The sequence below is a fragment of the Arthrobacter sp. NPDC080073 genome, from assembly GCF_040686575.1.
In the GTDB taxonomy this organism is placed as follows: Bacteria; Actinomycetota; Actinomycetes; order Actinomycetales; family Micrococcaceae; genus Arthrobacter.
Genome location: NZ_JBFBKR010000021.1, coordinates 1 through 57671 on the forward strand (window position 1 = coordinate 1; position 57671 = coordinate 57671).

General features: G+C 64.9%; 52 protein-coding genes. 40 read left to right on the forward strand and 12 right to left on the reverse strand.

Annotated features, from left to right (window positions below; genetic code table 11):
* Window positions 1-1128 (reverse strand): DUF222 domain-containing protein (locus tag AB0O52_RS19130; RefSeq protein ID WP_364540922.1); only part of this gene is annotated, 1128 nt, incomplete at its 3' end.
* Between the two features lie 742 nt (window positions 1129-1870).
* Here AB0O52_RS19130 and pdxS point away from each other — a divergent pair.
* Complete coding sequence (pdxS, locus tag AB0O52_RS19135; protein ID WP_306959754.1) at window positions 1871-2797, forward strand: pyridoxal 5'-phosphate synthase lyase subunit PdxS; 927 nt, start codon at window positions 1871-1873, stop codon at window positions 2795-2797.
* A 201-nt stretch (window positions 2798-2998) separates the two neighbouring features.
* Here pdxS and AB0O52_RS19140 read toward each other — a convergent pair whose 3' ends face one another.
* The 4 genes from AB0O52_RS19140 to AB0O52_RS19155 form a co-directional block, all read right to left on the reverse strand.
* Window positions 2999-3178: a hypothetical protein gene (locus AB0O52_RS19140; RefSeq protein ID WP_364540925.1), complete on the reverse strand. Its 180-nt coding sequence runs from the start codon at window positions 3176-3178 to the stop codon at window positions 2999-3001.
* A gap of 152 nt (window positions 3179-3330) precedes the next feature.
* The gene (locus AB0O52_RS19145) at window positions 3331-5343 is read right to left on the reverse strand and encodes a M3 family metallopeptidase (protein WP_364540928.1); all 2013 of its coding nucleotides are present in this window, start codon (window positions 5341-5343) and stop codon (window positions 3331-3333) included.
* An 81-nt stretch (window positions 5344-5424) separates the two neighbouring features.
* Window positions 5425-6177 (reverse strand): glutamine amidotransferase, encoded by a 753-nt coding sequence (locus AB0O52_RS19150; RefSeq protein ID WP_364540930.1) that lies wholly within the window; start codon window positions 6175-6177, stop codon window positions 5425-5427.
* On the reverse strand, window positions 6174-7469 hold the full coding sequence (locus AB0O52_RS19155; RefSeq protein ID WP_364540932.1) for a MurT ligase domain-containing protein: 1296 nt from the start codon (window positions 7467-7469) through the stop codon (window positions 6174-6176). The genes AB0O52_RS19150 and AB0O52_RS19155 overlap by 4 nt, the downstream gene beginning before the upstream one ends.
* Window positions 7470-7569: 100 nt before the next feature.
* On the opposite strand from AB0O52_RS19155, the gene pdxT reads away from it, so the two are divergent.
* From pdxT to AB0O52_RS19200, 9 genes are all read left to right on the forward strand, one after another.
* Window positions 7570-8271 carry a pyridoxal 5'-phosphate synthase glutaminase subunit PdxT gene (gene pdxT / locus AB0O52_RS19160; protein WP_364540935.1) on the forward strand — a complete coding sequence of 234 codons (702 nt, stop codon included), beginning with the start codon at window positions 7570-7572 and terminating at the stop codon, window positions 8269-8271.
* Window positions 8272-8274: 3 nt separating this feature from the next.
* Window positions 8275-9030, forward strand: coding sequence for a YebC/PmpR family DNA-binding transcriptional regulator (locus AB0O52_RS19165; protein ID WP_364540938.1), 756 nt, complete (start codon window positions 8275-8277; stop codon window positions 9028-9030).
* Window positions 9031-9075: 45 nt separating this feature from the next.
* Window positions 9076-9654: a crossover junction endodeoxyribonuclease RuvC gene (ruvC, locus tag AB0O52_RS19170; protein WP_364540941.1), complete on the forward strand. Its 579-nt coding sequence runs from the start codon at window positions 9076-9078 to the stop codon at window positions 9652-9654.
* A gap of 104 nt (window positions 9655-9758) precedes the next feature.
* Entirely contained in the window at window positions 9759-10403 is a 645-nt protein-coding gene (gene ruvA / locus AB0O52_RS19175; protein WP_364540944.1) for a Holliday junction branch migration protein RuvA, read from the forward strand.
* The gene (ruvB, locus tag AB0O52_RS19180) at window positions 10396-11472 is read left to right on the forward strand and encodes a Holliday junction branch migration DNA helicase RuvB (protein ID WP_364540947.1); all 1077 of its coding nucleotides are present in this window, start codon (window positions 10396-10398) and stop codon (window positions 11470-11472) included. The genes ruvA and ruvB overlap by 8 nt, the downstream gene beginning before the upstream one ends.
* A gap of 190 nt (window positions 11473-11662) precedes the next feature.
* Window positions 11663-12046: a preprotein translocase subunit YajC gene (yajC, locus tag AB0O52_RS19185; protein ID WP_364540950.1), complete on the forward strand. Its 384-nt coding sequence runs from the start codon at window positions 11663-11665 to the stop codon at window positions 12044-12046.
* A gap of 109 nt (window positions 12047-12155) precedes the next feature.
* Window positions 12156-13910 (forward strand): protein translocase subunit SecD, encoded by a 1755-nt coding sequence (gene secD / locus AB0O52_RS19190; RefSeq protein WP_364540953.1) that lies wholly within the window; start codon window positions 12156-12158, stop codon window positions 13908-13910.
* Window positions 13910-14923: a protein translocase subunit SecF gene (gene secF / locus AB0O52_RS19195; protein WP_364540956.1), complete on the forward strand. Its 1014-nt coding sequence runs from the start codon at window positions 13910-13912 to the stop codon at window positions 14921-14923. The genes secD and secF overlap by 1 nt, the downstream gene beginning before the upstream one ends.
* Before the next feature lie 148 nt (window positions 14924-15071).
* Window positions 15072-17465 carry a bifunctional (p)ppGpp synthetase/guanosine-3',5'-bis(diphosphate) 3'-pyrophosphohydrolase gene (locus tag AB0O52_RS19200; protein ID WP_364540959.1) on the forward strand — a complete coding sequence of 798 codons (2394 nt, stop codon included), beginning with the start codon at window positions 15072-15074 and terminating at the stop codon, window positions 17463-17465.
* An 11-nt stretch (window positions 17466-17476) separates the two neighbouring features.
* Here the strand turns inward: AB0O52_RS19200 and AB0O52_RS19205 are convergent, their stop codons facing one another.
* From AB0O52_RS19205 to AB0O52_RS19215, 3 genes are all read right to left on the reverse strand, one after another.
* The gene (locus AB0O52_RS19205; protein ID WP_364540962.1) at window positions 17477-18118 is read right to left on the reverse strand and encodes a hypothetical protein; all 642 of its coding nucleotides are present in this window, start codon (window positions 18116-18118) and stop codon (window positions 17477-17479) included.
* Window positions 18119-18224: 106 nt separating this feature from the next.
* Complete coding sequence (locus tag AB0O52_RS19210) at window positions 18225-19826, reverse strand: DUF349 domain-containing protein (protein ID WP_364540965.1); 1602 nt, start codon at window positions 19824-19826, stop codon at window positions 18225-18227.
* A 65-nt stretch (window positions 19827-19891) separates the two neighbouring features.
* Window positions 19892-20710, reverse strand: a complete 819-nt coding sequence (locus AB0O52_RS19215) for a peptidylprolyl isomerase (protein ID WP_364540968.1) — start codon at window positions 20708-20710, stop codon at window positions 19892-19894.
* A gap of 210 nt (window positions 20711-20920) precedes the next feature.
* On the opposite strand from AB0O52_RS19215, the gene hisS reads away from it, so the two are divergent.
* The 3 genes from hisS (at window position 20921) to AB0O52_RS19230 (ending at window position 25038) form a co-directional block, all read left to right on the forward strand.
* Window positions 20921-22279: a histidine--tRNA ligase gene (hisS, locus tag AB0O52_RS19220; protein WP_364540971.1), complete on the forward strand. Its 1359-nt coding sequence runs from the start codon at window positions 20921-20923 to the stop codon at window positions 22277-22279.
* Between the two features lie 105 nt (window positions 22280-22384).
* A complete protein-coding gene (aspS, locus tag AB0O52_RS19225) occupies window positions 22385-24169 on the forward strand; it encodes an aspartate--tRNA ligase (protein ID WP_364540973.1) in 1785 nt (594 codons plus the stop codon).
* A gap of 98 nt (window positions 24170-24267) precedes the next feature.
* Complete coding sequence (locus AB0O52_RS19230; protein WP_364540976.1) at window positions 24268-25038, forward strand: GNAT family N-acetyltransferase; 771 nt, start codon at window positions 24268-24270, stop codon at window positions 25036-25038.
* A 57-nt stretch (window positions 25039-25095) separates the two neighbouring features.
* On the opposite strand, the gene AB0O52_RS19235 is transcribed toward AB0O52_RS19230, so the two are convergent.
* Window positions 25096-25782, reverse strand: coding sequence for an acVLRF1 family peptidyl-tRNA hydrolase (locus tag AB0O52_RS19235; RefSeq protein WP_364540979.1), 687 nt, complete (start codon window positions 25780-25782; stop codon window positions 25096-25098).
* A 41-nt stretch (window positions 25783-25823) separates the two neighbouring features.
* On the opposite strand from AB0O52_RS19235, the gene AB0O52_RS19240 reads away from it, so the two are divergent.
* The 27 genes from AB0O52_RS19240 (at window position 25824) to AB0O52_RS19370 (ending at window position 54715) form a co-directional block, all read left to right on the forward strand.
* Window positions 25824-27296, forward strand: a complete 1473-nt coding sequence (locus AB0O52_RS19240; RefSeq protein ID WP_364540982.1) for a replication-associated recombination protein A — start codon at window positions 25824-25826, stop codon at window positions 27294-27296.
* A 170-nt stretch (window positions 27297-27466) separates the two neighbouring features.
* On the forward strand, window positions 27467-28087 hold the full coding sequence (rpsD, locus tag AB0O52_RS19245) for a 30S ribosomal protein S4 (protein ID WP_028267147.1): 621 nt from the start codon (window positions 27467-27469) through the stop codon (window positions 28085-28087).
* A 148-nt stretch (window positions 28088-28235) separates the two neighbouring features.
* A complete protein-coding gene (locus AB0O52_RS19250; protein WP_284982255.1) occupies window positions 28236-28610 on the forward strand; it encodes a DUF948 domain-containing protein in 375 nt (124 codons plus the stop codon).
* A 57-nt stretch (window positions 28611-28667) separates the two neighbouring features.
* Window positions 28668-28880 carry a hypothetical protein gene (locus AB0O52_RS19255; protein ID WP_364541068.1) on the forward strand — a complete coding sequence of 71 codons (213 nt, stop codon included), beginning with the start codon at window positions 28668-28670 and terminating at the stop codon, window positions 28878-28880.
* 143 nt (window positions 28881-29023) lie between these two features.
* Window positions 29024-31702 carry an alanine--tRNA ligase gene (alaS, locus tag AB0O52_RS19260; protein ID WP_364540986.1) on the forward strand — a complete coding sequence of 893 codons (2679 nt, stop codon included), beginning with the start codon at window positions 29024-29026 and terminating at the stop codon, window positions 31700-31702.
* Window positions 31703-31704: 2 nt separating this feature from the next.
* Window positions 31705-32295 carry a Holliday junction resolvase RuvX gene (gene ruvX, locus AB0O52_RS19265; RefSeq protein ID WP_364540988.1) on the forward strand — a complete coding sequence of 197 codons (591 nt, stop codon included), beginning with the start codon at window positions 31705-31707 and terminating at the stop codon, window positions 32293-32295.
* Window positions 32292-33908, forward strand: coding sequence for an endolytic transglycosylase MltG (gene mltG / locus AB0O52_RS19270; protein ID WP_364540991.1), 1617 nt, complete (start codon window positions 32292-32294; stop codon window positions 33906-33908). The genes ruvX and mltG overlap by 4 nt, the downstream gene beginning before the upstream one ends.
* Entirely contained in the window at window positions 33905-34789 is an 885-nt protein-coding gene (locus AB0O52_RS19275) for a shikimate dehydrogenase (RefSeq protein WP_364540994.1), read from the forward strand. The genes mltG and AB0O52_RS19275 overlap by 4 nt, the downstream gene beginning before the upstream one ends.
* A gap of 29 nt (window positions 34790-34818) precedes the next feature.
* Window positions 34819-36018 (forward strand): chorismate synthase, encoded by a 1200-nt coding sequence (gene aroC / locus AB0O52_RS19280; RefSeq protein WP_364540996.1) that lies wholly within the window; start codon window positions 34819-34821, stop codon window positions 36016-36018.
* Window positions 36018-36584 carry a shikimate kinase gene (locus AB0O52_RS19285; RefSeq protein WP_364540999.1) on the forward strand — a complete coding sequence of 189 codons (567 nt, stop codon included), beginning with the start codon at window positions 36018-36020 and terminating at the stop codon, window positions 36582-36584. The genes aroC and AB0O52_RS19285 overlap by 1 nt, the downstream gene beginning before the upstream one ends.
* Window positions 36581-37672 (forward strand): 3-dehydroquinate synthase, encoded by a 1092-nt coding sequence (aroB, locus tag AB0O52_RS19290; RefSeq protein ID WP_234754230.1) that lies wholly within the window; start codon window positions 36581-36583, stop codon window positions 37670-37672. The genes AB0O52_RS19285 and aroB overlap by 4 nt, the downstream gene beginning before the upstream one ends.
* Window positions 37669-38190: a tetratricopeptide repeat protein gene (locus AB0O52_RS19295; protein WP_284755680.1), complete on the forward strand. Its 522-nt coding sequence runs from the start codon at window positions 37669-37671 to the stop codon at window positions 38188-38190. Before aroB ends, AB0O52_RS19295 begins: the two co-directional genes overlap by 4 nt.
* Before the next feature lie 168 nt (window positions 38191-38358).
* On the forward strand, window positions 38359-38922 hold the full coding sequence (efp, locus tag AB0O52_RS19300) for an elongation factor P (RefSeq protein ID WP_028267136.1): 564 nt from the start codon (window positions 38359-38361) through the stop codon (window positions 38920-38922).
* Window positions 38922-39332: a transcription antitermination factor NusB gene (gene nusB, locus AB0O52_RS19305; RefSeq protein WP_364541003.1), complete on the forward strand. Its 411-nt coding sequence runs from the start codon at window positions 38922-38924 to the stop codon at window positions 39330-39332. The genes efp and nusB overlap by 1 nt, the downstream gene beginning before the upstream one ends.
* Window positions 39333-39530: 198 nt before the next feature.
* Window positions 39531-40112 carry a bifunctional pyr operon transcriptional regulator/uracil phosphoribosyltransferase PyrR gene (gene pyrR, locus AB0O52_RS19310; protein ID WP_284982265.1) on the forward strand — a complete coding sequence of 194 codons (582 nt, stop codon included), beginning with the start codon at window positions 39531-39533 and terminating at the stop codon, window positions 40110-40112.
* Window positions 40109-41137, forward strand: coding sequence for an aspartate carbamoyltransferase catalytic subunit (locus AB0O52_RS19315; protein ID WP_364541006.1), 1029 nt, complete (start codon window positions 40109-40111; stop codon window positions 41135-41137). Before pyrR ends, AB0O52_RS19315 begins: the two co-directional genes overlap by 4 nt.
* A complete protein-coding gene (locus tag AB0O52_RS19320) occupies window positions 41137-42495 on the forward strand; it encodes a dihydroorotase (RefSeq protein ID WP_364541009.1) in 1359 nt (452 codons plus the stop codon). Before AB0O52_RS19315 ends, AB0O52_RS19320 begins: the two co-directional genes overlap by 1 nt.
* Window positions 42495-43016, forward strand: a complete 522-nt coding sequence (locus tag AB0O52_RS19325; RefSeq protein WP_364541012.1) for a hypothetical protein — start codon at window positions 42495-42497, stop codon at window positions 43014-43016. The genes AB0O52_RS19320 and AB0O52_RS19325 overlap by 1 nt, the downstream gene beginning before the upstream one ends.
* Window positions 42997-44286, forward strand: a complete 1290-nt coding sequence (gene carA, locus AB0O52_RS19330) for a glutamine-hydrolyzing carbamoyl-phosphate synthase small subunit (RefSeq protein ID WP_364541015.1) — start codon at window positions 42997-42999, stop codon at window positions 44284-44286. The genes AB0O52_RS19325 and carA overlap by 20 nt, the downstream gene beginning before the upstream one ends.
* Window positions 44286-47606: a carbamoyl-phosphate synthase large subunit gene (carB, locus tag AB0O52_RS19335; RefSeq protein WP_364541018.1), complete on the forward strand. Its 3321-nt coding sequence runs from the start codon at window positions 44286-44288 to the stop codon at window positions 47604-47606. Before carA ends, carB begins: the two co-directional genes overlap by 1 nt.
* Entirely contained in the window at window positions 47599-48525 is a 927-nt protein-coding gene (gene pyrF / locus AB0O52_RS19340; protein WP_364541020.1) for an orotidine-5'-phosphate decarboxylase, read from the forward strand. Before carB ends, pyrF begins: the two co-directional genes overlap by 8 nt.
* Window positions 48526-48634: 109 nt before the next feature.
* Window positions 48635-48961 carry an integration host factor, actinobacterial type gene (gene mihF, locus AB0O52_RS19345; protein WP_364541022.1) on the forward strand — a complete coding sequence of 109 codons (327 nt, stop codon included), beginning with the start codon at window positions 48635-48637 and terminating at the stop codon, window positions 48959-48961.
* A 64-nt stretch (window positions 48962-49025) separates the two neighbouring features.
* On the forward strand, window positions 49026-49598 hold the full coding sequence (gene gmk, locus AB0O52_RS19350; protein WP_364541025.1) for a guanylate kinase: 573 nt from the start codon (window positions 49026-49028) through the stop codon (window positions 49596-49598).
* A 39-nt stretch (window positions 49599-49637) separates the two neighbouring features.
* On the forward strand, window positions 49638-49898 hold the full coding sequence (rpoZ, locus tag AB0O52_RS19355; RefSeq protein ID WP_028267125.1) for a DNA-directed RNA polymerase subunit omega: 261 nt from the start codon (window positions 49638-49640) through the stop codon (window positions 49896-49898).
* A 27-nt stretch (window positions 49899-49925) separates the two neighbouring features.
* On the forward strand, window positions 49926-51173 hold the full coding sequence (gene coaBC / locus AB0O52_RS19360) for a bifunctional phosphopantothenoylcysteine decarboxylase/phosphopantothenate--cysteine ligase CoaBC (protein ID WP_364541028.1): 1248 nt from the start codon (window positions 49926-49928) through the stop codon (window positions 51171-51173).
* 92 nt (window positions 51174-51265) lie between these two features.
* Window positions 51266-52495 carry a methionine adenosyltransferase gene (gene metK, locus AB0O52_RS19365; protein WP_284982275.1) on the forward strand — a complete coding sequence of 410 codons (1230 nt, stop codon included), beginning with the start codon at window positions 51266-51268 and terminating at the stop codon, window positions 52493-52495.
* Between the two features lie 123 nt (window positions 52496-52618).
* On the forward strand, window positions 52619-54715 hold the full coding sequence (locus AB0O52_RS19370) for a primosomal protein N' (RefSeq protein WP_364541071.1): 2097 nt from the start codon (window positions 52619-52621) through the stop codon (window positions 54713-54715).
* Here AB0O52_RS19370 and AB0O52_RS19375 read toward each other — a convergent pair.
* From AB0O52_RS19375 to AB0O52_RS19385, 3 genes are read right to left on the reverse strand one after another with little or no spacing between them, the layout of a single operon-like run.
* On the reverse strand, window positions 54712-55797 hold the full coding sequence (locus AB0O52_RS19375) for a glycosyltransferase family 1 protein (RefSeq protein WP_364541031.1): 1086 nt from the start codon (window positions 55795-55797) through the stop codon (window positions 54712-54714). The genes AB0O52_RS19370 and AB0O52_RS19375 overlap by 4 nt on opposite strands.
* Complete coding sequence (locus AB0O52_RS19380; protein WP_364541034.1) at window positions 55794-56741, reverse strand: alpha/beta hydrolase; 948 nt, start codon at window positions 56739-56741, stop codon at window positions 55794-55796. The genes AB0O52_RS19375 and AB0O52_RS19380 overlap by 4 nt, the downstream gene beginning before the upstream one ends.
* Window positions 56742-56751: 10 nt before the next feature.
* Window positions 56752-57633: an aldo/keto reductase gene (locus AB0O52_RS19385; protein WP_364541037.1), complete on the reverse strand. Its 882-nt coding sequence runs from the start codon at window positions 57631-57633 to the stop codon at window positions 56752-56754.
* Between the last annotated feature and the right edge of the window lie 38 nt (window positions 57634-57671).

Sequence of the window (57671 nt, forward strand, 5' to 3'; positions counted from 1 at the left end):
CGGCCGATGTCCAGGACGCGGCCCTCGCTGCCGAGCAGGACGGGGATGATGTCCGCGTCGCAGGCGATCTTGCGGATGACCGAGGGGTGGATCGGTCCCTGGAACGTGGACGCGCCGCTGCTGAGGCGGGGGGCCGGCGGGCGTTCCGCGTTCGGGGCGCCCGCGTTCGAGGCGCCCGAGGAGGTCTTGGTAGTCGATGGTCACCATCACCTGGGGCCGGAGGCCGCCGTTCGCGGGCAGTCCGCCGGTGGCCAGGGCCACGGCGCAGGCGCCGGTGAGTCCGTCCAGGAGTTTCTGGGCCCGGGAGCGGCGGTCCAACGGCGGGTGGCCGGTCCCGGCGCCGGCGGCGGTGCCATCGGTGCCGGTGCCGGCGGTGTCGGTGTCGGGCTGCAGGCGCGGGTTGGCGGCGGTGTTCATGGCGGTGGCGAGGGTTTCGAATTGTTCGGCGGTGGCGAAGATTTCCAGGTGGTGCAGGCCGCGGCAGGGTTTGCGGATGAACGCTCCCTGGCGGTGGCGCAGTTCCTCCTCGCCGGGTTCGGTTCCGTCCTGGTCGATGGCATCGACCCAGCGCCTGGCCATCCGGGAGACGAAATCGGGGTCGCTTTGGGCCGCGGTGCTGGTCAGGGACTGTTCCATCTGCCGGGCGGTTTCCGCGTCCGCGAGGTGCCGTACCTGGTCCAGGGCCGTGCTGATCACGGTGGCCGAGCGGGACGGCACGGCTGCCGAGGACAGGGCCGCGGCGAGCACCTCGTGCCGGGCGGGGACGTCCTGCCCGGCGATCCCGGTCTGCGGGAGCGCGACGGCGGCCAGTGCGAGCCGGCGCCTGGCTTCGCCGATGCCGATCCGCAGCCTGGCGCGCAGGAATTCGGCCGCGTTCCGGTACCCGTCATCGACCGCGTCGGCCGCCTCCGCAACGCAGGCTGCTGCCGGGAGGCTGGCGGAGCCTTCCGGGCCGGACGCGGCTGCAGCGTCGGCTTCAGTTCCCGCCTCCGCCGCGGGTGTGGTATCGGCTTCCGCGGCCGTGGGCTCCGTCCAGCCGGTCCGCCACCCCGGCACCGGGGATGACTGCCGTGCCGCCTGGGCTTCGCTCCGGGTACGCTCCACGGCCCCGGCCGCGACGAGCTGCAAAAACTCGACGGTGCGGGAGATCTCCTCGACCGTGCCGGCGAATCGGCGGCATCACGGAAACCGAACACGCGGGCCTCGGAGACGGCCGCAGTGCGCAGCGCATCCATCGCCGCCAGGGCCTGGTCAAGGGCTGTTGCCGGCGGCAGCGCGGCCCGCGGCGGCACGGCGGCCGGGCTTTGCTGCCCGGCATGCCAGGCAGGAACGGGCATCAGGCGGCGGGACAAACGTCCCAACGCCGCAATCCCGACCTCGGACGGGACTGCCCGACGTGCCGCGAGTTGACCGATGCCTTCCATGAATAAACCCTGTCACGGGGGTCTGACATTTAAGGCCCCCCGCGCTGCCGATCGACGCCGTGAAAAGCGAAACAAGGAAAACACGTCTCAAAAATCAGGTGTTGAGGTCCCAATGAACCCGGATCGCCTCGGCGATGGGGCCGCTGACGCACTCACAATTGCCGAAGACAGATTCCCCCGCCTTCACTCCGGCGACGAATGTGATGCCGGTAATTGGTACCTGAAGTATCACGACACGCCGGGCCCGTATCAGGCGGTCTGCGGCGTCCACCGGTGTCAGTGGAACTGCGTGGCCGAAGCTGGTAATCAAGTACGACGGGCACAGCGCAGGGGACTAGTATTGAAGGTACTTGGTCAATGTGACCTGGAAATCCGGTGTGCGCTGTGTGTGGCCCCTGTCCGCCTGCGCCCCGGCCAAGGTCTTCTATCTACCCATAGGGGTTTTTGTGTCTACACCTGATGTAAGCAACGAAGCCGGTTCGTCCGCAGCCAGCGTTACGGGCAGCAGCCGCGTCAAGCGCGGCATGGCCGAGATGCTCAAGGGCGGCGTCATCATGGACGTCGTCAACGTCGAGCAGGCCCGCATCGCCGAAGATGCCGGTGCCGTGGCCGTCATGGCGCTCGAGCGGGTTCCCGCCGACATCCGCGCCCAGGGCGGCGTGTCCCGCATGTCGGACCCGGACATGATCGACCAGATCATCGCCGCCGTGTCCATCCCCGTCATGGCCAAGGCCCGCATCGGCCACTTCGTCGAGGCGCAGGTCCTGCAGTCCTTGGGCGTGGACTACATCGACGAGTCCGAGGTCCTGACCCCGGCCGACTACACCCACCACATCGACAAGTGGAACTTCACGGTTCCGTTCGTCTGCGGTGCCACCAACCTCGGCGAGGCGCTGCGTCGCATCAACGAGGGCGCAGCGATGATCCGTTCCAAGGGCGAGGCCGGCACCGGCGACGTTTCCAACGCGACCACCCACATGCGCCAGATCCGTGCCGAGATCCTGCGGCTCTCCACCCTGCCCGAGGACGAACTGTACGTCGCGGCCAAGGAACTGCAGGCCCCGTACGAGCTCGTCAAGGAAATCGCCGCGACCGGCAAGCTCCCCGTGGTGCTGTTCACCGCCGGCGGCATCGCCACCCCGGCCGACGCCGCCATGATGATGCAGCTCGGTGCGGACGGCGTGTTCGTCGGTTCGGGCATCTTCAAGTCCGGCAACCCGGCCCAGCGTGCCGCCGCCGTCGTGAAGGCCACCACCTTCTTCGATGACCCCGACGTCATCGCCAAGGTCTCCCGCGGCCTGGGCGAAGCCATGGTGGGCATCAACGTCGAGGAAATCCCCGAACCCCACCGCCTCGCCGAGCGCGGCTGGTAAGTCTCGCCGTAGGGGAGAGCGCCGGACGGCGCTGATCCTCGGCGTGCTTGATTGGCGCGCCTGATGCCGCGCTGGACGGCGCTGATCCTCGGCGTGCTTGATTGGCGCGCCTGATGCCGCGCTGGACGGCGCTGATCCTCGGCGTGCTATTCCCCGCGATCCGCTGCCGCGGCTTTGCCGCGACTCGGGGCGGGGGCCCTTTTACGCACGCTGCCGGATCACACCGTCCATCGCCTCGCGCTGCCGGATCACACCGTCCATCGCCTCGCGCTGCCGGATCACACCGTCCATCGCCTCGCGCTGCCGGATCACACCGTCCATCGCCGCACGCTGCCGGATCACACCGTCCATCGCCGCACGCTGCCGGATCACACCGTCCATCGCCGCACGCTGCCGCTAAGCACGACGCCGGCCGGTCACCTTCCACGGTGACCGGCCGGCGTCGTGCATTAACCCAAGTAACTCGCAATTGATGTCGTTATGAGGCTCCATAACGACACCTACTGCCAGTCAGTTAGGTAGGGCGAGCGCTGCTACTCGAGTCCTCGGCGTTTGAGGAGCGGATCCAGGGAGGCATCGCGTCCCCTGAGTGCGCGAAAGGATTCCAACGGATCGCGGCTGTTGCCGCGGGAGAGCAGTTCCGAGCGGAATCGTTCGCCGTTGCCGCGCAGAAGCCCGCCGTTTTCCGTGAACCAGTCCACCGTTTCCGCGTCCAGCACTTCACTCCAGATGTACGAGTAATACCCGGCTGCGTAGAAGTCCCCGGCGAAGATGTGCTGGAAGTACCCCGAGCGATACCGGGGCGGTATGAGGGAATGCGCCACGCCGGCCGCAGCCAATGCCTTGGCTTCGAAGTCCTGGGCATCCTGGGGAACGCCGTCTGCCTCCAGCACGTGCCAGGCCAGGTCCAAAAGGGCGGCGCCGAGGTACTCCGTAGTCGCGAAACCTTCGCCCCAGAGCTTGGACCCGTTGAGGCGTTCAACGATGTCGTGGGGGAGCGGTTCGCCGGTGGCGTGGTGCCGTGCGTAGTTGCCGATTATCCCGGGCCACATGATCCACATCTCGTTGACCTGTGACGGATACTCCACGAAGTCCCGGGGGACCGAAGTTCCGGAAAACCGGGGATACGTGACGTTGGAGAAGAGCCCGTGCAAGGCATGGCCAAACTCGTGGAATGCGGTCCGGACCTCGTCCAGGGTGAGAAGGGTCGGTTCTCCGGCTGGCGGCTTGGAGATGTTCAGGTTGTTGATCACTACTGGCTTGGTACCCAGCAGTGCTGATTGTTCGACGAGCGAGTTCATCCAGGCGCCGCCGCGCTTGGAGTCACGCGCGTAGTAGTCGCCCAGGAATAGGCCCAGCTCGGAGCCGTCCTCGTTTCGTACTTCCCAGACGCGGACGTCGGGGTGGTACCCCTTGAGGTCTTGCCGCTCGTGGAAAGTAATGCCAAAAAGGCTCGTGGCTGCGAAGAACACGCCGTCCACCAGCACCCGGTCCAATTCGAAATAGGGCCGTAGCAGCTGCTCGTCCACCTCGTACCGTTCCCGCCGGACTTTCGAGGAGTAGTACGCCCAGTCCCACGCTTCCAGCGGGTGCCCTGCGCTCTGCGCCAAGGCAGCCGCTTCGGCGTCCGCGTTGCGGATGGCAGCGGGAGCGAGCCGGTTGAGCATCGCCTGCACGGCCGCGAAATCGGGTGCGGTCTGGCGGTCGATGACCAGTTCGGCATAGTTGCCGAACCCGAGAAGGGCCGCCTTCTCGGCCCTCAAACGCGCCATCGCCTTCGCCAGTTCGAGCACGTCCAGGCTGCCGCCGTCGCTGCCCCGCGCGATGGACGCCTCATAGAGGCGGCGCCGGAGCTCGCGGTTCTGCAAAGAAGCCAATGCGGGCTGGTTGCTCGGCTGGATGAGGGTCAGGAGGTATTTCCCCTCGTGTCCGGCAGTGCGTGCCGCCTCGGCGGCGCTGGCGATGTCGTCCGCTGGCAGGCCGGCAAGTTCCGTGGCGTCATCGACCAGGAGCGCAGCGGCCTTCATGGCTTCCTTGACGCGTTGCCCGTACTCAGTTCCCAGACGGGAAAGCTCTGCATTGAGGCTCTTGAGCCTTTCCTGGTCATCTTGATCAAGCTGGATCCCGGACTGCCGGAATTCGCGGAGATACTCCTGCACCAGCCGGAGGGATTCATCGTCAAGTCCTGACGTGTCTATGGCTGCGAATCGCTCGTACAGTCCGCGGTTGAGGTAGACCGCGTCCTGGTGGCTCGCGAAACGGGGAGACAGCTCGGTTTCGAGTTCGCGGATGGCCTCGGAGGCATCGGCGGAAACCAGTGTGAAGAAAGCTGCCGCCGCCCGCTCCAGCAGGCGGCCGGAGCGTTCCATCGCTACCGCCGTGTTTTCGAAGGATGCAGGCTCCGGATTGTCCACTATGGACTGGATCTCGGCCAGGTGCCCAGCGAGGCCGGCATCGACTGCTTCGGCGTAGTGGCTGTCCTGGATCGTTCCGAAGGGAGGCAATCCGAAGGGAAGGGTGCTCGGCTCCAAGAGAGGGTTCGTCATGAAGCAACCCTTTCATGCAGGGCGCCCGCCCACAACGCTTTTGCCGGTGTTAGCCGGTGTCAGCGCGGTGTTGGCGAGGTGTTAGCGCGGCCGCCGCGCCGCATGTTCGCGCGCGAGCCGGGCGAAGCCGTCGTCGGGCGTTCCGGGGACGAAAGTGCCGTATTTGCGTTCGACGGCGGTCCGGATCAGGAAATCGGCGATCGCAGGGTTCTTGGGAAGCAAGGAACCGTGCAGGTAGCTGGCGACCACATTCCGGTGCCGGGCGCCTTCATGGTTGTCTTTGCTGTTGTTCCCGGCACCCTTGGAGACGGTGCCGAGGGGCTCGACGCCGGGACCGAGGGAGGTCTGTCCGCTGTGGTTTTCGTAGCCCATGATTTCGCCGAACTCCGGTGAGGTGAGCGTGACGTTTCCGATGAGGCGTTCATCGGAGCCGACCGTCTCGACATCCAGGATGCCGATGCCGGGGATGATGGGGCCGGCCTTGGTCTTGAAGAACTTCCCGAAGAGCTGGTAGAGCCCGCAGATGACCAGCATGGGGGTTCCATCCTCGGCCATCTCGCGGAGTTGCCCGGCGCGTGCCTGGAGATCGTCCTGGATGACTAGCTGCCCGCTGTCCTGGCCACCGCCGCCCACAATGAGATCCACATCTTCGGGGAAGTCGTCGCCCACGTTGTACTCAAGGAGCTCAGGCGTGTAACCGTGCCAGCGCAAGCGCTGCCGCAGGACGAGCGCGTTGCCCCAGTCGCCGTAGATGTTCATGTCACGCGGATACAGCTGGAGGACCCGGATGGTGCCCTTGCTCGCGTGAACGGCGGCGTCTTCGGCCGGGGTCATGAGACCACCTCTACTGTGGTGATTTTGGAGAGTTCGCGCCGGATGGCCAGCATCGCGGTGTACGTGCAGAACACGCGTTTCGGCTTTCCCGCCGACCCGCGGATGAATTCAGCCAGCGCGGCGGGGATGTCCGTGTCCACTGAACCGAAGCGGACCTCGTCGTACTGGAGGCGCAGGGCCATGTCGTAGGCGCGGACGCCGCTGAGGACCTCGACGCCGTCCTCGCGCAAGGATTCGAAGTCAACGTCCCAGAGCCACGACATGTCGCGGCCGTCGGCATAGTTGTCGTTGATGGCGATCATGGACGCGTAGCCTTTCGCCGGGAACGACTTCAGGCCCAGACGGAAACCGCTCGGGTTCTTCACCAGCACCAACTCAAGGGGCTGGCCATCCACCGTCAGGCTCTCCCCGCGGCCAAATGCCGGAGCGACCTCGGAAAGCGCCTTGACCAGCTTGGCAGCGTCGCCGGGCCTTCCGCTTGCACCGGTGATGCTCCTGGCGAGCACTAATGCGGCGGCGGCATTGAAGATGTTGTAGACGCCGCGGAGTTTCATGTGCGTCGACACGCTGGTTCCGTCGAACTCGAAGTCGGCGTCGTCGGCACCGACCCGGCGGAGTACGACGTCGGCCGCCGGGGAGTCGGGAACGTCGCCGCGGGGTGTGGTTCCCTGAGCCGCGGACCGCATCTCGTCGTCGTTCGGGAAGGTGCTACGGAGCGATTCGTCCAATCCGAAGTACAGCACCTCGGCGCCGCTGACGGCTTCGGCAATACGGGCTACCCGGGGGTCTTCGCGGTTCAGGACCACGGTGCCGGTGGTGCGCTCGGCGATGCGCTGGAGAAGCATCGCGGTGGCGTCGATTTCGCCGAAGCGGTCCAGTTGGTCCCGCAGGACATTGAGGAGGAGGCAGTAGCGCGGCGGCACCTTGTTCACGAAATGCACGGCATGTGCTTCGTCGAGCTCCAATACCGCGACGTCGGCGTCCAACTTTCCGCGCCAGTCCACCTCACCCAGGAGGGCAGCTGCCACCCCACGGGTGAAGTTGCTGCCCGTCCGGTTGGTGAAGACCTTCAGGCCCTGGCTTTCCAGGAGCTCCACCACCATTTTCGTGGTGGTCGTCTTGCCATTGGTTCCGCTCACCACTGCCACGCCGTGGGGGAGCGAGGACAGAGTCCTCTGCATGAAGCCGGGGTCGATCTTCTCAACCACGAGGCCAGGCAACGCCGAACCCCCGCCGCGCAGCCGGGACACAGCACGGACCAGCTTGCCGAGTGGAACGGTGAACGAAAACATGCTCTGTAATATATCCCAGTTGGTGCATAAACCACGTGCCGTAGGCCTGCCTCGGGTTGGCGGGGAGATCCCGGCAGTGGCAGCGCATTATGATGGTCTAATGACCAATCCCCCTTCCGAGGCGTCATCAAGCGTGGGCTCGGGCCTGCGCATCGGCGTCCTCGCACTACAAGGCGATTTTCGTGAGCACATCCACGCCGTCGAAGCGGCCGGTGCCACCGGCGTCGGCATCCGGCGTCCGGCGGAACTCGACGACATAGACGGCCTCATCATCCCCGGCGGTGAGTCGACCACCATCGACAAGCTCGCGCGCATCATTGAACTCGCCGATCCCATCCGCAAGCAGATCGCGTCAGGCCTGCCGGTCTACGGATCCTGCGCTGGCATGATCCTGCTGGCGGACGACATCGCCGATCCCGCCACGGACCTTGCCGGAAATCCCCAGCAGACCTTCGGTGGATTGGACATCACGGTCCGTCGCAACGCCTTCGGCCGGCAGCGCGAGTCTTTCGAAACCGACCTTGACTTCAAAGGCCTCGAGTTCAGCGCCGGCGAGTCCGGCGTCGACCCCGTCCACGCCGTCTTCATCCGCGGACCGTGGGTGGAACGCGTTGGTCCCGGCGTCGAAATCCTTGCCCAGGTGGAACCGGGAAAAGCCACCCACACGGACACTTTGCACGGGTTGGCTAGAATTGTTGCAGTGCGCTCAGGTCGGTTGCTGGCCACCTCCTTCCACCCGGAAGTGACTGGGGAGAAGCGCGTGCATGAATTGTTTATTCGAATGATCAGAGGGGAAGTTTAAAGCATGTCAGGCCACTCCAAATGGGCGACGACCAAGCACAAGAAGGCCATCCTCGATAGCCGCCGGGCCAAGTCGTTCGCCAAACTGATCAAGAACATCGAAGTCGCGGCCCGCATGGGCGGACCGGACCTTGCCGGCAACCCCAGCCTGGAACTGGCTGTCACGAAAGCCAAGAAGACATCGGTCCCCGCTGACAACATCGACCGCGCCATCAAGCGCGGAGCCGGCCTGACCGGCGAAGTGGTCGACTACACGGAGATCATGTACGAAGCCCGGGGCCCGCAGGGTTCCGCCCTCCTGATCGAATGCCTCACGGACAACAAGAACCGCGCTGCGTCCGAGGTCCGGCTGGCTATCTCCCGCAACGGCGGCACCATTGCCGACCCGGGCTCCGTAAGCTACTTGTTCACCCGCAAGGGCGTCGTCAACCTTCCCAAGAACGGGCTCAGCGAAGACGACATCCTGATGGCCGTGCTCGACGCCGGCGCCGAGGAAGTCAAGGACAGCGGCGAGAACTGGGAAATCCACTCGGAGCCCACCGACCTCCCGGCCATCCGCGAAGCCCTCAAGGAAGCCGGCATCGAGTACGAGACGGACGAAGCCGAATTCGTCCCTTCAATGCAGGTGCCCCTGGACCTCGACGGCGCCAAGAAGTTCATGAAGCTCGTCGATGCCCTCGAGGATCTCGACGACGTCCAGAACGTGTACACCAACGCGGACATGAGCGAGGAAGTCCAGGCTGCGCTCGAAGCCGAGTAGCGCCCTCTTGCAACACAGCTTCATAACAACCAGGGAGGCCCGGACTTGACTCTTCGCGTATTGGGAGTCGATCCGGGCCTCACCCGTTGCGGCATCGGAGTGGTCGACGTCGAACGGAACCGCCGCGCCACGATGGTTGCGGTCTGCGTCGTGGGAACCTCCCCGGAACAATCATTGGACCAGCGTTTGCTGGTCATCGCCACGGCCATCGATGAATGGCTGGACCTGTACAAACCCGACGTTCTCGCGGTCGAACGGGTGTTCTCCCAGCTGAACGTCAGTACCGTCATGGGCGTCGCGCAGGCGTCCGGCGTGGTCATCGCGGCTGCTGCGCGGCGCGGCATCCCGGTGGCGCTCCACACGCCGTCGGAGGTCAAAGCTGCCGTCACGGGAAGCGGCACCTCCAACAAGGAAGCGGTGACAAAACTCATCACCAAGATCCTGCGTCTGGACGCCCCGCCGCGCCCGGCCGACGCCGCGGACGCTTTGGCCCTCGCAGTCACCCACGCGTGGCGGGCCGGCAGCGGTGCCGCCGTTGCTACTACCGGACCAGGGAGCAGTGCGTTGACTCCCGCCCAGCGAGCGTGGGCTGAAGCCGAAGCGAAAGCGCGCCGCGCCCGGTAATTGTCCCTGGCCCTTGCTAGGGTATTCGTAGATATGTTCGGATAGCCCCGCGCGTGTTGGATGCGATCGCAGCATGCACGGGGCAGTACTTCAGGAGCCGGGTCTTGATCAGTTTTCTCCGCGGAACCGTGGCGCACGTCAGTCTCTCCACGGCCGTCATCGATCTCAACGGTGCCGGAATGAGTGTCTACGCCACGCCCCAAACCCTCAGCCACCTGCATGTCGGCGAGGAAGCGAAGCTGTTCACCTCGTTGATCGTCAGGGAGGACTCCCTGACGCTTTTCGGTTTCTCGAACGACGACGAACGGGAAGTTTTCGATGTCCTGCTCAGCGTGAGCGGGGTGGGGCCGCGGCTGGCCCTCGCAGTCCTGGCCGTCCATGAGCCCGAAGCGATCCGGGTGGCCGCCCATTCCGGTGACGCCAAGTCCTTTACCAAGGTGCCCGGCATCGGGCCGAAGGTGGCCGGCAGGATCGTCCTGGAGCTTGCGGGCAAACTCGTTCCCCACGGCACCGCGCCGGGGGCTGCCCCGGCCGTGGCCGTCGAGTCGGTCTGGAAGCCGCAGGTGGTCGCCGCGATGACAAGCCTCGGATGGTCGGAGAAGGACGCCGCAGGCAGCATCGACAAGGCGATGGCCGATTCCCCGGAACTTGCCGATGCCGGCAACGTCGCACAGATCCTGCGTGCAACCCTTCGCTGGCTTGGGCAGGACGGAGCCCGTGCGGGAAACCGGGTAGGCAGCCGTGGCTGAGCAATCCCTCGTTACCGGGGGAGAGGAACCCGAAGAGCGCATCATCGAGGCCGCACTGCGCCCGAAGAACCTGCACGACTTCGTTGGCCAGCACCGTGTGCGCAAGCAACTCTCGCTCGTACTGGAGGCCTCCAGGATGCGCGGCCGCAGCGCGGACCACGTCCTGCTCTCGGGCCCCCCAGGGCTGGGCAAGACCACACTCTCCATGATCATCGCCGCCGAGATGAACGCTCCCTTGCGCATCAGCAGCGGGCCGGCCATCCAGCACGCCGGAGACCTCGCTGCGATCCTCTCCTCGCTCTCCGAGGGCGAAGTGCTCTTCCTCGACGAAATCCACCGGATGTCCCGGCCCGCAGAGGAAATGCTGTACATGGCCATGGAAGATTTCCGGGTGGACATCGTGGTGGGCAAGGGTGCCGGGGCAACTGCGATTCCGCTTGAGCTGCCGCCTTTCACCCTCGTGGGTGCCACCACGCGGGCTGGGCTGCTGCCTGGACCGCTGCGTGACCGCTTCGGTTTCACCGGGCATTTGGAGTTCTATTCCGTGGCCGAGCTTGAACTGGTTCTGCGTCGCTCGGCCGGACTGCTTGATTTGAAGGTCAACTCGGCCGGCTTCAGCGAGATCGCGGGCCGTTCCCGTGGAACTCCGCGTATTGCAAACCGGCTGCTGCGCCGTGTCCGGGACTGGGCTTTGGTCCACGGAATCGAGCAGATTGATGCCCGTGCCGCCTCCGCGGCGTTGGACATGTATGAGGTGGACCAACGTGGTTTGGACCGCCTGGACCGTGCCGTACTGGAGGCCTTGATCCTCAAGTTCAACGGTGGTCCCGTGGGGCTCTCCACCCTCGCGATCGCGGTCGGGGAGGAGCCGGAGACCGTCGAGACGGTGGCTGAGCCATATCTGGTGCGCGAGGGCCTTTTGGGGCGGACGCCGCGGGGCAGGATTGCCATGGCGTCCGCGTGGACCCACCTTGGTTACGCGGTGCCGGCAGGAGTGTTCGGGCAGGACCCGCTGGCGTTGTTCGAGGACAGCCAAAACGGGGCAGAAAGCATCGACACCGGCCGTTAGCACAATCCATTCAGCTTAACCCTCTAGACTGGTATGACACTCGGCACGTTCGAGTCCTTGGTTCTGTGCCCGCCCGTCGGAGCATTGTGCGGCCAGGTGGGCGAAAGCTCCACGGTCGCCGGATCCACCGGGCAGACATGGCCGTGAAACCAAAAACGTAAGTAAAGAACGGAACTTCCCTGTGGATCCAATGACAATCCTGCTGTTCGCCATGCTCGGCGTCTTCATCTTCATGATGTTCCGCCGCAACAAGAAGACGCAACAACAGCAGGCCAAGCTGCAGTCCCAGTTCGCCCCCGGCGTTGACGTCATGACCAGTTTCGGACTGTTCGGCCGAATCGTCTCGATGGACGACGCGGAGAACAAAGTTGTCCTTGAACTCTCTCCGGGCAACCTCGCCACGGTGCACCGCCAGGCCGTTACCAAGATTGTTGAGCCCGTCGAGGAGGCCCCGGTTGACGTCCCGGACGACGCGTCGTCGCTGACGGCCGCAGATGCCGATGCACCGGCATCCGTGGAGACCCCGGAGGAAACCCTCAAGCGCCTCAACGATGAAGGCAAGAAGGACAACTAGCCCGTACCCGCTCTACAAGCGGGAATAGTTCTACGGCAATGAATCGCCGCCGGCCTGCGCTTACCAGTGCACGTCGGCGGCTGTTCCGTCATCAACAGGAAGATCGAACATGGCACGAACCGGCCACAAAAATGCAGCCCGCAGGGTGCTGATCTGGCTTGTCGCAATATTCGCTGTACTGACAGCAGTCCTCGGTGGCGGCGTCATCACTGGTCACGCCAGCTGGGCCCCGAAGCTCGCGCTTGACCTTGAGGGCGGCACGCAAATGATTCTCGCGCCCAAGGTCGAAGGATCCACCGGCATCAACGAAGAACAGTTGAACCAGGCCGTCGCGATTATCCGCCAACGTGTTGACAGCTCCGGTGTCGCCGAAGCGGAAATCACCACGCAGTCCGGCCGCAACGTCGTGGTAAGCCTCCCCGGGACGCCAAGTTCGGAAACCCGTGCCCTGATCCAGGCATCTGCCGACATGAACTTCCGCCCGGTGATCACCACCGGAGACCCTGCGCCCGTTCCGGAAGCCTCGCGGACTCCGGATGCAAGCCTGCCCAAGCCCACGGCCGCGCCGACCAACGCCAGCGACAGCAACTGGGTGACAGCGGACGTCTACAAGGCCTTTGAAGCCCTGGACTGCGTCCATCCCTCCCAGGACAAGCAGCCGCGGTCAGATCCCGCCAAGCCGCTGGTGACCTGCGAGCCGGCAACGGCCAAAACTCCTGCAGTCAAGTACATCCTTGGCCCGGTCGAGGTGAAGGGCCAGGACATCGTGTCCTCCTCCTTCGATCCCGTCCAGGGCGCACAGGGCTCGGTCACCAATGCGTGGGGCGTGACGATCACGTTCGATGCCAACGCCACCAAGACCTTCAAGGACGTTACCCAGAGGCTCAACCAGTTCTACGTGGCATCGCAGGCGCAGGGCGGCAACGACCCCAAAGCCCAGTTCGCCATCGTCCTGGATGACCAGGTCATTTCCGCACCTCGTGCCCTCGCCGTCATCACCGATGGCAAGCCGCAGATCACCGGCAACTTCACGCAGGCGTCCGCGCAGGCTTTGTCGGACCAGCTTCGTTACGGCGCTTTGCCCATCAGCTTCGATATCCAGTCCGAAGAACAGATTTCCGCCACCCTTGGTGGGGAGCAGCTGCGTCTCGGCCTGCTGGCCGGTGTGATCGGGCTCCTGCTCGTGGTGGTCTATTCGCTCTTCCAGTACCGGGCCTTGGGCTTCGTCACGATCCTCTCCCTCGTGGTGGCCGGCGGACTCACCTACTTGGCCATCGCGATCCTTGGCTGGACTGAGAACTACCGGCTGTCCCTGGCCGGCGTGGCTGGCCTCATCGTGGCCATTGGCCAAACAGCCGACTCCTTCATCGTGTACTTCGAGCGCATCCGTGACGAACTTCGTGAGGGCAAGGGCCTCGTGTCCGCCGTCGCGAACGGGTGGAAGCGCGCCAAGCGCACGGTCCTTGCATCCAAGGCCGTCAACCTGCTCGCTGCCGTGGTGCTGTACTTCGTCGCTGTTGGCAACGTCCGCGGCTTCGCCTTCACCCTTGGCCTCACTGCACTGGCGGACCTCATGGTCGTGTTCATGTTCACGCACCCCACGCTGCAGATGCTGGCCCGGACCAAGTTCTTCGGGGAAGGGCACCGCTTCTCCGGCCTGGACCCCGAGCGCCTGGGCGCCGTGCCGCTGTACCGCGGTGCCGGCAGGCTCCGCACGCCGACCGAGAAGCCCGCCGTCGTGCGCGCCCGCAACACCGGTGCCGCCGCGGAAGCCGAGCGCCGCATGACCATCGCCGAGCGCCGGCTTGCCGAGAAGCAAGCCCAGCTGGCTGGTTCTTCCAACGGCACCAAGGAGGAGAAGTAATGACCACGAGCTTCGCAAAGTTCGGCAACGAGCTCTACACGGGCAAGCGCTCTTACAACTTCGTATCCAGCAAGAAGATCTGGTTCATCATTGCCGCAGTCGCGGTGGCGATCTCCATCCTCCTGCCGGTGGTCAAGGGCGGCTACAACCTCGGAATCGACTTCCGGGGCGGTTCCGAGTTCACGGTGTCCAACGTGAAGACCACCGAGTCGGCCCCGGGCGAAAAGGCAGTCCACGACGTCGTTCCCGGTGCAGTTCCGCGCGTCGCCAACGTCGCCGGCAGCACCATGCGAATCCAGACCGACAAACTCAGCGATGACCAGACCATCAAGATCAAAACGGATCTCGCGAAGGCCTACGGCGTCACCGAAAACCAAGTCACCTCGACCTTCATCGGCCCCACCTGGGGGCAGGATGTCACCAAGCAGGCACTGATCGGGCTCGCGGTTTTCGTGGGGCTGGCTGCTCTTTTGATGGCTTTGTACTTCCGCACCTGGAAGATGTCGGTATCCGCGCTTGCCGGCATGCTCGTCACGATGTTCTGCACGGCCGGTATCTACTCTCTGAGCGACTTCGAGGTGACACCCTCGGCCATCATCGGCTTCCTGACCGTTCTCAGCTATTCCCTGTACGACACCGTGGTGGTGTTCGACAAGATCCGTGAAAACACCTCGGACATCACCACTTCCAGCCGGCGCACTTTCGCCGAAGAGGTCAACCTCGCCGTCAACCAAACCCTGGTGCGTTCCATCAACACCATGATGGTGGCAGTATTGCCGGTCGCCGCGATTCTCTTCATTGGTGCCGGACTGTTGGGCGCCGGCACGCTCCGGGACCTCTCACTGGCATTGTTCGTCGGCATCCTGATCGGTACCGCGGCAACGATTTTCATCGCGGCTCCGCTTTACGCCTGGCTGCGCCAGAGCGAACCCGACTTGCAGAAGCAGGCCAAGAAGGTAGCTACCCGACGCGCGGCAGCGGCCAGCGCGAGCTCGGAAGCCGCCGCCGTTTAGCCTGGTTTCCCAGTGCAGGGCCGGTCACCGCTGAAGAGCGGTGGCCGGCCCTTTCCGTTCCTGGCTCCGTCATCTGGTTACCGGTTCTTGGACAGGTCTCCGGCGGGAATAGACTGGGAGAATTAAGTCAGTCGTGAGAGGTGCTTTTGTGGAGGAACGTACGACGTCGGCGCCGCCGGCGGGCGGAGAGGACGGCCTGAGCCGCGTGCCCGGCACCGCAACTGCAGCTACGGGAAGCACCGTGGATGGTGTGCCCGTGGACAGCCCGGGCGTGCGCCCGACGTTCCCCGGACGGCGCGAGCGCACACGCTCCAGGCTGGCGAAATTGACTGGACGGGGCACGAGCACCTATTCGCCCATCCTCGAACCGCTCCTGCGTACTGTCAGGGCAAACAACCCCAAGGAAGACCTCGAGCTCATCCAACGGGCCTTCTCCGTCGCCGAGCGCAGCCACCAGGGACAGAAGCGGAAGAGCGGCGATCCGTACATCACGCACCCCGTGGCTGTGGCCACGATCCTGGCTGAATTGGGGCTCACGGGCACAACCCTGGCTGCTGCGCTCCTGCATGACACTGTGGAGGACACTCCCTACACCCTCGCTGACCTGACGCGCGATTTCGGCCCGGAAGTCGCCATGCTCGTGGACGGTGTCACCAAGCTGGACAAGGTCCAGTTCGGTGAAGCGGCACAGTCCGAGACTGTCCGCAAGATGGTCGTCGCCATGGCCAAGGACATCCGTGTGCTGATGATCAAGCTCGCGGACCGGCTGCACAATGCCCGTACGTGGCGCTTTGTTTCCGCTGAATCATCCGCACGCAAAGCGCGCGAAACCCTTGAGATCTTTGCGCCGTTGGCCCACCGCCTCGGCATGAACACCATCAAATGGGAACTTGAGGATCTCTCCTTCGCCGCCCTGTACCCGAAGGTGTATGAAGAAATCGTCCGGATGGTGGGGGACCGCACTCCGGAGCGCGAGAAGAGCCTGAGCGTCATCCGCAACCAGATTGCCGAGGACCTCCGGGTCGCCCGCATCAAGGCCACCATCACGGGCCGGCCCAAGCATTATTACTCGATCTACCAGAAGATGATCGTCCGGGACAAGGACTTCGACGACATCAACGACCTCATGGGCGTGCGGGTCCTCGTGGACTCCGTCCGGGACTGTTACGCGGCTCTTGGTACCTTGCATTCGCGCTGGAACCCGTTGCCGGGGCGGTTCAAGGACTACATCGCCATGCCGAAATTCAATATGTACCAGTCCTTGCACACCACGGTCATCGGGCCTGGGGGCAAGCCCGTCGAGATCCAGATCCGTACGCACGAAATGCACCGCCGGGCCGAGTATGGTGTGGCGGCGCACTGGAAGTACAAGGACCAGCCCAACCGGACCGCCGTTGGCCCGGGGAGCCCCAAGGACGGCGATATGGGCTGGCTGCGTTCGCTGGTGGACTGGCAGCAGGAAACGTCGGATCCGGGCGAATTCCTGGACTCCCTGCGTTTTGAGATCAATGCCCGGGAGGTGTTCGTCTTCACGCCCAAGGGCGAGGTCATGGCCCTTCCCGCAGGATCGACGCCCGTGGACTTCGCCTACGCGGTCCACACGGAAGTCGGTCACCGGACCATCGGGGCCCGCGTCAACGGCAAGCTGGTCCCGCTTAACAGCGAGCTCAACCACGGCGACTGGGTGGAGATCTTCACCTCCAAGGCCGAAGGTGCAGGACCGAGCCAGGACTGGCAGCATTTCGTCAAGAGCGCCAGGGCCCGCAACAAGATCCGGCAGTGGTTCAGCAAGGAACGCCGCGAGGAGGCCATCGAGCGCGGCAAGGACCAACTGACCCGGGCCATGCGCAAGCAGAACCTGCCCTTGCAACGCCTCATGACCCACGACGCCCTGTCCACGGTGGCGGAGGAGTTCCACTACGTCGACATTTCCGGCCTGTATGCCGGGGTGGGCGATGGGCATACTTCGGCCCAATCCGTCATGGAAAAGCTCATGGAGCACCTTGGCGGCCATGAGACTCCCGATGAGGACCTGGACGAAGTCAGTATTCCCTCGCAACTCCAGAAGACCCGGTACTCGGACTCCGGCGTCATTGTGCGCGGTGTAGGGGACGTGTGGGTGAAGCTGGCCCGCTGCTGCACCCCTGTTCCGCCTGATCCGATCCTCGGGTTCGTGACACGCGGTTCGGGCGTGTCGGTACACCGCACGGACTGTACGAACGTCTCGGATCTCCGTGACCAGCCAGATCGTATCGTCGAAGTCGAATGGGCTCCGACCCAATCCAGCGTGTTCCTGGTGGAGATCCAGGTGGAGGCTCTGGACCGGAAGTCGTTGCTCTCGGACGTCACCCGGGTGCTGTCGGAAAACCACGTCAACATCCTGGCTGCTTCCGTGCACACCTCCAGCGACCGGGTTGCCATCTCCCGCTTCGCTTTCGAAATGGGCGATCCGAAGTACCTGCACCACGTGCTCAGTGCCGTACGCAGGATCGACGGCGTTTTCGATGTCTACAGGACCACGGGGAACCGCAGGAGAAGCTGAGCTGCGGCACCTCACGCGGCCGCCTCGGGCGGCACAGCATCGGCCTGCGGCGAGTCGGCGGTCAGAGCCAGCGCTGCGAGCTTGCGCAAAGCTGCCTTCTTGTGGGGCACCCTCGCGGACGCCTCGACCGCGAGTGTCAAGAGCCGCAGCCGGACACCCAACTCATCGTGGGACAGCATCATTCGCAGCGCGGGCACGGCCCTGTCAGCTTCGACGTGAAGCGCCACATCCACGGCCGTCCGGAGCGGACTGGTCACGAGCAGCCCGCCGATGCTGACCACGTCCAATTGGCCCAGCCGGACTTCGTGCAGAATGCACCCTCGGGCCGAACGCAGGCTCGATATACGGTGTTTGGCGTCCACCAGGAGCGAAAGCCTCTCCGGGGGATCTGCGCAACCGTAGATCCAGGCCGTCATGCGGCCCGCAATGACCTTCCTGCGAATGCGATCCGGAACCACCAGGGCGGCCGCGCGGGCGCGGAGCCGAGGCGTGACGTCCAGCCCGGGAGGAGTGAAGCTCCGCTCGTAGAGCGGCGTGAGCACCCCGTCCGCCGCCATCGATTGAAGCTCGGCCCACGTGAACATCGGGCTAGGCGCGTACAGCTCCTGGGAAGGGAAGTCCTGTTGTTGCGGGGGCGGGAATCCTGGGGCCATTCAGCAATCATTGCGTGGCCGTCGCAACGGGAACAGGCCCCGTCCCGGTTATGTGGATAACCGGGACGGAGCCTGTCAGCTCGGGTAGTACTGTCAGCCCCTACTGCTAGGCGAGATCACTCGCCGAGCGCTGGATCTGGTCGAGCCATGCCTCGCGGGCTTCCAGGGCCTCGCGGGCATTCTTGATGCGGCGCTGGTCTCCGGCCTTTTCGGCCTTTTCCAGGTCTTCCCTCAAGCCGGCGATGGCCGCCTCGAGCTGCGACAGGGCGCTGTTGGTGCGGGCCTTGGTCTCCGGGTTGCTCCGGCGCCACTTGTCCTCTTCGGCTTCGCGTACCGCGTCCTCAACCTTGCGCAGGCCGGCTTCGATCCTGCCCATGTCGGCGCGGGGGACCTTTCCGGCTTCTTCCCAGCGGTCACGGATCGACTGCAGGGCCTTCTTGGCAGCGTTGAGGTCCGTGATCGGCAGCAGGGCCTGGGCCTCGGCAATGAGAGCTTCCTTGACGGCAAGGTTCTGTGTGTACTGCTGGTCGATTTCATCGTTGGCAGCCTGGCGGTTGCTGAAGAAGACGTCCTGCGCGGCACGGAACCGGAGCCAGAGGGCGTCGTCGTCCTTGCGGCTGGCGCGGGGCGTAGCCTTCCACTGATCCATGAGCCGGCGGTATTCGCCCGCCGCGAAACCCCAGTCCGTGGAGCTGGACAGGGCTTCGGCCTCGAGGATCAGCTGTTCCTTGGCGACCTTCGCGGCCGAGTTGGTGCTGTCCAACTGGGAGAAGTAGGCACGGCGGTGACGGTCGAAGATCGTACGGGCCGAGCGGAACCGCTTCCACAGGGCGTCCTCGTTGCTCCGTCCGAGCCGGATGCCGTTCTTCTGGGCTGTCTTCCAGCTCTCGAAGAGTTCGTTCATGCGGGCGCTGGACGTCTTCCACTGGACCTGGGACGGATCCTGGGAAGCGATGGATTCGGCTTCGGCAACGATCGCCTCGCGTGCCGCGAGCTCCGCGGAGCGGGCAGCGTCGTGCGCGGCCTTCTCGGACTTCTCCAATTCGGAAATCTGTCCGGCCAAGGCGTCGAGACGGGCTTCCGCCGCGCGGATATCGCCGACCATGTTGCGCTCGGCCAGCTGCTCGCGCAAGTGCTCGACCGTCTTCTGCATGTCCGTGGCCGGGGCCTTTGACTCCACGCGGTGTTCCATCAAAACGATCTGCGCGACCACGTCGTCGTATTTCCGGGCAAAGTATGCCAGCGCCTCGTCGGTGCTCACGCCGGGGTACTGTCCCACCGGCTGCTCTTCGCCGTCGATGGTCAGGAAGACGTGGCCGTCACCCTCGGCTCGCCCCCACTTGGCAGCTTCAGCCAGGGACACAGCCGTAGGCTGGGCTGCCGGCGCGGCTGGAATCACGCTGGCCGCGGCCTTCGGGCGGGCAGCGAACGCAGCGGGAGAAGGTGCATGCGGGGAGGCCGGACGTGGCGCCGGAGAAGCAGGCTTGGGTGCGGGCTCGGCCGCGTCGGCCGGTGCGGGCTTTTCCGCCTCGGCTACCGGGGCAGCCGGCTCTTCAGTGGCAGCGGCGGGCTCAGTCTCGTCGGCAACCGGGGCAGCCGGCTCTGCCGGGGCAGCTGCCTCGACGCCGCTTTGCTCAGCTGCGGAAGCCTGGATTTGTTCGTCGTTGGCCACTACTGCAGTTTCGTCGGATTTCTGACTGTCTGTCACCGCTAAAAGTCTTTCGCTTGGAGGGATTACTCAGGTAATGCGCCGTGGACCGCGGCCCGGGCTAGTTACTTCAGAGAAAACGAGTCTATCGTGACAGCTGCCACAGGGGAGCCGTCGGTGGCGCTGCTACCCGGATTAATACCTGCTTGGGCAATCTTCGTCACGACATCCATGCCGTTCGTCACCTTGCCGACGATCGTGTACCCGCCCGCAGAATCCGGGGGGATGACCGTGTCCTTGTACACGATGAAGAATTGGTGGCCGTTGCCGTAGGCGTTGTTGCCGGTCCTCGCAACGGCGATGGTTCCGGCCGGGTACGTGTTGTTGGCCGGGGTGTTCTCCAGCGGTCCCCAATGGAAGTTGGGGTCATCGGTGGTGTCCGTCCCCTTGGCTCCGCATTGCAGCACCGAGAAGTTGTCGGCGGTGGTCAGTCGAGGGCATTTGAGCCCGCTGTAATAGCTCGCGTCAGTGAGGGATTTGAACACGGCTGCGGCCTGGGGAGCTGCTGTGCCATCGAGTTCGACGCCGATTGCCCCTCCATTGAGGCTGAGTTGGCCGGTGAACGTCTTACCTGCGGCTGTGGAGGCGTTGGGAATGCCGGCACTGTTCGAGCCTGTCGCTGCGGGGGAAGCGGATGGTTTCGCAGAGGCCGACGGCGAACTCAGCCCCGCCTGCGCCGCTGCGAACTCCGATTCGCTCGGGTTCGAGTTGAACACCGTGAGTTGGAGCACGACGGCGGCAACCAGGGCGGCGGCGCCCACACTGACGGCGATCACATTGTCCCGGCGGCGGCGCTTGCCCTGTGCACGCCGAAGCTCGCGCTTGGCTTCCATCTGCCTGATGCGCCGTTTGGCTTCACGGTTGTCCCGCGGCCTTGTAGACAAGGGTCCTCCTGGTTGTCTGGACAAGCTTCCATCGCAAGCAAGCCAAACCCCGATGCCTGCATTAGATGTGCAGGCTTCCGAAAGCATAAACTGGCTGCCGCACATAGTTTATGCATGACTGGCTGGACACCCGCCTAACCTGAGCCCAATCGGCCCGTGGTTCGTGGACCCAGGTCCGGCCCGCGCAATCATTGAGGAGAAATTTCCACCATGGCCCGTACCGCCTCCCTGTCCGGATTCCCCGAGTGGCTTCCCCAGGAGCGGTTGGTGGAACTGCATGTGCTGGACACTTTGCGCAAGACGTTCGAACTCCATGGCTTCTCTTCGATCGAGACCCGCGCTGTGGAAACAGTCGGCCAACTTCTGCGCAAGGGCGAGATCGACAAAGAGGTGTACGGTCTGAGCCGCCTGCAGGAAGACGAGGACGCCTCCGGCAGCGAAAACGGAAAGTCGGACAAGGCTGATCCCAACGCCTTGGCCCTCCACTTCGACCTCACCGTGCCGTTTGCCCGCTACGTCGTCGAGAACGCCGGCTACCTGGCCTTCCCGTTCCGTCGCTACCAGATCCAGAAGGTGTGGCGGGGGGAGCGGCCCCAGGAAGGCCGCGCCCGCGAATTCACCCAGGCTGACATCGACGTCGTGGGCGACGGCGAGCTGCCTTTCCGGTACGACGTCGAGATTGCGCTCGTCATTGCGGAAGCGCTGAGCGCCCTTCCCATCCCGGACTTCCGCTTGCGGATCAACAACCGCAAGCTGGCCGAGGGCTTCTACCGCGGCATCGGCCTCACGGACACTGCAGGCGTGCTTCGCAGCATCGACAAGCTCGAGAAGATCGGCGAAGCGAAAGTTGCAGAATTGCTCAGGACCGAGCTTGGCGCCACGGATGATCAGGCGGCACTTGCCTTGAAGCTCGCAGGCATCCGCACCGAGGACACGTCCTTCGTGGCGCAGGTGCGCGCCCTCGGTGTCTCGGACGAGCTTCTTGAAGAGGGCCTCAGCGAGCTCGAACAAGTCATCGAGGCTGCCGTGCAGCGTGCCCCTGGCAAGGTTGTTGCCGACCTCAGCATCGCCCGCGGCCTCGACTACTACACCGGCACCGTCGTCGAAACCGTCCTGGTAGGGCACGAGCAACTCGGTTCCATCTGCTCCGGAGGCCGGTACGACGCCCTCGCCAGCAAGGGCAACCGCAAGTTCCCCGGCGTCGGGCTGTCGATCGGCGTGACCCGCCTCGTCTCCCGCATCTTGAGCCAGGAATTCGCGACGGCGTCGCGCACGGTGCCCACGGTAGTGCTTGTGGCCCTGAACAACGACGACAGTTGGTCCGCCGCCCAGGACGTCGCGGCCCAGCTGCGCGGGCGGGGGATCGCAACCGAGGTTGCGGCGAAGGCCGAGAAGTTCGGCAAGCAGATCAAGTTCGCTGACCGCCGCGGCATCCCGTTCGTCTGGTTCACGGACGACGACGGCAAGCACCAGGTGAAGGACATCCGCACAGGAGAACAAGTCGACGCGGATCCGGCGAGCTGGGAGCCGTCACCGGAGGATCTCCACGTCCGCATCACCACGCGCTAGGCACGGACCGCCGCCTCGTGGCGGCCACGCTTCAAGCTTGCGGGTAAACTCGAACGGGATCGTTTATAGCCATGATCCGCTGAAAATCATGTTGAAAGGAATGCTGTGCTGCGCACACATGACCTCGGATCCTTGCGTTCCGAGCACATTGGACAGACCGTCACCCTGGCAGGCTGGGTAGCCCGCCGGCGAGATCACGGTGGCGTAGCCTTCGTCGATCTGCGTGACGCGTCCGGTGTCGCCCAGGTGGTTGTCCGCGAGGAAGAGGTCTTCCACGGCCTGCGCAATGAATACGTGCTGCAGATCGTAGGCACCGTAAGCAAGCGTCCCGAAGGCAACGAAAACCCGCACCTCGCCACCGGTGAGATCGAGGTCATTGCCGAGAAAGTCGTGATCCTCAACACCTCGGATCCCCTGCCGTTCCAGATCGACGAGCACGTGGAGGTCGGCGAGGAAGCGCGCCTCAAGCACCGCTACCTTGACCTGCGCCGTCCCGGCCCCGCCCGGAACCTGCGGCTGCGTTCCGAGGCGAACCGCGTGGCCCGCGAATTGCTCCACCAGCAGGGTTACGTCGAGATCGAGACTCCAACGCTGACGCGCTCGACGCCGGAAGGCGCCCGGGACTTTGTTGTTCCGGCGCGTTTGGCCCCGGGTTCCTGGTACGCGCTTCCGCAGTCGCCGCAGCTTTTCAAGCAGCTGCTCCAGGTTGGCGGTTTCGAAAAGTACTACCAGATCGCCCGTTGCTACCGCGACGAAGACTTCCGTGCGGACCGCCAGCCGGAATTCACCCAGCTCGACATCGAAGCCAGCTTCGTCGACCAGGACGACGTCATTGCGCTCGGCGAAGGCATCGTCAAGGCGCTGTGGCAGCTGATCGACGTCGAAATCCCGACGCCGATCCGCCGCATGACGTACCACGAGGCCATGGCCAAGTACGGTTCCGACAAGCCGGACCTGCGCTTCGGCCTGGAACTCACTGAATTGACCGAGTTCTTCAAGGACACGAACTTCGGAGTCTTCAAGGCGCCCTACGTGGGCGCCGTCGTCATGCCCGGCGGAGCCTCGCAGGCCCGCCGCGCGCTGGACGCCTGGCAGGAGTGGGCCAAGCAGCGTGGCGCCAAGGGCCTCGCCTACGTGCTGTTCAAGGAAGACGGCGAGCTCACGGGTCCCGTTGCCAAGAACCTCACGGACACCGAGCGTGCCGGCCTGGCCGACGCGGTGGGCGCCAAGCCCGGCGACTGCATCTTCTTCGCCGCCGGCGAGAAATCTCCGTCCCGCGCACTGCTGGGCGCCGCCCGCGTCGAGATCGGCCACCGCACCGGCCTCATCGATCCCAAGGACTGGGCTTTTGTCTGGATCGTGGACGCGCCGATGTTCGAACCCGCAGCAGCAGCGGTCGCCTCAGGTGACGTCGCGGTGGGTGGCGGACAGTGGACGGCCCTGCACCACGCCTTCACCTCCCCGAAGCCGGAGTTCCTCGACTCCTTCGACAAGGACCCGGAATCGGCCCTGTCCTACGCCTACGACATCGTATGCAACGGCAACGAAATCGGCGGCGGATCCATCCGTATCCACGAGGCCGATGTCCAGGAGCGCGTTTTCGAACTCATGGGCCTGGACAAGGAAGACGCGCAGACCAAGTTCGGCTTCCTCCTTGAGGGATTCAAGTACGGCGCACCTCCCCACGGCGGTATGGCCTTCGGTTGGGACCGCGTGGTGGCCTTGCTGGCCGGCGTGGACTCGATCCGCGACGTCATCGCTTTCCCGAAGTCGGGCGGCGGTTATGACCCCCTGACCGCTGCTCCTGCGCCCATCACGGCGCAGCAGCGCAAGGAAGCCGGCGTCGACTTCAAGCCTGAGGCCAAAGCGCAGGCAGCCAAGTCAGAGTAGCTTGAAACCTTAGTAGTAGCCGAAGGCCTCCGCAATTGCGGGGGCCTTGGGCGTCGCACGGCGGCGACTGATTTTGAGGAGGACGCGTGGCGCAGGAAATGAGCCTTGCATTGATTGAGGAGCTGATGGACCGGGCGTGGCCCGCCCCGGACCGTGAGGACAGCGGGGGATGGGTCATGCGTGCCGCCAATGGTGTCACCCAGCGGGCAAACTCGGTGTGGCCGCGGGAACAGGCGCGTGACGACGGGTCGGCAATACGAGCGGCCACGCAGTGGTACCGCTCCCGACGCCTGCCGCTGATCGTCCAGGTTTTCGACGACGAACGGAGCACGGGCCTCAACGCGGTGCTTGATGCGCAGCGATTCACCCGGCAGTCGGAGACCCTCATCATGGTCCGCCCTGGCGGCGCTCTTTCCGGTGCCCCGAGCGACGGCTGGCCGAACGACGTCGAGATCTCCGAAGAGCCTTCCGAAGAGTGGCTCCGGCTCTGGTGGTCGGTGGACGGTCGCGGGGGAGACGCCGAGCTGGAGATTGCGCGGAAGATCCTCGTGTCGTGCCCCTCGGTCTATGCCCTCGTCAGGGACGACGACCGCGTCCCGGCCGCCGTCGGGCGCCTAGCCCTGGTGGACGGTAAGGGAGGCATCTACTGCATGGCAACCGCGCCCGGACACCGTCGGCAGGGCTTCGGGCGACGGGTGCTCGACACGCTTCTGGAAGCGGGCAGCGACCGGGGCGTGACCGGGTTCTGGCTCCTGGTGATGGCCTCGAATACCGGCGCCCAGGCCCTGTACGAGGGCGCCGGTTTCGCAGAACACGGCAGGTACCTGTACCGGCAGGCACGGCCCCGGCCGGCGTTGTCGGGCTGCTAGCGGGTCAGGCGCTTTGGAACGCGCAGTCGGGGAAGACAATTTAATATTGGCGCCGCCCTACAACGGATCCCGGACCTCGATCCGCACGGCACAGGCATCTGCCGCAGCCTTGCGAAGCACGGTTGCGTTGGGGTCGCCGACTGCGAGGAACGCGAGCCTTGTCCGCGACGCGTATTCCTTCAACGCTTTTTCTTCCAGGACCGCCGCAGCCAGCGCGGCATCCCCGCCCAGAACGAGATATTCAATACTGTGCCCCGCGAACACGGCGGCGGCATAAGCGGCCACAGCTTCCGTCAGCGCGTTGGCCTGGTTCTCGCGACGACGGGCAAAGCGCTGCTGCGAAGATCCACCTGCCGCCGAGCGTGACTGCACGTAGCGGGAACCCGATTTGGACGCCGACACTTTGCCGCCGCTCACGACCCCCACCGCGTAGCCGCCCCGGCGCACCAGGATGATGCCTAGCCGCCGTTCCTGCGAAGCGAGCGACGCTAGACGCTCAACCGTGGTGGAGCCCTTGCCGGGCCTTCCATCGACAGGCCACGGCGCCTTCAGGAGCGCCCTGGCGCCGTCAGCCGCCCGCAAAAGCGTGCCGTCAGCCGCCCGCAAAAGCGTGCCGCCGTCGTTGGGCTCTTCCTGTACGGTGCCGTGGCTCGCAGCGAAGCGCTCCACCCAGCCGGAGAGCCGCGCACCGGATATGAAGGCGGTACGTTGCTTTTCGTTGGGGCCGGACGGCCGGGTCTCCACGTCGATGTCTCCTTAGCTGGAATCATGAGTAGCCTATCCATGTGGAAGATCTCTTTGGTGCCGACTCGGACAACGACGACGACGCCGGCAGCCAGGCGGCGGATTCGGACCGTTCCAGTGCTGAACGTGCGGGCACAGCACGTCCGGCGTCGCCGCGGAGCCCTTTGGCGGTCCGAATGAGGCCCCGGACCCTCGACGAGGTTGTGGGCCAGCAGCATTTGCTGGGCCAAGGGTCTCCTTTGCGGCAGCTTGCCGCAGGGGCCCAAGCCGCCGGTCCTGCGGGCCCGAGCTCGGTCATCTTGTGGGGACCACCAGGCACGGGCAAGACGACGCTGGCGCACGTCATCGCCCGCGGACCGGGCCGTAAGTTCGTTGAATTGTCCGCCATCACTGCCGGGGTCAAGGATGTCCGTTTGGTCATGGAAAACGCCTTGACCGCGCGGGATCTGTACCGGACCACAACAGTGCTGTTCCTGGATGAGATCCACCGCTTCAACAAGGCCCAACAGGACGCCCTGCTTCCCGGGGTCGAGAAGGGCTGGGTGGTCCTGGTCGCAGCTACCACCGAAAACCCTTCGTTCTCGGTGGTCTCCCCATTGCTTTCCCGATCGCTGCTGCTCACCCTGAAGCCGCTTACCGACAGCGACATCGAAGGGCTTCTCCAACGTGCGGTTGCCGATGCCCGCGGTTTGGCAGGGGGAGTGGAGCTCACCCCGGAAGCCCTTGAGCATTTGGTCCGCTTGTCCGGGGGAGATGCCCGCCGCGCGCTCACGGCGCTCGAGGCCGCTGCCGGCGTCGCCTACGGAGACCGGAACAAGGACGGCGGCGACCCCTCCGAAGAGCCCGGGCTCGCTGGTGACGGGCCTCCCGACGCTCCGGTCGTCGTCGAGCTCCGCCATACGGAACGGGCCCTGGACGCGGCCGCTGTCCGATACGACCGCGCGGGCGACCAGCACTACGACGTCGCCAGTGCGTTCATCAAATCGATCCGGGGTTCCGACGTCGACGCGGCCCTCCATTATCTGGCGCGCATGCTCGAAGCCGGCGAAGATCCCCGCTTCGTTGCCCGCCGGATAGTCATTTCCGCTGCAGAGGACATCGGCATGGCAGATCCGACGGCGCTGCAGACCGCCGTCGCGGCGGCCCAGGCAGTGCAGTTGATCGGGATGCCCGAGGGCCGGATCATCCTCGCCGAAGCCGTGGTGCATCTGGCGACGGCGCCCAAATCCAATGCCGCCTACATGGGCATCAACAAGGCCATCGCCGATGTGCGTGCGGGGATGGGGGTCGGGATTCCGGCGCACTTGAGGGACGCACACTACCAAGGAGCAAAGGGCCTTGGCCACGGCCAAGGCTACAAGTACGCCCACGATGCCCCGCACGGTGTGGCCACCCAGCAATATGCCCCGGATGATCTGGTCGGAAGGGACTACTACGAACCCACGGCAAACGGTGCTGAACGGGAAATTGCTCCCAGGCTCGAGCGGCTGCGCAGGATCATCCGGGGCAAGTAGGCGACATGGTAGGCTAGATGCTTGTCTGGCAAGGCCTGGCGCACAATCCATCAAAAACAAAAGTTTTGGTGCTGTGCCCTGCGCCCCGTAGCAAAAGGCAGCGGTTGGCCGATGCTCTCCCTCATGGAGGCCAGTAACACTGACACACCGCAGATATTGGAAGGACACAAGTGGCTAACAACACTCGTGCTCGCCGTACCGCACGCCTTTCGCGTGCACTCGGCATCGCTCTGACTCCCAAGGCCGCCAAGTACATGGAGCGCCGTCCGTACGGCCCCGGTGAGCATGGCCGTGCCCGCAAGAAGCAGGACTCTGACTACGCTGTACGTCTGCGCGAAAAGCAGCGTCTGCGCGCCCAGTACGGCATCCGCGAAGCCCAGATGACCCGTGCTTTCGAAGAAGCACGGCGCACCAAGGGCCTGACGGGTGAAAACCTGATCGAACTGCTCGAAATGCGTCTCGACGCCCTCGTGCTGCGTGCCGGCTTTGCCCGCACGATCGCCCAGGCCCGCCAGCTGGTTGTGCACCGCCACATCCTCGTTGACGGTATCCGCGTGGACCGCCCGTCGTTCCGCGTTGCCGAAGGCCAGCTCATCCACGTTCACAGCCGTAGCGAAGTCATGGCTCCGTTCCAGGTTGCAGCTGCCGGCGCACACGTTCTGAACGTCGTTCCGGCTTACCTGGACGTCAAGATCGACGCCCTGCAGGCACGCCTGGTTCGTCGCCCGAAGCGCTCCGAGGTCCCCGTGACCTGCGAAGAGCAGCTTGTGGTCGAATTCTACGCTCGCTGATTTCCAGCAAGCACATACAAAGAAGCCCGTGGCACGCGCCGCGGGCTTTTTTGTATGTAAGGTACTTGGGGGAAGCCACGCCGGGTGCCTGTGTAGAACCACATGGCGCACCGGCGGCAACGCAACAAATGCTAGGAGATGAGAGTCCATGACTGGTGGCGATATTGCAGGCCTGATCGCGGCCGGAGTTTTCGCGCTCCTTGTGGTGCTGTTGGCTGTGCCGATCCTCAAACTCGGGCGCGTCTTCGATGAAGTCCGCACCTCCATCCGCTCCTTGAGCGACGGAGCGACGCCGCTCATGGACGAGGTCACTGCGACGGTTTCCACCACAAACCAGCAGCTGAAAAAGGTGGATGGCATCACCTCCAACGTTTCCGATGCCTCCGCCAACATCTCTGCTTTGTCCTCATTGGTGGCCGCAACAGTCGGTTCGCCGCTCATCAAGGTGGCAGCGTTCAGCTATGGAGTACGCACGGCTTTTGCCGCCCGCCGCAAACCGGGCAGTGGCCGCCGCAGCCGCTGAATCCGTTCGTAAGCACGATCGTCGTATGTCAGGAAAACTGTGAAAAGAATCGTCTGGATGGGGATCGGCGTGGCAATCGGAGTCATTGCTTTCCGCAAGATCACCCAAGCACAGGCCGCCATCGGTCCCGAAGGCCTGAACCGTGCCGTAGCGCGACTGGCCGACGGCGTGTACGACTTCGCCGACGCCGTGCGCGCCGGGATGAACGAACGCGAAGTGGACCTCAGGTCCGCGCTCGGCATCGCAGAGCCCGACGCCGGCAGCCGTTAGCCGTTAGTAGCCGCAGTACAAACTCGCCGCGGTTCGCCCAAGCGGCCGTCAACAGGGCAGAATTAGAAGCTGCGGCAATGGCACATGCCAAAACCGCGCACAAACTCATGTGCAGTGAATTGAGAAGGGTAAGTAATCAGCTAATGAAGTCGCAGGAGATCACCAAACGCTGGGTGGACTTTTTTGTCAGCAAGGGCCATACCGCCGTCCCTTCAGCGTCGCTCGTATCCAGCGACCCTTCCCTGCTCTTCACTGTGGCCGGCATGGTTCCCTTCATTCCTTACCTCACCGCCCGCGAGGAGCCGCCCTTCGCCCGCGCCACGAGCGTCCAGAAGTGCATCCGCACCGGTGACATCGAGGAAGTGGGCAAGACCGCCCGCCACGGGACGTTTTTCCAGATGTGCGGAAACTTCTCCTTCGGGGACTACTTCAAGGAAGACGCCATCAAGTTCGCGTTCGAACTGCTCACCAAGAGCGTCGACGACGGCGGCTACGGGCTCGACGTTGAGCGCCTCTGGGTGACCGTCTACGAGGAAGACGACGAAGCCCAGGATCTGTGGCTCAAGAACACCGGCATCCCCGCCTCGCGTATCCAGAGGATGGGCAAGGCGGACAACTACTGGTCCACCGGCCAGCCCGGTCCCGCCGGCCCCTGCTCGGAGATCTACTACGACCGCGGCCCGGCCTATGGCGCCGAAGGCGGTCCCATCGCCGACGAAAACCGTTATGTCGAAATCTGGAACCTCGTGTTCATGCAGTACCAGATCGAGAACGTCCGCTCGAAGGTGGACTTCGACATCGCTGGCGAGCTGCCCAAGAAGAACATCGACACCGGCCTCGGCATGGAGCGCCTCGCGATGATCCTGCAGGGCGTCGAAAACATGTACGAAACGGACCAGGTCCGTCCCGTCATCGACAAGGCCGCAGCCCTGTCTGGCAAGGAGTACACCTCCGCCGAGTCAGCTGAGGACCCGCACCACACGGACGATGTCCGGATGCGCGTCGTTGCCGACCACATCCGTTCGGCCCTCATGCTGATTTCCGACGGCGTGTCCCCGTCCAACGAAGGCCGCGGCTACGTCCTGCGTCGGCTTATCCGCCGTGCCGTCCGCGCCATGCGCCTCCTCGGGGTCGAAGAAGCTTGCCTGCCGCAGTTGCTTCCGGCTTCCCGCGACGCCATGAAGGGCGTCTACCCCGTGGTGGAAACCGACTTCGACCGCATCAGCCGCATCGCCTATGCCGAAGAACGAGCCTTCTTGCGCACCATCGCCTCCGGCACTGCCCGCCTCGAAGAAGCCGTGGTGCTCTCCAAGGCGGCAGGCAAGCCGCTGTCGGGCGAAGATGCCTTCGCTCTGCACGACACCTACGGGTTCCCGATCGACCTCACCCTCGAAATGGCCGAGGAAGCCGGTTTGAAGGTTGACGAAGCTGAATTCCGCAGCCTCATGCTCGAACAGCGTCAGCGTGCCCAGGCCGATGCCAAATCCAAGAAGGGCGGACACGCCGATGTCTCAGCCTTCCAGGAGCTCCTGGCCGAAGGCGAGACCGTCTTCACCGGCTACACGGAGCTGGAAGGGGAGGCCCGTGTCCGCGGCATCGTCAGCTCCGGCCGGCGTGTTGCCCACGCATCCACGGGCGATGAAATCGAGCTCGTGCTCAACGAGACGCCGTTCTACGCCGAAGCCGGTGGCCAGTCCGCAGACAAGGGCCTCATCACCGGTGACGGCTTCGTCGTCGAGGTCCTCGACGTCCAGCGCCCCGTGAAGGGCCTGAGCGTCCACAAGGCAATCGTCCGCGAAGGCGAGATCGCCTCGGACGCTTTGGTGCGCGCCGCCGTCGACCGTGAACGCCGCCACGCCGCAGAGCAGGCCCACACGGGCACGCACATCGTGCACGCCGCCCTGCACCAGATCCTCGGCCCGGAAGCCACCCAGCGTGGCTCCTTCAACAAGCCCGGCTACCTGCGCTTCGACTTCGCCTGGGGCGAGGGATTGAGTGCCGCCACGAAGTCCGAGATCGAGGAGGTCTCGAACATCGCCATCCGCAACAACTTCCGGGTGGAAACCAAGGTGATGGGCCTTGCCGAAGCGAAGGCCCTCGGCGCCATGGCGCTTTTCGGCGAGAACTACGGCAGCGAAGTCCGCGTTGTGGAGATCGACGGCGCGTGGTCCCGCGAACTCTGCGGTGGCACCCATGTGGAGAACACCTCCCTCATCGGAAGCCTGTCACTGCTCGGCGAACAGTCCGTCGGTTCGGGAAACCGCCGCGTGGAAGCCTTCGTCGGCCTTGAGGCCTTCCGGCACCTCGCAGCCGAGCGCGCCTTGGTCACCGAGCTCACGGAAATGCTCAAAGTCCCCTCGGGCCAGCTGGCAGACCGCATCTCCAGCACCTTGGCCAAGCTCAAGGCGACGGAAAAGGAACTCGACCGCCTCCGCAAGGAACAGCTGACGGCAGCCGCTGCGAACCTCGTTGCCACGGCCCGCGATGCCGCAGGCGTCCGGGTAGTGGCGCACGACGCCGGCCAGGTCGGGGGAGCGGACGACCTCCGCAGCCTCGCCATGGACCTGCGCAGCCGGCTCGGCTCCGACGCTTCCACGGTCGCGGTGGCCGGCGTCAGCAACGACCGTCCCGTCATCATCGTGGCCACCAACGAGGCAGCGCGTGAAGCGGGCGTCAAGGCAGGCGCCCTCGTCCGCGTGGCCGCGGGAATCCTCGGCGGCGGCGGTGGCGGCAAGGACGATGTCGCCCAAGGCGGCGGAACCGACGCCGCGAAGATCGCACCGGCCCTTGCGGCCGTTGTGGACGCGATCGCCAAGCGCTGATTTTGGAGGCCATTGCGAGCAACGACGACTACCCCCGGGGCACCAAACTGGGGGTGGACGTCGGCACCGTCCGTGTGGGAGTTGCCATCTGCGATCCGGACGGGATCCTGGCCACGCCGTTCAAGACGGTAAGCCGGGACGCCAAGAAGAATTCCGACATCGGGGTCATTGTCCGGCATGTCGCGGAGCTCGGCGTAGTCCAGGTCTTCGTCGGGCTGCCGCGCACGATGAAGGGTGAGGAACACGCTTCCGCCGTCATGGCTACGGACTATGCGCAGTTGCTGGCAGCCCACCTGCAGCGCCGCGGGCTCGACGTTCCGGTCAACCTGGTGGACGAGCGGCTCAGTACCGTGACGGCTCACCGCAATCTCCATGAAGCTGGCATGAGCAGCAAGGATCATCGTAAAGTGGTGGATCAGGTTGCCGCTGCCGGAATTCTGCAGCACGCGATCGACATGCAAAAAGCCAGAGGTGCGGATGTGGGCAGGCGCGTGCAGGCGCCGATGCCACCCCAACACATTGACGGTGCCAGTGCGCCGCTGCCGGCCTCCGGCATTGATCCACACTCTCCAACGAGGGGAAGACAATTGTGAGCCCGGTCAACAACGACCCCTCCAACGACGCAGCAGAAGGCCGTACCCGGCCCCTGACTCGTCGTGAAATCCGTGCCAGGGAACGCTTCCTGGAGACGCAGAACCAGGAGGTACTGCCACCACCTGTGCCTGTCCACTTCGAACCTGTCGCAGTCCCGAAGCCACAGCCTGCATATGTCCCGGACTACGCATCGGCCGCCCCGGATGCAGGCACTCACGCTGCCGACTTCCACGACGACGGCGTGCACGGCGGAACGGTTCAGCCCGACGAGGACGTGCAGCAACACGAGGCTTCGCATGAGGACACCGTGGAGCCCTTGGATGCCGTTCAGCACGCAGACACCGTGCACTACGACGGGGCGCACCCTGACGCCGTCGAGCACGATGACTCTGTTCACAGCTACGACGCAGCACACGGTGACGAGTTCCACGAGCTGCAGGCCCATGACGAAGGTTATGGGCACCACGATCCCCAGTTCGACTACGAAGTCCATCATGAGCACGACGCCCATGACCTCATGGCAGCTGCGACTCCTGTGCCGAAGGCCCCTTCGAAGAAGGTCCGCAGGCGCCGTCGTCTTCTCGCGCTGCTGCTCACCCTCACAGTGTTCGTCACGGCGGTTGCCGTTGGGGCACAGTTCCTGAAGCCGTTGCTCGGGATGGACAAGGTCAGCGACTACCCCGGCCCGGGCACTGGCTCGGTCACCATCACTGTGGCCCCGGGCTCCGGCCCGAAACTGGTCGCGAGCAACCTTCAGAGCCAGCACGTCATTGCCGACGCGGATTCTTTCGTGGCGGCCTTCGTTGCTGCCGGGGGTGAACTCTCACCCGGTGACTTCACCTTCAAAACGGAAATGAAGAACGCCGATGCGGTGAATGTGCTCCTCGGCAAGGATTCTTCCAAGGTCATGTATTTCGCGCTGAGTGCAGGGTTGCGGATCGGCGAATCCCTTGATGCGATCTCCAAGGGTTCGGGCATACCTTTGTCCGAATTGAAGGCGCTCAGCGACTCGCCGGCCCAGTTTGGCGTCCCTGCCCCGGCAAAGAACCTCGAAGGCTTCCTGGCACCAGGGGAGTACCGTTTCCCCCTTGGAACGCCCGCCAAGGACATCCTCCAGAAGCTCGTCACGGCCACCACCGACGAGCTCGAGGCCCAGGGAGTCACGGATCCCGCCAAGCAGTACCAGGCCATCACGGTGGCAAGTATCGTGCAGGCTGAAGGCGGCCAGGCCGACTACGGCAACGTGGCGGGCGCGATCTACAACAGGCTCAAGCCGGGCAACACCGAGACGAACGGGCTCATCCAGTCCGATGCCACGGTTACCTACGGTCTGGGTACCAAGACCTTCCACCTGACCGACGCCCAGAAGGCTGACAAGAGCAACCCCTACAACACCTACGCGAACGTAGGGCTTCCGGTGGGGCCCATTGGTTCACCCGGCAAGACGGCGATCGATGCTGCCGCGAAGCCGACGCCCAACAATTACCTCTACTGGGTAACCATCAACCTCGACACCAAGGAAACCAAGTTCTCCAGCACGCTGGCGGAACACCTCAAGTACGTTGACCAGTACAACGCGTGGTGTGCGGCCAACGCGGGACGGTGCGTGTGAGCAGACGTGCTGCCGTCCTGGGGCACCCCATCAGCCACTCGAAATCACCAGCACTCCACCGCGCGGCCTACGCCAAGCTCGGGCTCGACATCGAATACTCGGCGATCGACGTAACGGTCGAGCGGCTCCCGGCCTTCATGGCGGGCCTTGAGGCCGGCGACGACTGGTGCGGCTTGTCAGTCACCATGCCCCTCAAGACCGCCATGGTGGGCGAAGTCGACGAGGTCCGGGGGGCCGGGGCGTCCTTGGGTGTCATCAACACGGTTGCGTTCGAAGACACCGGGCACGGCGTGCGGCGGGTCGGCCACAACACGGACGTGGCCGGCATCGTTGAAGCCGTGAGGAATGCAGGAGTCACGGAGCGGCCGAACTCGGCGATCCTTGGTGGCGGCGGGACATCCGCGGCGGCTATTGCGGCGCTCCGGGAGCTCGGCTCCAAACACGTTGACATCTTCGTGCGCGACGCCGGACGCGCCGCCGAGGCGAAAGCCGCGGCGGCCGCCGTCGGGCTTTCCATCCACCTTCGGCCGCTGGCCGAAGCCGCCCAAGGCATGGCGGGAGCCGATCTGGTGATCTCCACGCTTCCGCCGCGGGCAGCGGACGGTATCGCGGCGCAGCTCGAACAGCTTCCCGACGTCGACAGGCTTCCCGACGTCGACAGGCTTCCCGGCGTCTGGGGTGTCCTGCTCGATGTCGCCTACGATCCTTGGCCCAGCCGCATTGCCGAAGCATGGCATTCGCGGGGCGGAGTGGTGGTTCCCGGACTGGAGATGTTGCTCTACCAAGCCGTAGAGCAAATCCGTTTGTTTTCCGGAGCCGACGTCACCAGCGATGTCATAGATGTGATGTGTGACTCAGTCGGGCTTCCCCGGCGGGTCTAGTAAGGGCCTTACATGGCAGGATTGGATATATGTTGCGTTGGTTGACTGCCGGTGAATCCCATGGCCCGGCACTGCTCGGAATTGTTGAAGGCGTCCCCGCCGGTGTGGAACTCACCAGCGAGGAAATTCGTGACGCCCTCGCGCGTCGCCGTCTTGGCTATGGCCGCGGCGCCCGGATGAAGTTCGAGCAGGACGAAGTGAGCATCCTTGGCGGCGTCAGGCACGGCGTGACGCAAGGCGGCCCCGTCGCGATCCAGATCGGCAACACCGAATGGCCCAAATGGGAGCAGATCATGTCTGCCGACCCGGTTGACCCCGAGCTTCTCGCAGACCAGGCCCGGAACGCACCGTTGACCCGCCCGCGACCAGGCCATGCAGACTTCACGGGCATGCAGAAGTACGGATTCCCTGAGGCCCGCCCTGTCCTGGAACGCGCCAGCGCCCGGGAAACCGCCACGCGTGTCGCCTTGGGTACCGTTGCTTCGCAATTCCTCAAGCAGCTTGGCATCGAGCTCGTGAGCCACACCGTTTCCATCGCGAGCGTGACCGTGCCCGAGGGCCGTCCGCTGCCCGTGCCGTCCGACGTCCTGGCCCTCGACGCCGATCCTTTGCGATGCTTCGATCGGGAAACCTCGGACGCCATGGTGGCCGAGGTCGACGCAGCACACAAGGAAGGCGAGACTCTCGGCGGTGTCGTCGAAGTTCTGGCCTACGGTCTTCCCCCGGGACTTGGAAGCTACGTGCACTGGGACCGTCGCCTCGACTCCCGCCTGGCCGCTGCCCTGATGGGGATCCAGGCGATCAAGGGCGTCGAAGTCGGCGACGGCTTCCTGACCGCGGCGCGCCGCGGCTCCGCCGCGCACGATGAGATCGTCAAGGACGAGACCGGCCGGATCGTCCGCAAGACCAACCGTGCAGGTGGCATCGAAGGTGGCATGAGCATCGGCGAAGTCCTGCGCGTCCGCGCCGCCATGAAGCCCATCGCCACCGTCCCGCGTGCATTGAAAACCATCGACGTCAGCACCGGTGAGGCCGCCAAGGCGCACCACCAGCGCTCCGACGTCTGTGCCGTTCCGGCGGCAGGTGTCGTCGCCGAGGCCATGGTCGCCCTCGTGTTGGCCGAGGCCGTTGCCGAGAAGTTCGGCGGTGATTCCGTCGCCGAGACGGCACGGAACCTTCGGGGCTACCTGGACAGCATCCCGGCAACCCTGGACTCGGTCGGCCACTAGTGGTCCGCGGTACCTCGGGCGCCGGTCAAGGGCGCGCGATCGTTTTGGTGGGGCCGATGGCCGTTGGAAAATCAGTCATCGGCCAGCAGCTCGCCCAGCAATTGGGCGTGCCGTTCGTGGACACTGATGCCGTCATCGTTGAGCACCACGGCACTATTGCGGATATTTTCGCCGGTCGTGGAGAACATGCTTTCCGGGAGATCGAGGCCAGGACGGTGGCCCGCTCCGTTGAGGCTGCGCATGCCAACGGCGCGGTGGTTTCGCTCGGTGGTGGCGCAGTGCTCGATTCCGGCACGCAGCAACTGCTGGGTGACTGCACCGTGATCTACCTCGAGTGCGATGCGGAGACAGTCGCTGAGCGCATCGCCCGCAACACGGGCCGGCCACTGCTGGCCGGTGACGCCATGGCCCGCTGGGAGGCCCTTTTCGCCGCCCGGCGTCCTGTCTATGAACGCCTTGCAGACATCACCGTCGACGTCCGGTCCGGGACCGTGACGGAAATCGCCCTCCACGTGGAGGAAAGACTGCGTGAATACGCGGCCTTGAAAGAGGAAGTGCAAAAGTGAGCAACGAATCAACTGTCATCAAGGTCAGCGGCCAGTCCGCCAACGAGAACTACGACGTCGTCGTCGGGCGCGGCCTCTTGGAGACCCTTCCCGCGAAGCTGGGGGAGCGCGTCCGGCGGGTCCTCGTGGTCCACCCGCGTGCCCTCCGCCTCACGGGCGATACTGTCCGTGCCGAACTCGAGGCTGCCGGTTTCACTGCCCTCACCGCCGAGATTCCCGACGCCGAAGAAGGCAAGCACATCCAGGTTGCCGCCTTCTGCTGGCAAGTGCTTGGCCAGAACGACTTCACCCGCTCCGACGCCATCGTGGCGGTCGGCGGCGGTGCAGTCACCGACCTCGCCGGATTCGTCGCCGCCACGTGGCTGCGCGGCGTCAAGGTCATCCACATGCCTACGAGCCTCCTCGGCATGGTGGACGCTTCCGTAGGCGGAAAGACCGGCATCAACACGGCGGAAGGCAAGAACCTGGTGGGTTCCTTCCACCCGCCCGCGGCCGTCCTCGCGGACTTGGACACCCTCCAGACGCTGCCCAGGAACGAGCTGATCTCCGGAATGGCGGAGGTCATCAAGTGCGGCTTCATTGCCGATCCCGCCATCCTGGAACTCGTCGAGAACAAGCCGGAGGAAGTCACCGATCCAGGGTCGGCGGTGCTCCGCGAGCTCATCGAACGAGCCATTGCGGTCAAAGCCAAGGTGGTTTCCGAAGACCTCAAGGAATCCGGCCTGCGTGAAATCCTCAACTACGGGCACACGCTCGGCCACGCGATCGAACTCGTGGAACGCTACTCGTGGCGGCATGGCGCAGCGGTTTCGGTCGGCATGATGTTCGCCGCCGAACTCGCCCGCAGCGTCGGCCGGCTTTCCGACGTCGACGCCGACAGGCACCGCACCATTCTTGAGGGACTCGGGTTGCCGGTCACCTACCGCCGGGACCGCTGGCAGGGCCTGCTCGACGGCATGCGCCGTGACAAGAAGTCCCGCGGAGACCTCTTGCGGTTCGTGGTGCTCGACGGCGTGGCAAAGCCCGGAATCCTCGACGTGCCGGACACCTCGTTGCTCTTCGCTGCCTACCAGGAGATCGCATCATGACCACCGAAACCTTCAGCAGCATCAGCGATTGGCCCACGGGTGGATTCCCCGGGGTGCGCACGAACCCGGATACCCTCCTGCCGGCCATCGTCAACGAGGAAGCCATGCAGTCCGCACTCGCTGAGTCCAGCGACCCCGCCGACCGCATCATGGCGCTCATGCTCGAAGGCCACCCGGGCGAAGCCGCGGAATTGTTGGCCGAGGCGCGCTACAACGATCCCGAGTCGTTCAAACTGCGGATCTTCGAAGCCGAACTGCACCGTGCCACCAACCGCTTTGACCGTGCGGTGGAGCTGTTCCGCCAACTGCTCGGCGAAGTCCACGGGACCGCCAAGGAACCGGTCGTCCACCAGTATTTGGGGCGGGCCCATTTTGTGGCCGGCAATCACGTCGCCGCGGCAGAGTCGTTTACCAAGGCCCTGGACCTGCGCGTCGCCCTGGCAGCCGACGCTTCCCTGATCTATTCCTCGGCTGTGGCCCTGCAACGCGCCCGGAACGTCCTCGAGTTCGCCTCCTGACAAGGGCGGGGGCAGGCGCCCCGCATTTTGCCGGTAGAATGGACTTTGGATTTTTGATAAATACGCGCTGGCTGCCTTCAAGGCATGCCTGCTTGGCATAGTCGGCTGGAAGCTAAACCAGTAGCTAAAGCAGTAGCTAGCACCAGTGAGAGAAACCAGAGGATACTAGTGGCAACCACAAATGACATCAAGAACGGAACCGTGCTGAAGCTCGAGGGCCAGCTCTGGAACATCATTGAGTTCCAGCACGTCAAGCCGGGCAAGGGCGGCGCGTTCGTGCGCACGAAGATGCGCAACGTCATGTCGGGCAAGGTGGTCGACAAGACCTTCAATGCCGGCCTCAAGATCGAAACTGCCACGGTTGACCGCCGCGATTACCAGTACCTGTACCAGGACGGCGCAGACTTCGTCTTCATGGACACCCAGGACTTCGACCAGATCACGGTTTCCGGTGCCACGGTAGGCGACGCCACTAACTTCATGCTGGAAAACCAGATGGTCAACATTGCCATCCACGAGGGCACCCCGCTCTACATCGAACTGCCCCCGAGCGTTGTCCTTGAAATCACCTACACCGAGCCGGGCCTGCAGGGCGACCGCTCCTCAGCCGGAACCAAGCCGGCTACCCTTGAGACCGGCTACGAGATCCAGGTGCCCCTGTTCGTTGAGAACAACACCAAGGTCAAGGTAGACACCCGCGACGGCAGCTACCTGGGCCGGGTCAACGACTAGTGAGCGCCCGTGGTAAGGCCCGCAACAGGGCCCTCGAGGTACTGTTCGAGGCGGAGCAGCGTTCCGCCTCCGCTTTCGAGGTCTTGAAGGCCCGCCGGGAAATGACCGACCTCGTGGTCAACCCGTACACGATCGACATCGTGGAGGGCGTGGTTGCCATGCAGCCCACCATCGACGAGTTCCTGCAGACCTACGCCCAGGGCTGGACCTTGGAGCGGATGCCGGCTGTCGATCGCATCATCCTGCGGATCGGCGCCTGGGAACTGCTCTACAACGACGACGTCCCGGACGGCGTAGCCGTCAGCGAAGCGGTGGCGCTGGCCAAGGTCATGTCCACCGACGAATCTCCGGCGTTCATCAACGGCCTCCTCGGACGGTTGCAGACGCTCAAGCCTTCCCTGCTCGCGTAGCGGAATTGGGTGTTATCGAAGGGCCGGCGCCACAGGAAACTGCAGGCGCCGGCCCTTCGTCGCCCGCGCAACTGTGAGCTAAAACGCATCGCCCCGGCCCGGAGCGCGCCAGCCGGGCTCCGCCCCTGTGGTAATTTTGAAGGGCAAATGTTCCTTTTTTAATTCCGTCCCGTGAGGCGGGGAAAGGGGAGACGAGCGATGACTGAAGTCACTGCGCCGGTACCGTCCCGGGTTGTTCTCAACCACGCGGACATCGACCGTGCGCTCACTCGTATCGCCCACGAGATCCTCGAAGCCAACAAGGGTTCCCAGGATCTGGTTCTTTTGGGCATCCCACGCCGCGGTTATCCGCTGGCCGTGCGGCTGGCGGACAAAATCGCCGCCGCGGATCCGTCCGTCAACGCTTCCGCAATTGTCGGCCAGCTGGACGTCACCATGTTCCGTGACGATCTATCCCACCAGCCCGCCAGGCCTCCATACCCCACCAGGTTGCCGCTGTCCGGAATCGACAACAAGGTTGTTGTCCTCATCGATGACGTCCTGTACTCGGGCCGCACCATCCGTGCAGCCCTCGATGCGATCATCGACCTCGGCAGGCCGCGCATCGTCCGCCTGGCCGTCCTTGTGGACCGCGGGCACCGCGAGCTGCCGATCCGAGCGGACCATGTCGGCAAGAACCTGCCGACGTCTTCCTCGGAAAAAGTCCGGGTCCACCTTGAAGAATTCGATTCGGTCGACGGCCAGCCGATCAATGAAGTAGTGATCGAGGCAGGCGCATGAAACACCTGCTCTCCACCGAGAACCTGAGTGCCGCGAATGCCATCCGGATCCTGGACACGGCCGAAGAGATGGCGGCGGTAGGGGACCGGGAGGTCAAGAAGCTGCCCGCCCTGCGCGGCCGCACCGTGGTGAACCTCTTCTTCGAAGACTCCACCCGCACGCGCATTTCCTTCGAGGCCGCAGCGAAACGGCTCTCCGCCGACGTGATCAATTTCGCCGCCAAGGGTTCATCGGTGTCCAAAGGCGAGTCCCTCAAGGACACCGCACAGACCCTCGCAGCCATGGGGGCCGACGCGGTAGTCATCCGCCACTGGGCTTCCGGGGCGCCTCACCGCCTTGCCGCAACCGACTGGATCGACGCGGCGGTCATCAACGCCGGGGACGGCACCCACGAACACCCCACACAGGCCCTCCTGGACGCGTTCACGATGCGCCGGCACTGGTCCAGGTTGCACGGCTCGGCGTCGACGGGCGCCGACCTCACAGGCATGCGCGTCGCCATCGCAGGCGACGTCCTGCACTCCCGCGTCGCGCGCTCCAACGTGTGGCTCCTGCGCACCCTTGGCGCGGAAGTAACGCTCGTGGCCCCGCCCACTTTGCTGCCGATCGGCGTCGAACACTGGCCTTGCAAGGTCAGCTACAACCTCGACGAGACCCTCGAGGCCGGCGTGGATGCCATGATGATGCTGCGCGTCCAGGGTGAGCGCATGAACGCTTCCTTCTTCCCCTCCACCCGCGAATATTCGCGCCGCTGGGGCTTCGACGATGCCCGCCTCCGCGCCCTCGACGAACTCGGGCTCAAGGACACCATCATCATGCACCCCGGCCCCATGAACCGCGGTCTGGAAATTTCTTCCGCCGCCGCCGATTCGCCGCGATCCACCGTCCTGGCCCAGGTCCGCAACGGCGTGGCGGTCCGGATGGCCGCGCTGTACCTGCTGCTCTCGGGGGATTCCCGTGAAGCCGCCCCCATGCCGGGCGCAGCCCGTACCAACACCGCCCGTTCCGATAAGGAGAGCAACTGATGACCGAGACCGCAACAGGCACAGCAAACGGTGCCTACTTGATCCGCGGCGCGGCCATCCTGGGCGGCGACGCCGAGGACCTGCTGATCCGCGACGGGGTCATCGCTGAGCGCGGCACCGGCCTTTCCGCCGAAGGCGCCACCGTGATCGAGGCCGCCGGCCTCGTGGCACTCCCCGGCATGGTTGACATCCACACCCACTTGCGTGAACCCGGCCGCGAAGACGCGGAAACCGTGGAAACGGGTACCCGCGCCGCAGCCCTTGGCGGCTACACCGCGGTCCACGCCATGGCCAACAGCAATCCGGTGGCGGACACCGCCGGCGTCGTCGAGCAAGTCCACAGCCTGGGCCGCGCCTCCGGGTGGGTGGACGTGCGTCCGGTGGGTGCCGTCACGGTCGGGCTCGCCGGCGAGCAGCTCGCCGAACTCGGCGCCATGGCCGACTCGCGCGCGCAGGTCCGGGTCTTCTCCGACGACGGTATCTGCGTCCACGATCCCGTGCTGATGCGCCGCGCCCTCGAGTACGTCAAGGCGTTCGACGGCGTCGTTGCCCAGCACGCGCAGGAACCCCGCCTCACCGCGGGAGCCCAGATGAACGAGGGCGCCGTTTCCGCGGTTCTCGGCCTGGCCGGTTGGCCCGCGGTCGCAGAAGAGAGCATCATCGCCAGGGACGTCCTCCTCGCCCAGCACGTCGGCTCCCGCCTCCACGTCTGCCATGTATCCACTGCCGGATCGGTGGAGATCGTCCGTTGGGCCAAGGAACGGGGGATCAACGTCACCGCCGAGGTCACCCCCCACCACTTGTTGCTCACCGACGAACTGGTCCGCAGCTACGACCCCGTCTACAAAGTCAACCCGCCGCTACGCACCGACGCCGATGTCCAGGCGCTCCGTGCCGGACTCGCCGACGGCACCATCGACGTCGTGGGCACGGACCACGCCCCGCATCCGAGCGAGCACAAGGAATGCGAGTGGGCCCAGGCCGCGATGGGCATGACGGGCCTGGAAACGGCCTTGTCGGTAGTCCAGGAAACCATGATCGAAACCGGGCTCATGACGTGGGCCGACTTCGCCCGCGTCACGTCCACGGTTCCCGCGGCCATTGGCCGCGTGGCGGACCAGGGACGTCCGCTCGACGCCGGCGAGCCTGCCAACGTGATCCTCGTGGACCCGGCTGCCCGGTGGACAGTGGATCCGCATAAGATGGCGACCATGGGCCGGAACTCACCCTTTGCGGGCAAGGAGCTGCCGGGCGCCGTCGTCGCCACCTTCTTCAAGGGCCACCCGACCGTACTGGACGGCAAGCTCAATACGCCGTACCGCTATGCAGCGGATCCTGCCGGCGCCGGCAGCAACTGATGGACACCAAACTTGCTTCCCTGCTCCTCGTTGTGGTCCTCGCCGCGGTTGCGGCCGGACTCGTCGCGATAGGTTGGCGCGGCAGGCTCAAGCGCCAGGCCGGACTCGGGCAGCTTCCGGAAGTGCCTGAAAGGCTCAGCCCGGCGGGCATCGTGGCCGACGGCCAGTACGTGGCCACGACGACGGCGGGAGACTGGCTTGACCGGGTCGCCGTCCACGGCCTTGGCTTCCGCGGGAACGCGGAAATGAGCGTCCATCCGGAAGGCGTCCTCTTCGACCGGAAGGGGACTGCGCCACTGTTCGTTCCGGCGGAAGCCGTGACGGATTGCGGCAGCGCCAACGGCATGGCAGGCAAGTTCGTAGAGAAGGATGGACTCGTGGTCTTGAGCTGGATGCTCGGAGAACACGAACTCGATACCGGATTCAGGACCAGGCGCGCCGCCGACAAACAACCGCTCCTCGAAGCACTTCAAGAATTGATCTCTGCAGCCCCCCAGGCAGATGCCGATAGTGGAAAGTAACAAAGTGACGGATAGCAATGCAGTAGCAGGCACAGTGACAGGCAATACCAACCCAGCGGAGTCCTCCGCGGCAGTGCTGGTCCTCGAAGACGGCCGCACGTTCCGTGGCCGCAGCTACGGCGCCACAGGCGTGGCCCTGGGCGAAGCGGTCTTCGCCACCGGCATGACCGGCTACCAGGAAACCATCACGGACCCCTCCTACGCCCACCAGCTGGTGGTCCAGACGGCTCCGCACATCGGGAACACGGGTGTGAACAAGGAAGACGCCGAATCCCGCCGCATCTGGGTGGCCGGCTACGTGGTCCGCGACGCTGCCCGACGCCCCTCGAACTGGCGCTCGGAGCGCAGCCTCGACGCAGAACTCGTTGAACAGGGCATCGTTGGCATCCAGGGCGTGGACACCCGCGCCGTCACCCGGCACCTGCGCGAACACAAGACCATGCGCGCAGGAATCTTCTCCGGCGAGGCAGCCCAGGCCACCGACAAGGAGCTCCTGGACACAGTCCTGGCCAGCGCCCCCATGGAAGGCGCCCGCTTGGCCGAAGAAGTGAGCATCGACGAGGCATACGTCGTCGAACCCGCGGACCACGGCTGGGAGGGCGAGCCGAAATTCAGCATCGCCGCGATCGACCTTGGCATCAAGGCCATGACCCCGGTCCGCTTCGCCGAACGCGGCGTGCGCGTCCACGTCCTGCCGGCCACCGCAACCCTGGAAGACGTCAAGGCCGTCAACCCTGACGGCTTCTTCATGTCCAACGGCCCGGGTGACCCCGCCACGGCGGACGCGCAGGTGAAGCTGCTCCGCTCCGTGCTCGATGAGAAGATGCCGTACTTCGGGATCTGCTTCGGCAACCAGATCCTCGGCCGGGCCCTCGGCTTCGGTACCTACAAGCTCAAGTACGGCCACCGCGGAATCAACCAGCCCGTGATGGACCGCCGCACAGGCAAAGTCGAGATCACCTCGCAGAACCACGGCTTCGCCGTCGACGCTCCCATGGACGGCGCCACCATGGCTCCCGAAGAGCGCTTCGGCCGCGTGGAGGTCAGCCACGTGAGCCTCAACGACGACGTCGTCGAAGGACTCGCTTGCCTCGACATCCCGGCCTTCTCGGTCCAGTACCACCCCGAAGCCGCGGCCGGACCGCACGACGCCGCCTACCTCTTCGACCGCTTCATCGACCTGATGGAGAGCACGAAGACCGGCCAGGACGCAGCACAGGCCGCCGACACTCAGACATCGAACTCCGCGAAGAACGAGGACACCAAGTAATGCCAAAGCGTACAGATCTCAAGAGCGTCCTCGTTATCGGTTCAGGCCCGATCGTCATCGGCCAGGCGGCCGAATTCGACTACTCCGGAACCCAGGCCCTGCGGGTGCTCAAAGAGGAAGGCCTGCGCGTCATCCTCGTGAACTCCAACCCGGCCACGATCATGACGGACCCCGAGTTCGCCGACGCCACCTACGTCGAGCCCATCACTCCCGAGGTGGTCGAAAAGATCATCGCCAAGGAGCGCCCGGACGCCGTCCTGCCCACCCTTGGTGGACAGACTGCCCTCAACACGGCTATCGCCCTGGACAAGAACGGCGTGCTCGAGAAGTACAACGTCGAACTCATCGGGGCCAACATTGCCGCGATCGAACTCGGCGAGGACCGCGAAAAGTTCAAGGGCGTCGTGGAACGCTGCGGCGCCGAGTCGGCCCGCAGCCACATCATCCACACCATGGATGAAGCACTCACCGCAGCGGAAGACCTCGGCTACCCGATGGTTGTCCGTCCGTCCTTCACCATGGGCGGCCTGGGCTCGGGCCTGGCGTACAGCGAGGACGACCTGCGCCGCATCGTCGGCCAGGGTCTGCAGTACAGCCCCACCTCCGAGGTCTTGCTGGAAGAGAGCATCCTCGGCTGGAAAGAGTACGAGCTGGAGATGATGCGCGACAAGAACGACAACGTCGTTGTTGTCTGTTCCATCGAGAACTTCGATCCGGTAGGCGTCCACACCGGCGACTCCATCACCGTTGCCCCGGCCCTGACCCTGACTGACCGCGAATACCAGCGGCTGCGCGATATCTCCATCGCCGTCATCCGCGAAGTCGGCGTCGACACCGGTGGCTGCAACATCCAGTTCGCCATCGAACCGGACACGGGACGCGTCGTCGTCATCGAAATGAACCCGCGTGTTTCGCGTTCCTCGGCGCTGGCGTCCAAGGCCACCGGATTCGCGATCGCCAAGATCGCCACCAAGCTCTCCCTGGGCTACACCTTGGACGAGATCCCCAACGACATCACGCAGCAGACGCCGGCTTCGTTCGAGCCGACGCTCGACTACGTCGTGGTCAAGGTTCCGCGCTTCGCGTTTGAGAAGTTCCCGGCCGCGGACAACACGCTGACCACCACCATGAAGTCCGTCGGTGAAGCCATGGCCATGGGCCGAAACTTCACCGAAGCCCTCCAGAAGGCCCTTCGCTCCCTTGAACAGAAGGGTTCGCAGCTGGACTTCAGCCACGTGCCCGAATGGGAGGTTCCGGAGCTCATCGAGAAGTCCAAGCGTCCGACGACGGACCGCCTCCACCAGGTCCAGCGCGCCTTGCTTGGCGGTGCTTCGGTTGAGGAGCTCTACGCCGCCACCAAGATCGATCCGTGGTTCCTGGACCAGCTGCAGTTGCTCAACGAGATCTCCCACGAGATCCGCAAGGCCGGCGCCCTGACGGAAGACATGCTCCGCAACGCCAAGCGGCACGGCTTCTCGGATGAGCAGATCGGCGCCTTGACCCACAACCCGGAGGCCGTTGTCCGCGGCGTCCGCCAGGCCCTGGGCATCCGTCCGGTCTACAAGACGGTGGACACCTGTGCCGCCGAATTCGCCGCGTACACCCCGTACCACTACTCGGCATATGACGAAGAGGACGAGGTCGGCCTGCACTCCAAGCCGTCCGTCATCATCCTGGGTTCGGGCCCCAACCGGATCGGCCAGGGGATCGAGTTCGACTACTCGTGCGTCCACGCCTCCATGGCGTTGCGCAAGGCCGGCTACGAAACCGTCATGGTCAACTGCAACCCGGAAACCGTCTCCACGGACTACGACGTCTCCACGCGCCTGTACTTCGAACCCTTGACACTGGAAGACGTCCTCGAAGTCATCGCGGCAGAGGAGCGCACGGGCGGCGTCATGGGCGTGTTCGTGCAGCTCGGCGGCCAGACCCCGCTCAAGCTCGCACAGCAGCTGGCGGACGCCGGCGTGCCGGTCCTGGGCACCTCCCCGGAAGCGATCGACCTTGCCGAGCACCGCGGCATGTTCTCCCGCGTGCTTGACCAGGCTGGACTGATCGCCCCGAAGAACGGCACCGCCGTGTCCTTCGAGGACGCCAAGAAGATCGCCGACGAAATCGGCTACCCGGTCCTCGTCCGTCCGTCCTACGTGCTTGGCGGCCGCGGCATGGAGATCGTCTACGACGAAGCCAACCTCTCGCGCTACATCGCCAACGCCACGGAAATCACCCCGGACCACCCGGTGCTGATCGACCGCTTCCTCGAGGACGCCGTCGAAATCGACGTCGACGCGCTCTTCGACGGCACGGACATGTACCTCGGCGGCATCATGGAGCACATCGAGGAGGCCGGCATCCACTCCGGCGACTCCGCATGCGTCCTGCCGCCGATCACCCTTGGCAGCAACGTGATCGAACGCGTCCGCACGGCCACCCGGGCCATCGCTGAAGGCGTAGGCGTCCGTGGCCTCATCAACATCCAGTTCGCCCTGGCGTCCGACGTGCTCTACGTCCTCGAGGCCAACCCGCGCGCTTCCCGCACGGTTCCGTTCGTCTCCAAGGCAACGGGCGTGCAGATGGCCAAGGCTGCGGCCCTGATCGGCACGGGCGTCACCATCAACCAACTGCGCAGCGCCTACAAGATGCTGCCGGAAACGGGCGACGGTTCAACCCTGCCGCTCGACGCGCCTGTCGCCGTGAAGGAAGCCGTGCTGCCGTTCAGCCGCTTCCGGACCCCGGAAGGCAAGGTTGTGGACTCGCTGCTCGGCCCGGAGATGCGCTCAACCGGTGAGGTCATGGGCATCGACAAGCACTTCGACACCGCTTTCGCCAAGAGCCAGGCCGCGGCCAACAACGCGCTGCCCACCGAAGGAAAGATCTTCGTTTCTGTCGCCAACCGCGACAAGCGCTCGGTGATCATGGGCGTCAAGCGCCTGTCCGATCTCGGCTTCGAGATTGTCTCCACGGGCGGCACCGCGGATGTCCTGCGCCGCAACGGCATCCAGGCCACCCCGGTCCGCAAGGTCGCCGAAGGCAGCAGCGCCGAAGGCGAAGGAACCATCGCTGACCTCATCATCGCCGGCGAGATCGACATGGTCTTCAACACGCCTTCCGGCGGCGAAGCCCGCAGCGACGGCTACGAACTCCGTGCGGCGGCTACGTCCATCGGTATCCCCTGCATCACTACGGTTGCGGAGTTCAACGCCGCAGTGCAGGCCATCGAGGCGCTGCGCACCTACGAATGGTCAGTGACGAGCCTGCAGGAGCACGCCGCGGCGCTGTCAGCTTCCAAGGCCGCGGCAGCCGAGGCCGTCAATGCCTGAGTCTGCCGCAGCCGGGCAACCGTCCCTAGGGCACGGTGTTGTTGGCCCGGGGCCCCGGCAGCCGTTCGGTTCCCGCTTGGCTGCCGCGATGGCCGCCCGCGGCCCCTTGTGCGTCGGCATCGACCCGCACCCGGGGCTCTTGGCGGACTGGGGATTGAACGACGACGTCGCCGGCCTGGAGCGCTTTTCCCTCACCGTCCTGGAGGCCGTGGCGACCCTCGCTGCCGCGGTAAAGCCGCAGGTGGCCCTCTATGAGCGTCACGGCTCAGCAGGCATGGCGGTCTTGGAGCGGACCCTTGCGGCCGCTTCCGATGCCGGAGTTTTGAGCATCGCCGACGCCAAACGCGGAGACATCGGCTCCACGATGGCTGCCTATGCCGACGCCTGGCTACGGGATGGCTCCGCCTTGGCGGCAGACTCGGTCACGCTGAGCCCGTACCTCGGCTTCGAGTCGCTGCGCCCGGCGCTCGACCTCGCGGCCGAGTCCGGCCGCGGTGTTTTCGTGCTCGCCCTGACGTCCAATCCCGAGGGCAAGTCCGTGCAGCATGTTGGCGGTTCGAAATCGGTGGCCCGGCGGATTGCCGAGGCCGCGGCCGCGGAAAACCGCCGCTATTCCGGCACGTCGGGTTCCGACGGCATGGGGCCTGCGGGTCTGGGCTCGGTCGGTCTCGTGGTGGGCGCCACGATCGGAAGGGCCCTCGTGGAACTTGGGCTGGACCTCGACGCGGTTCACGGGCCCATCCTGGCGCCCGGCCTGGGCGCACAGGGAGCCACGCCGGCAGATCTGCGTGCCACTTTCGGTGCGGCGTACCCGGCGGTCCTGGCGACGTCGAGCCGCGGAATCCTCGCAGCCGGTCCAACGATTGCCGGACTGCGTTCCGCTACCGAGGCGACCCGCGACGGCTTGGTGGAAGGCTGAGCGTGATCTTGGTGGGTCCAATCCATTGCGCTCCGCACTGACCACACGATAGCTTCGGGATCAGTCCAATCCGCTACGCACTCGATGCCGGCCAAAGGGGGATGTGTCAGTGACCTTAAAGGCTCTGTCGCCAGAGGAACGTGCCGATGCCTTGGAAAAGGCCGCGAGAGCCCGGGCAAGGCGGGCTCTCGCGAAAGAACAGCTCAGGTCGGGCGAACTCAGCATTGCCCGGCTGATCAAGTCGGCGCAGACTGACGAGGCCATCGCGCGCATGCGTGTTTCCGAGCTCATCGAGGCTGTCCCGGGCATTGGCCCGGTCCGGGCAGCGGCCATCATGGCGGAGATCGGGATCGCCCCTTCACGCAGGCTCCGGGGCCTGGGAATTCACCAGTCCCGGTCGCTGATAGATTTTATGGAAGACAAATACAGCGTTTGAACAAATACGGCGTTTGAACAAATACAGCGTTTAAGAAGAACTGCAGCCCTCCACGAAGGACGATGTGAGCAAGAATCCGGGACTGACCGTCCTCGCAGGCCCCACTGCCGTTGGCAAGGGAACAGTATCCACGTATATCCGCGACAATTACCCCGAGGTCTGGCTGTCAGTTTCAGCCACCACCCGTGCTCCGCGGCCGGGGGAGAAGGACGGTGTCCACTACTACTTCAAGTCCGCCGAAGAATTCGACGCGCTTGTTGAGGACGGCCAGTTGCTTGAGTGGGCCGTTGTCCACGGAAGGAACCGCTATGGCACGCTGCGCAGCACCGTGGACGCTGCCATCGCCGAAGGCAGGTCCGTGCTGCTGGAGATCGATTTGCAGGGCGCCCGCCAAGTCAAGGCCGCAGTCCCGGACGCCAAATTCGTGTTCCTCGCCCCGCCCAGCTGGGACGAAATGGTCCGTCGCCTGGTGGGGCGCGGCACCGAAACCCCGGAGGAACAGCAGCGACGGCTGGAAACCGCTAAACTGGAACTTGCCGCTGAACCGGAGTTTGACCACACCGTCATCAATGACGACGTGCGCCGGGCAGCGGACGAGCTTGTTTCACTCATGGGGCTTACCCCGCACCAGCGCTAAGCGCTAGCACTTGTCAGCCCGTTAGAATTTGGAGAATTCGTGTCCACGAACCTTGAAGGCATCATCAACCCGCCGATCGACGAGCTGCTTGCTGCTGCCGATTCAAAGTACGGCCTGGTGATTTTCGGCGCCAAGCGCGCGCGCCAGATCAACGCGTACTACGCCCAGCTGCACGAGGGCCTCTTCGAATACGTCGGCCCGCTGGTCGACACGAAGCTCAACGAGAAGTCGCTTTCCATCGCGCTGCGCGAGATCAACGAAGGCCTGCTGGTTTCCACTCCCATCGAGCCTGCAGAATAAAACAGACTGCCTGTTGACGGAGGTCACGTGCGCATAGTCCTCGGAGTCGGGGGAGGGATCGCAGCCTACAAGGTTGCATCGCTCCTCCGGCTTTTTACTGAGGCCGGACACAACGTCACGGTCATCCCCACAGAGGCGGCCACCCGGTTTGTCGGCGTGGCTACGTGGGAGGCCCTCTCGGGCAACCCGGTGAGCAACAGCGTCTTTGACGACGTCGAGAAGGTCAATCATGTCCGTCTAGGTCATGAGGCGGATCTCATCGTGGTCGCCCCGGCGACCGCCGACCTGCTGGCCAAGGCAGCAACCGGCCAAGCAGGGGACCTGTTGACCAATACACTCCTCATGGCCCACGGACCTGTGCTTTTCGCGCCCGCAATGCACACCGAAATGTGGCACAACCAAGCCACCCAGGCGAATGTGGAAACACTGCGCAGCCGGGGCATTACCGTCCTTGAACCCGCAGTGGGCCGGCTGACAGGCGCGGACTCCGGACCAGGCAGGCTGCCCGAGCCGGAAGCGATCTTCGCAGCCGCCATGGCTTTGGTCGACCCCTCAGCGCCCTCAACCCGGCTCCCTGGCCCGAAACCCCTGGCCGGACGGACCATCACGATTTCCGCCGGCGGCACCCGGGAAGCCCTGGATCCGGTCCGGTTCCTTGGGAACAGGTCCTCCGGCAAGCAGGGTGTTGCGCTGGCCGCCGCGGCGCTTGACGCCGGCGCCCATGTCAGATTCCTCGCTGCGCACATGGACGTCCAGGCACCCCCGGGCGTCGAATTGATCCAGGTTGAATCCGCATTGGAGCTCCGCGACGCCGCGCTGGAAGCCGCCGTCGGCTCCGACGTCGTGATCATGGCCGCAGCCGTCGCGGATTTCCGCCCCGCCGAGGTTTCAGGCACGAAAATAAAGAAGGTCAACGGCAACGACGCCCCCGTGGTGCGCCTTGTGCAAAACCCTGACATCCTGCATGAGCTGGTGGTGCGCCGCGACTCTGAGGCATCCACCCAGTTGATCGTCGGGTTTGCAGCCGAAACCGGGGACGAGGACGGCGACGTCCTGGAGCACGCCACCGCCAAGCTCAAACGCAAAGGCTGCGACCTTTTGGTGGTCAACCAGGTCGGCGTCGGGCGCGTGTTCGGCCAGGACCAGAATTCTGTGATCATTCTCTCCGCCCATGGCGCGGCGGCGCAGTCGGCGGCAGGTTCCAAATCCGACGTCGCTGCCGTTGTCATTGACCGCATCAGCACCGAACTGAGCAGAGTACGCCCGGCCACCTAGGCCTCCGGTGAGCCCCATTCCTTAGCTGGTCCATCCTTAGCAAAGGGACATACGGCGGAAGCCGGTCGCCCCCAACCGAGTAAGGTAGTCGAGTGACTTTACCGCTGCACCATGAATCCCACGGCATCCCGTCCAAGCTCCGGCTCTTCACTTCAGAGTCGGTCACGGAAGGGCACCCGGACAAGATCTGCGACCAGATCAGCGACGCCATCCTCGATGCGCTCCTGGCGGCAGACCCCGAGTCGCGCGTGGCCGTTGAGACCATGGCCACCACGGGCTTGGTGCACGTGGCCGGTGAAGTCACCACGGATGCGTATGTTGAAATCCCGCAGATCGTCCGCGAGACCATCCTCGGAATCGGTTACGACTCGTCCGCCAACGGCTTCGACGGCGCCCGTTGCGGCGTGTCTGTCTCCATCGGACAGCAGTCCAACGACATCGCAGGCGGCGTCTTCAATTCGCTCGAAGCCCGCGAAGGCCGCCAGGAGGACGACTACGACCTCCAGGGCGCCGGCGACCAGGGCATCATGTTCGGCTACGCGAGCGACGAGACCCCCTCCTACATGCCGACGCCGATTTGGCTCGCCCACCGGCTCTCCGAGCGTCTCACCGAAGTCCGCAAGAGCGGCGAACTGGCCTACTTGCGCCCTGACGGCAAGACCCAGGTAACGGTCGGATACGACCGCGACCGTCCGGTTTCCGTTGAGACGGTGGTCATTTCCAGCCAGCATGCTGAAGGTACCCACCTCGATCGCTTGCGCGCCGATCTCGCCTCGCACGTGATCGACCCCGTCCTGGCTGTGTCCAACCTGGACATCTCCCACGTCGCGAATATCCTGAACCCTGCCGGTGCCTTCGTCATTGGCGGCCCGGTCGGCGACGCCGGGCTGACAGGACGCAAGATCATCGTTGACACCTACGGCGGCATGGCCCGCCACGGCGGCGGTGCCTTCTCCGGCAAGGATCCGTCGAAGGTGGACCGTTCGGCGGCCTACGCGATGCGCTGGGTAGCGAAGAACGTCGTGGCAGCAGGCTTGGCCAAGCGGGCCGAAATCCAGATCGCCTATGCCATCGGCCAGGCGCGTCCGGTAGGCACCTATGTTGAAACCTTCGGTACCGAGACTGTTGACCCGGCCAAGATCAGCGAAGCGATTGCGGAGATCTTCGACCTCCGTCCGCGCGCCATCATCGACGCCCTCGACCTCAAGCGCCCCATCTACGCAAAGACCGCTGCGCATGGCCACTTCGGCCGCGAAGAGCCGGATTTCACGTGGGAACGACTGGACCGCGTGGACGAACTGAAGGAATTCTTCAACGCCTGACCGGGCTGCGCTAAGGCTTCGACTGCCGGGGACCTGATTGTCGGTGGTGTGTGTTTGGCTTGACCCAAGAGCCGAACCAGGGAGGTGGCAAGCATGAGCGATGGTTCTTTGCTTCCCTTTGCCATGGCCTCGCCGTCGGCGTCCCATCAGCCGTCCTTGTTGCAGGGCTTCCCGTCGCGCGGGAGCGACTCCGCCGGGCCGCCCCTGGCGGCCAGCGATCCCGTGGCCCGGGTCCTGATCGAATCATCCTTGCCGCATCTCGACAGGTCTTTCGACTACAGCGTGCCGGCCGAGTTGGACGGGACCGCTCTCCCAGGCGTCCGGGTCAAAGTCCGCTTCAGCGGCCAGGAACTCAACGGCTACGTCCTGGAGCGCACGGAATCCTCGGAAGCCGGACATGCCTTGACTCCGCTTCTCAAGGTGGTCTCGGCCGTCCCGGTGCTGACTCCGGCGTTGCTGGAGCTCGCCTCCAGCGTCGCTGCCCGCTACGCCGGGACGCTCAGCGACGTCCTCCGTACCGCCATTCCGCCCCGCGTCGCGCGGCTGGAGAAGCAGCTCCTGTCCGGCGATTCCCTCCTGGACGGACCGGACGAAGACAATGCGGCTGCCGAGGTCTCCACCTCGCAAGCCCAAGCGGCGTGGGCTTCCTACACCAACGGGGCGCCCTACTTGCAACACCTGGCCGGAGGCGGCTCACCCCGTGCCGTGTTGACTGCGACACAGGGTTTTGGAGCGGCCGGCTGGCCCGGGCTTGTGGCGTCTGCGGTGGCGGCGGTCCGCTCCTCAGGGCGGGGCGCCGTCGTCGTCGTTCCCGACTACCGTGATCTCGACCGTATGGAAGCGGCCCTGCGCGCTGTCCTGCCGGCGGGGGACGTCGCGCGGTTGACGGCCGACGACGGCCCGACCCCGCGGTACCGAAGCTACCTCCGGCTCCTCAGCGGCGCCGCAAAGGTGGCAGTCGGCACCCGCTCCGCAGCTTACGCTCCCGTGCAGGACCTGGGACTGGTGGTGTGCTGGGACGACGGCGACGACCTCCACATTGACCAGCGCGCCCCCTACGCCCACACCCGGGAAGTCCTGCTCTTGCGTTCGGAACAGGAATCAGCGGCGTGCCTCATGGCTGCGCATAGCCGGAGCACCGAACTTCAGCGGCTTGTCGAGGGCGGCTGGGCCGTGCCGGTGGAAGCCCCCCGGCCGGTGGTCCGCGCCAGCACGCCCCGGGTGCTCAATACAGCGGACAGCTTCGAACAGGAACGCGACCCCCTGGCAAAGATTGCACGCTTGCCGGGCGCCGCCTGGCGGGCGGCCAAAGAGGGACTGGAGCGCGGACCTGTCCTGGTGCAGGTGGCCCGGGCCGGCTACGCCCCGTCCCTTGTTTGCGAGGATTGCCGCGAAACCGCCAGGTGCAACAACTGCCAGGGACCCCTCGCAATCGCAGGCCAATCGGCTATGCCGCAGTGCCGTTGGTGCTCCACTCCCGCCCCGGAATGGCGTTGCCGCCATTGCGGCGGAGTCCGGCTCCGCAGGGGCGCCGCCGGAGTGCTGCGGACCGCGGAAGAACTCGGCAGGGCTTTTCCAGGCAAAGCCGTCGTGACGTCTTCCGGGAACCAGGTCAAGGCCACGGTATCCGATGCCCGTGCACTGGTGGTGGCAACCGTGGGCGCTGAGCCGATCGCAAGCGGCGGCTACGCGGCGGCGCTGCTCCTGGACGGCAATTCGCTCCTGCGCAGGGAAAACCTGCGTGCCGGCGAGGACACCGTACGGCGTTGGTTCAATGCGGCAGCCCTCGTGCGGCCCGCGAATGAAGGCGGGCTCGTGGTCATCACCGCGGACGACACCACCGCGACCGGGGCCCTGTTGCGCTGGGACCCTGCGGGATATGCGTCCCGGGAACTGGCACTGCGGCAGGAACTCCAGCTACCGCCCGCAGTACGGATCGCGTCGGTGACGGGCAGACGGGCCGACGTCGTGCACTTCACCGAAAGCCTGGCCGAAAACATCCAGCTGCGCACCGCGGGCCCCGCTCCGGTCTCCCTCACCCAGTCTGCACAACATCCAGCACAGCGGGAGGGCGATCCGGACGTCCGGACGCTGATCTTCATTCCCTACGCACAGGCAGCTGTTGCCACCCGTTCCATGCGGGCCGTCAAGGCCGCCAGTGCGGCGAAGCGGACTTCGGGACCAGTTCAATTGCGGCTCGACGGCGTGGATGTCCTCTAGCGCCGCTTACTGCTGCGCATCGCAACGATCTCTTCGGCCACGGCCAGGAGTTGGCGGGCCGATTCGTCCCAATTGAAGTGGGCTGCGCGTTCCACAGAGCGGCGTGAGCGCGCTTGCCAGAATTCCACATCTTCAAGGGCTTTGACGGCCGCGGCGAATTCGCCCGGCGATTCGGGGTGCACATAGCTCACGGAGTCCCCGCCGACCTCGCGGAAGATGGGAGTGTCGCTGGCGATCACGGGAGTGCCGAGTGCCATAGCCTCGACCAGGGGCAGGCCATAGCCTTCCGCTTTGGACAGGCTGACGAGGGCGGTGGCGCGGAGCAGGAGGGAGTCGTATTCGGCATCCGTGACGCCGTTGTGGAACTCGACCCGCGCTCCCGGCGGGACCAAAGACTCCAGCTCGGCCCGGCGCTGCGGCGTGATCCTGCTCAGCAGATGCAGCGTGAATCCGGGCAATTCGGCCATTCCCTGGATCATGGTTTCCACATTTTTGTAGGGCATGAACGAGCCCATATAGAGCAGGGATTTCTCGGCGCCGGCTGCGGGATCGCGCGGCGACTGGCCCGGCTGTGGCGCGTTGCCCACGATCCGGACCGGGCGGCGGGTCAACTTGAACTTCGCCATGAGCGACTCGGTGGTGTGGCTGATGGTGGCAACGATGTCGGCCCGGTTAAGAAGCAATCGCTGCGGCCAGTAGGCCTTGTGGTAGAGCCGCCAGAGCAACCGGACCGGTGCGGGCAGGAAGCCCGGAGGGGCCGGGTGCTCATAGTAGATGAGGTCGTGCAGGGTCAGGACCAGCCCGTAGTTGCGGCCCCAGGTGCCCATGGTCTGCATCGGGCAAACCACAACGTCGGCCCCGAGCTTGTTGACTTCGCGGGCAACGAACAGTTCGCAGGGAGACAGCGGGCTGTTGATGTGAACGTAGGGGACATCCGGGAGGAGCGCCAACTGGCGCTTGTCGCTGATGAGCATGGTGACGTCCGCGATCTTGGACGTCGCCGCTATGAGGCTCGATCCGTAGCGGCTGATCCCGTCATGATGGTCCGTGCGGGTGAAGCGGGCATCTATGACGATTTTCACGCGGGGTGTTCCTCCAGGAAGCTGCGGATGGCGGCGGCGGCCGGCGCCGGTGTCTCGTAGTGGATCAGATGCCCGACGTCGGGAATCACTTCCAGCGCACCGTCCGGCAGCATCTCCAACAACTTGTGCTGGTCCCGGAGCAGGGCGATCTCGTCTTTCTCGCCGGCCACCAACAACACGGGAAGGTCCAACTGCGCGGCCACCTCGGCCACATGGCTGGACACCGAAGCCCGGAATGACTCCAGGAGGCTCGCGCGGTCGGCGAACGCGGAGAAGTACGCATCGTGCTGGCCATGGACAAAGGCCCGGAGTTCCTTGTCCCGGGTCTTGGCCATCGCGGCGCTCATGACGCGGACAATGAGGCGGCTGCGCAAGACGGCGAGCCCCAGCCGGCGCGGGAGCTTGGCCGAGACCTGGTAGTACAGGACTGCCAGCTTGGTCATGAGCCCTTTGGGGCCCTCAAGCGCGGGTGCGGCGATGGGATTGACCAGGATCAGCGGATGGATGGCTCCCGGGTTCGCGGCGGCGAAGTGGCTGGCCACAATGGATCCGAAGGAGTGCCCCAAGAGAACAGTGTCGGGTCCGAGGCCCAGGGCCGCCATGAAACCGGTGATGAACTTGCCGTACCGATCCACGGTGTGGGGGTCTCCGGCGAAAGGCTCCGAGCTGCCAAAACCGGGAAGGTCGGGCATGATGACCCGCATTTCGGGCAGGTGGTCTACGACGCGGAGCAGGCCGTGGTGGTCACCGCGGAAACCGTGGATGACCAGTATGGTCCGGGTATCCGCGGTCACCTTGACCGGCTCGTAGCACCAATAGGCGACGTTGCTGCCGTCGAGGTCGATGTCGGAGGCACTCGTCCGGGCGGCCAGTGCCTTGCTGAAGAACTCCCGTGGGGAGGCTGGTGCGGGTTCGGGGGAGTGGTTGGTGTCCACTTGTTCCATTCGGCGGGTCCTAGTTGACGTTGTCCGGGTGTGACCCGGTGCGGTGGTGGCGTTCGAGGGCGGCCAAGCCATCCATGTCGTCGGCATCCAGCTCGAAGCCGAAGACATCGAAGTTCTCCTGGATGCGTGCCGCGGTGCTCGCTTTCGGGATGACGATGTTTCCCAGCTGGAGGTGCCAGCGGATGATGATTTGGGCAGGCGTCTTTCCGTATTTGTCGGCGAGCGCCCGGACGGCCGGATCCTGGAGGACCTGGCCGCGGCCCAACGGGCTCCACGCCTCGGTGCGGATGCGCAACTGCTCGTGGAGCGTCCGGAGCCGGGTCTGCTGCAACCATGGGTGCAGCTCAATCTGGTTCACCGCCGGAACCACTTCGGCTTTTTGCATGAGTGCTTCGAGATGGGCCGGCTGGAAGTTGGAGACTCCGATCGCGCGCACCCGGCCTTCGCGGTACACGGTTTCCATTGCCCGGTAGCTTTCCTGGAACAGTCCGCGTTCCGCGCAGGGCCAATGGATCAGGTATAGGTCGACGTAGTCCAGGCCGAGATTGGCCATGGAGGCATCGAAGGCGCGGAGCGTGGAGTCGTAGCCTTGGTCATCGTTCCAGAGCTTGGTGGTGACAAAGACGTCTTCGCGGGAGAGACCGTGGGTGCCCTCCCCGGAGCCTCCCGTGTTGCTGTCCACACCGGGCGGGGGTATGACCGCACTGCCGATGCCGCGGCCGACCCCGGTCTCATTGCCGTACATGGCTGCTGTATCGAAGTGCCTGTAGCCGGCACCGAGTGCAGTGGCGACCAAAGAGGTGGCGTCCGCCGGTGGCACCTTGTAAAGCCCGAACCCCAACTGGTCAATCAAGACACCGTTGTTCAGACTGAGCCTAGGCGAGGGTTTCATAGCCAAGACTCTACCTATCTCGATGCCGGGAATGTTTC

What these genes read in the sequence shown, in the direction of transcription:
- yajC (WP_364540950.1), top strand. Translation starts at nt 11,663, where the DNA reads ATGACAATCCTGCTGTTCGCCATGCTCGGCGTCTTCATCTTCATGATG.
- AB0O52_RS19385 (WP_364541037.1), bottom strand. Translation starts at nt 57,633, where the DNA reads ATGAAACCCTCGCCTAGGCTCAGTCTGAACAACGGTGTCTTGATTGAC.
- secD (WP_364540953.1), top strand. Translation starts at nt 12,156, where the DNA reads ATGGCACGAACCGGCCACAAAAATGCAGCCCGCAGGGTGCTGATCTGG.
- AB0O52_RS19315 (WP_364541006.1), top strand. Translation starts at nt 40,109, where the DNA reads ATGAAACACCTGCTCTCCACCGAGAACCTGAGTGCCGCGAATGCCATC.
- pyrR (WP_284982265.1), top strand. Translation starts at nt 39,531, where the DNA reads ATGACTGAAGTCACTGCGCCGGTACCGTCCCGGGTTGTTCTCAACCAC.
- secF (WP_364540956.1), top strand. Translation starts at nt 13,910, where the DNA reads ATGACCACGAGCTTCGCAAAGTTCGGCAACGAGCTCTACACGGGCAAG.
- pyrF (WP_364541020.1), top strand. Translation starts at nt 47,599, where the DNA reads ATGCCTGAGTCTGCCGCAGCCGGGCAACCGTCCCTAGGGCACGGTGTT.
- AB0O52_RS19155 (WP_364540932.1), bottom strand. Translation starts at nt 7,469, where the DNA reads ATGTTTTCGTTCACCGTTCCACTCGGCAAGCTGGTCCGTGCTGTGTCC.
- pdxT (WP_364540935.1), top strand. Translation starts at nt 7,570, where the DNA reads ATGACCAATCCCCCTTCCGAGGCGTCATCAAGCGTGGGCTCGGGCCTG.
- aroC (WP_364540996.1), top strand. Translation starts at nt 34,819, where the DNA reads ATGTTGCGTTGGTTGACTGCCGGTGAATCCCATGGCCCGGCACTGCTC.
- AB0O52_RS19255 (WP_364541068.1), top strand. Translation starts at nt 28,668, where the DNA reads ATGGGGATCGGCGTGGCAATCGGAGTCATTGCTTTCCGCAAGATCACC.
- AB0O52_RS19295 (WP_284755680.1), top strand. Translation starts at nt 37,669, where the DNA reads ATGACCACCGAAACCTTCAGCAGCATCAGCGATTGGCCCACGGGTGGA.
- AB0O52_RS19380 (WP_364541034.1), bottom strand. Translation starts at nt 56,741, where the DNA reads ATGGAACAAGTGGACACCAACCACTCCCCCGAACCCGCACCAGCCTCC.
- AB0O52_RS19325 (WP_364541012.1), top strand. Translation starts at nt 42,495, where the DNA reads ATGGACACCAAACTTGCTTCCCTGCTCCTCGTTGTGGTCCTCGCCGCG.
- alaS (WP_364540986.1), top strand. Translation starts at nt 29,024, where the DNA reads ATGAAGTCGCAGGAGATCACCAAACGCTGGGTGGACTTTTTTGTCAGC.
- AB0O52_RS19320 (WP_364541009.1), top strand. Translation starts at nt 41,137, where the DNA reads ATGACCGAGACCGCAACAGGCACAGCAAACGGTGCCTACTTGATCCGC.
- AB0O52_RS19205 (WP_364540962.1), bottom strand. Translation starts at nt 18,118, where the DNA reads ATGGCCCCAGGATTCCCGCCCCCGCAACAACAGGACTTCCCTTCCCAG.
- AB0O52_RS19150 (WP_364540930.1), bottom strand. Translation starts at nt 6,177, where the DNA reads ATGACCCCGGCCGAAGACGCCGCCGTTCACGCGAGCAAGGGCACCATC.
- carB (WP_364541018.1), top strand. Translation starts at nt 44,286, where the DNA reads ATGCCAAAGCGTACAGATCTCAAGAGCGTCCTCGTTATCGGTTCAGGC.
- AB0O52_RS19230 (WP_364540976.1), top strand. Translation starts at nt 24,268, where the DNA reads ATGAGCCTTGCATTGATTGAGGAGCTGATGGACCGGGCGTGGCCCGCC.
- AB0O52_RS19145 (WP_364540928.1), bottom strand. Translation starts at nt 5,343, where the DNA reads ATGACGAACCCTCTCTTGGAGCCGAGCACCCTTCCCTTCGGATTGCCT.
- hisS (WP_364540971.1), top strand. Translation starts at nt 20,921, where the DNA reads ATGGCCCGTACCGCCTCCCTGTCCGGATTCCCCGAGTGGCTTCCCCAG.
- AB0O52_RS19165 (WP_364540938.1), top strand. Translation starts at nt 8,275, where the DNA reads ATGTCAGGCCACTCCAAATGGGCGACGACCAAGCACAAGAAGGCCATC.
- carA (WP_364541015.1), top strand. Translation starts at nt 42,997, where the DNA reads ATGCCGATAGTGGAAAGTAACAAAGTGACGGATAGCAATGCAGTAGCA.
- AB0O52_RS19370 (WP_364541071.1), top strand. Translation starts at nt 52,619, where the DNA reads ATGGCCTCGCCGTCGGCGTCCCATCAGCCGTCCTTGTTGCAGGGCTTC.
- AB0O52_RS19250 (WP_284982255.1), top strand. Translation starts at nt 28,236, where the DNA reads ATGACTGGTGGCGATATTGCAGGCCTGATCGCGGCCGGAGTTTTCGCG.
- AB0O52_RS19140 (WP_364540925.1), bottom strand. Translation starts at nt 3,178, where the DNA reads ATGGACGGTGTGATCCGGCAGCGTGCGGCGATGGACGGTGTGATCCGG.